Source organism: Paenibacillus sp. W4I10 (assembly GCF_030816325.1).
GTDB classification, from domain to species: domain Bacteria; phylum Bacillota; class Bacilli; order Paenibacillales; family Paenibacillaceae; genus Paenibacillus; species Paenibacillus amylolyticus_B.
This window is the reverse complement of record NZ_JAUSXX010000001.1, coordinates 5,478,790-5,536,460: the sequence shown is the minus strand read 5'-3', so window position 1 is coordinate 5,536,460 and position 57,671 is coordinate 5,478,790. Positions and strand designations below refer to the sequence as shown.

Genomic DNA, 57,671 nt, shown 5'->3' with positions numbered 1-57,671 from the left:
TCTAATATGGCTTTTGGATCGAGATTAATCTCCAGATCGGAAGTCACTACTTCTCCTGCACCATCCAAGAGCATGATCGAGTCCTGCGAACCATCTGCCCCATTCGAATCATTGAGTTGAAAAAAACTGCGTTGCATCCGTACCACCACATAACCTCCATGTTCGAAAGAATGATCCAGCAGGTTAATCCGCCGGATAGCCAGGAGCACACCCGGATCTTCAGGGTCAGCGCCTGCCCATACCAGTCTGCCTTTTCCTTCATCCGCCAGGTTGATCCAGTTGCGCTCCACTCTGAGATCGAGGGATCGGTCATCCATCGGAAAGATGCGGTTATAACCCGTGGTGTATATCTCCATACTCTGCGCGCCATTGATGAAAGACTGATAGCTGCCTGCAATCTGCAAGAGAGCTTGGCGCTGATTAAAGGTAGCCGGGTTGCCTTGCTTCTCATCGCTAAGCAGACGCTGCACGTATGAATCATCCGCCACCTGGGCGGTCAGCGAATTCACTTGTGCAATGAGTGCATCCAATCTGCCACTGGCCTGGACGGCAGTTTGATGAATATGTTTCTCTGCATTGCTTTTCAGCAAAGCAGCTACCCGGTCATAAGCCGATATGCCTGCAAGCAGCAGAACAACAAGCATCACCATAACAAAACCAATGAAGATCTGATTCCGAAGTGAGTTAAAATGTCCTTTTTTCCCGTGCAACTTCCCCATTCTCCTCTCTTTTTGGCATATAAAAGAACCCACCACTTTACGCCCGTGCTCTTGAAGACTGGGTACAAACGATGCCGGATTTATCTACGTATTCAGTTTTCATCGTTAAAGCGCTTGCAGAATTGAACCTTAATCTTCTTATCACTATCTTTGTTTATTGATTAAACTAACGACTAAAAAATAGCATAGTTTTACAGGTTAATCAATCCTTCTGACAGTTCCCACACGTCAAATGACAAGGATCGAAAAAAAGAGAGGGGACTCTTACAGTCCACCTCTCTTTGTTCATATCCCTTCACACATATTCTTTTCTTTGGTACATCATAAGTTATTTCACAGATCCTTGTGTAACCCCGTTGATGATCCACTTCTGCGCAAACAGGTAGATGATAATCATCGGCAGCAACGCGAGCAAGTAGGATGCAAACGCAAGGTTAAACTCGGTATTAAACTGCCCTTGGAATACATACTGTACCAGCGGCAGCGTGTACTGTCCCGGATCACTGATAATAATGAGTGGCAGCAAGAAGTCGTTGTACGTGGACAGACAAGTCAGAATACCAACCGTGGCACTGATTGGCGCCATGAGCGGGAAAATGATTTTCCAGAATGTGCCCCAGGTTGTTGCCCCATCCACAAACGCCGCTTCCTCAAGCGCTACCGGGATGGACCGGATGTATCCAACGTACACAAATACGTTAAATGCCAGGCCATATACCGTGTGCAGCAGGATCAGACCTACCAGATTTGTCATTTCCAGCGATGCGGTCAGCTTAACAATTGGCAGCATGATGATCGGGAACGGAATGAACATCGCGCTGACGAAGTAATAATACAGCCCTTTGAAAAACTTGCGTTTCTCCATATTCCGTGCAATGGCATAGGCCACCATCGAGTTACTGAGCAACGTCAAAAGCACGGTTGATGCGGTAACGATTGCGCTGTTACGGAACGATTGGAAGAAGTTTGTCATGTCGATGGCCCTCGCGAAATTCTCCCAGTGAAGTGTGGCCGGAATGGCAAAGACCGATTGGGCCATCTGTTCCGGATTTTTCAAAGCAATCGTAACGGTCATATACAGTGGGAACAGGATAAACAGGGTACCCAGCACAACGAGCAGCATAACGGGCCAATTGATTCGTGTACGGCTTCTCATTACAGATCCATCTCCCTTCTTTGCAGGAACCGGATTTGCAGAATTGAAATCACCGCAATAACGATGAAGTAAATAACCGAGTTCGCAGATTGATATGCATATTCGCCGCCTTCAAATCCGCCGGTGTAGATCAGATGAGAGATGGACTGCGTCGCCCGTCCGGGACCACCATTGGTCAAGGCTACGATTTGGTCAAAGACCATAAGTGAGTTTTTCATCGCCAGCACCATATTAATGGTGAAGAACGGGGCAATAAGCGGGAAAGTAATGCTCCAGAATTCACGCCATTTGCCTGCGCCGTCGAGGTTGGATGCCTCGTATAGTGTCGTTGGTATCGTTTGCAGACCAGCCAAATACAGAATCGTATTCAGGGCCACCGATTGCCATACTGCAACAATGACGATACCGATCCAAGCCAGACTCTCGCTGCCGAGTATGTTCGTGGATAGCGCGTTGATACCCAGATTTTGTCCCCAGATCGGGAATACGTTGGAGAACAGGTAGTTAAATATGTAACCTACGATCAGTACACTCAGAATATTGGGCAGGAAGTAGATGCCGCGGAAAAAGTTACGGAACTTGATCTTGGCATTCAGCCCGAGTGCAATGAGCAGGCTCAGAATATTGGTCAGGATCGTCACAACGATCGCAAATTTGAACGTAAACCAGTAGGCGTTACCTACATTGTCATCTTGGAACAGGTTGAAATAGTTTTTAAAACCAACAAAATCATACTCTTTCCCGAATCCGTTGTAATTCGTAAATGAATAATAGATGCCCTGGAGGGCCGGCAGGGTCATAAATACAAAGAACAATACAACCGCCGGAACCGTCATCCAGTAATAAGGTGCGATACGCTTGTTCATACTCCATCCTCCTTCAGACAAGGCTTAACGCCGATTAGCAACCTTGTCCCATTCTTTGTCTAGTGTATCTAGATAGTTGTCGATGTTTTGGTTCTGCAAAAAGGACTGTACGATGGAATTCAGCTGCACCGCAGCCGGAATATAGTGATCGGGAAAGTCAATAACCTTGCCCTGCTCGATATATGGCATCAATTCCTGTACAGCAGGATCATCCTGCTTCACGCCTTCTACCGCAGAGAACAGCGTCTGTTCGTCAATATATCTTCCGATATTTTCAGGCTCTAATAGAAACGCAATAAACGTCTCTGCCTGTTCGCGATTAGGCGTGTCTGCCGCAATGGTAAACAGGGAGTCAATCCCGTTCACCAGCTTGATCTCGCTTGCATCGTTGCCCGTAGGGAATGGGAAGAAACCGATATCGACATTTGGATTCGCTTTGCGAATCTCCGAGATGGCCCAGGTTCCCTGGATGTACATGAAAGCTTCACCATTAGCGAAAGCACGGTTACCGTCCGAATAAGCTTTACCAAAGTTATCGCCGTGACCGTATTTCATGAGTTCCAGTTGCTTCTCAGCTACCTCGCGGTACTTCTCCTTGAACGTCACTTTGTTATCGCGCCGCTCCTGGTAGAAATCAATACCGACCAGATTGGAGGCCAGTGCATTGAAGGGCAGACTCGTCTGCCAGTCATCCTTGTATGTGAAATAAAATGGAATCTCACCTGCATCCTTGATCTTTTGGGCGGTCGCAATGAGTTCATCCCACGTCTTGGGCACGTCCAATCCCATTTCCTTAAACAACGTTTTGTTGTACATGATGCCGTTTGCATTCGTTGCGTAAGGAATACCTGTCACTTCGTCCATGCCTGTGAGATCCTTCAGCATTTGTATGTAGTTCGGATCAATCGTCTTGAGCAGTGAACTGTCTGTCAGATTGGTAAAAATATCACTCTGGGCAAGAATAGAATAGGTGTCGGTTGCACCCATGGCCATAATATCCGGTATATCATTTTTGACGACACGCGTTTTTAAGACCGTCTCCGCATCTGGCGGATTCACCTGGGTCACCTGAATATCGTTATGCTCCGCGTTGAACGTCTTGATCAATTCATCAAAGGTTGTTTTGGCTTCAGGCTTGTTCTGGAAAAATTCAATCTGCACTTTGCCATTTGCACTATCCCCACTGGTACAGGAAGATAGAAGTACAGCCATCATTCCGCATAGCAACATTGTCCCGAGAGCCTTGGTAAGCGTTGTTCTCATGTTGTACCTCCCTCAGCTTTAAAAATTGAACTAATGTGATTTACACGGTGTCACTCCGATTGCAGCACCATCTTCCGATCGTTGTTATCACCAGATTTTTTTGATTCCCTTCCTCAAAGGGAAAATCCGGTGATAAACACGCACGCTTCGCTTCTTCAGATTGGTTCTGCACTCTCCGTGTTCGTGTATATCTTAGTTTCACTTTATATACGTAAAGATTTACCCATTCAGGTGGTGAAATAACCATTTGGTTAATCCTTCCACAAATTCATACTATGAGCGTTGGCTATACAAGCCTTTATTATTCCTAAAACGGTTTCGGTAAAAATGAATCAAGGCATTTCTTCCCACGACCTGAATTGGGCATAAGAAAAGGGACACTGGATGATATCCAATGTCCATTATTTATTAAGCTTATATTCACCCACTATAAAGCTTTTATCCGTGTGTCACGAACGCTCAACTTTTGGCAAGGCATTGCGTAAACGCTTGGCTCGATAACTCTGATATGCACGAATCAACATGCCGATGATGATCATGACCACACCGATATTAATTGCGACATCAGCGAGATTCAAAATCCCGCGTCCTGACGGAAATACGAGGAAATCCGTTACCCGGGCATAGATAAATCGATCGATCGCATTTCCTAAAGCCCCACCGACCATAAAACCCGCGCCAGCTTGCATCCAGAAACCGCGAATCTCACCTTTACTCCGGTAATACAACATACCCGCTATGAACAGAACAGCAATCACACCGAACAGACGCGCATTTCCCTGAAACATGCTGCCCGCCATTCCACTGTTCTCATAATGCTGTAACTGCATGCCTGAGTTACCCAGTCTCATGACGTCGCCAACTTCCATATACATCCTCACTGCAATCTTGGTTCCCTGGTCCACCAAAGTCACCAGCAGTGCTACAAAATAAAACAGCATCGTGCTTCTCCTCCTGTCTACTTAGCGATAACTTATTTTAACTTTAAGAGTTTTGAGTATATTAGGTTCCTTTCACTTTAACACAGCCGATGTACGGTCTCCAAATGAGCCGTCTTCAACCACGCAAATAACGTCCACTAACATCGATCAGACTGCATCCAGAAGGGACTACACCAATCTATGTCGAATGTAGACATCAATCATATATGTAAAGGAGCTGCCTGTAATTTGAACCTGATCATGACAGAGAAATTAAAGGAAATGCAACAGGAAGAAAAGGACTTGGTATTTGGCACATTTGATTCTGAAACGGCTCTTAACCTTGGTCTGCATCTGGTCGAAGAAGGGAAGCGTCGTTCCCAAGCCGTGACCATCGACATAACCCTGAAGGGACATCGTCTCTTTTTGCATGCTATGGAAGGCACTCATCCCGACAACGAGGACTGGATTCGACGCAAAAACAACGTGGTGAATCATTTCTCCTCCAGCTCTTGGCATACAGCTCTGCGGTTGAGAAGCGAAAATCAGACACTTGAGCAAGACTTCAATCTGACTTCATCGGACTATGTCCTGGCTGGTGGCGCTTTCCCGCTGATTCTGAAAAATGAGGGACAAGTCGGCACCATTACGGTATCGGGTTTGCCTGATGAGGAAGACCATGATCTGGTCACGACTGGCATCCGTTCGTTTTTGTTGCAGCAAGTTTAGATTAGATTAAAATGGGCATAAAAAAATCCGTACCTGGGATAGGCACGGATTTTCTTCTTTCTCCTGCAGTTTAATTACTGCGTTTATTGGATCGCTGAGAGAACGTCCAGAAGCATAGATTTGAATTTCGGCCGATCAATGGCTTCACATACACGTACATTCGGCTCTTTGCCAAAACGCCCGTTGATATCAACCACACTGTATCCGCGTGTCAATTCTCCTGCCGCTTCTACATCCACATAATATTGACCCGACTTGGTCATGATGGATTCATCCGCGGCTACAGCCATCAGCAACGTATCGGGATGAGTGGTGCCATTGAGTTTATGTACCGACTTGTTGAACTGCATAACCACTTTGTTAATGGCTGTAAAGAAATCTGCACCTGATGTACCGAGAGCTGCAATCTCTGCATGATCGTCATCATCCATCACTGAATATTGCGTGCACATCTCCCAGCCAACCATCGTGATCGGAATGCCTGCATGCAGTACAATTTTCGCTGCTTCCGGGTCCACGTAGAAGTTATACTCCGCCGCCGGTGTGATATTGCCCAGTGCATTATTGGTTCCGCCCATGATGTACAGGTGAGCAATCTCCGGAATAATCGTTGGGTCTTTCTGGATCGCCATCGCAATATTGGTCAGCGGGGCAATCGCCAGAAGTTCAATTTCACCCGGATGTGCATGCACCTTCTCAATGATAAAATCAACCGCATGCCCGCTCTCGGGACGCTGATCCGCCTTCGGGAAATGCGCGCCGCCCATGCCATCATCGCCATGCACGTCTTCCACTGTACGGTGCTGAGCTTTACCGTAGGCCATTAACGGACGCTCGCATCCTTTATACACAGGCACCTTGCCGCCATGTCCAGCAACCTGTACCGTGTACAGGGCATTTTCAACCTCTTGGTCGAATTGTACGTTACCGCCCGTAATCGTGATGCCTTCCACCTGAAAGTGATGCAATGCCGTCAGGATCGCAATCGTATCGTCTCCTGCTGTATCTGTATCGATGATGACTCTTCTCATGATGCCGCGCTCCTTCTTCCGTTTAATAGTAAACTCTATAAAACACTATGTCTTATTTTACATTAAAAACGTACCAATGACGATGGAAACGCCGATGATAATCGAACGCAGCAGTTGTGCTACCGCCATATTTCCTCGTGCGATTTCATCACACACTCGCATTTTCGGAATCAGGAAATCAAATATAATATAGACCAGGCACAGCACAATAATTCCAAACGCCGACCACAGCAGCATATCCAACCACGAATGCGTTGAGAAAGATACCATCCCCACAATAATACACAGTCCCAGCAATTTGCTACCCATATACATGCCCGCTGCCTCGTTACCTTTGGCGATTTCCTCACTATCGTTATACCGGGTCAATTTGCTAAAAGCAAAATATCCACATACCAATACCACCAGCAAAATGCCTACACCCACCGCCACATTCACGAGGTTTAGTCCCAAGTTCTCCATTCCTTCTCCTCCTCATCATTCATCCGTTCACGAACCGTAGCCGCGCAATAATAGGCCATATCTCCAGTTACTTTCTCCCCAACCCGTGGCAGCACTCCAGCCAAACGCCCACCGATAACAAACACCCCTGTAAGCAGATAACCGCTGTACGCTCCATTTTCCGTCTCAATCACGACCTGTTCCATCGGAACCAGCTGCTGATAGATTTTGGGTTGGTTTTCGTAATAAGCTGTAATTTCCTCTTCATCCTCTTTGGCTTGGTCTTTCACCTTCAGGGTTGAATCGTGAGCCGACTCTTCCTCCTGAACTGCACTTCCATCCAGCAAAAGAGTTCCTCTGCCTTCGCGCCCCCAATAGCTCTTGGCTACATATGGCGTGGCGTTCAGCTCGAAGGGTTCAGCCGAAAAATAAGTTGGCAGCAGATATCGGGAAATCACGTCCATCTCTGCTCCATCAAAGAGGGTAAACCCGCAATATTCCGGGGTTTGCTCGTTCCGCTCGTAGAGCGACCAGATTGCCGCCATGAAGCCTTTGCTCTGCATCAGTACATGTTGAACGGGATTCATCAGGCCCAGCCGTCCTTCCCGTACAAGTTCAAGTAACGCAGCGCCAATGTCCACGCCTGTCGTCTCATCCCGATCATCGATCAGATACTCCAGTGGATAAAGGCGATACAGCAAGTTAATCTCCCGCCCCCTATGGTAAAGCGCCTCTCCCGGAACAATCTCCAGTTCATCAAGTGGAGCATAGAAAACTTCGTATCCCGCTTCCTGACAACGTCTCATCAGGTATTCCGTATTTGTTCGATCTTCGACATGTTCACCAAAAGAAGTGAACGTCACCGGACCCTGCAATCCTTGCTCTGCATAGAATTCCAGCCACATCTTGAAACACGCCTGAATACGTGCATCCATCTCGGCAGATGGTGCAGTCAACGCGGCAGGCTCAGCAAGACCGACCAGGATATTTTCCAATGCAGCAGCCTCCGGTATGCCCGTTGGAGTGTCCGTATTATTTTCAATACACTTGGGCCCAGCTTCTCCAATAATCCAGTCCTGACGGGTAATGCCTCCAGTCACCATCTCCATACGTGCCGCCGGGATAAGCCCCGGATGGATACCTAACTGATGCTCCAAAAATGAATCCGGCATATATTGCTGGATAAATCGCATCACTTTACAGTAAATGCCGTCTACCGCCTCGGCTGCGGTACGCAGCTCTTGTACCTCCGAGGGAGAATAGACCGTCAATGCAGGCACGCAATATTGCTTCCCGTACATTCGATGGTATGGAATCTGTTGTTCCGTTTCACCCTGAAATACCTCTTCGTGACTAAACGGCAGTTGAACCACTTGCCTCATCCGGTTATCCTCCCGAACTGCGGAAGAAGCTACCGAAGCCGCTTGATTTGGACTTGGATTTGCTATAGGAGCTGTTACTGTCCTTGTTGCTTCGATACGACGACCCACCGTAGTAATAGTGTCCACTGCTGGAATCATATTCACATCCGGTATCATACTCCGGGTCACATTCATCATTGTTGCTGCCACAACCGGATAACACGGCAGGAACCGCCAGCATCAGGGAGAAAGCAACCAGCTTTGCTTTTGATCCGGGTTTCGATGCTTGCCCCCGCTCTTGCTCACTCATTACAAATCCACCTCTTTCATATAAAACAACACTTTCTTGCGATCCGCATCCAGCACGGAATACAGGAACTCATACGTCTTGCCACCGTGAACCATGTAATGGTCCAGCAGTTGCTCGGCAAGCTCCATCGTATAGGTGGATAACGCTGTGAGCTCCAACTCCTGAAACGAACTTCCATTCCACAGCATATACTCTGCGCTGTACATGGAAGACATTTTGCACATCGACAGCGCAGCATCCGCAATAGCTGCACCGTACTCATCCGGCATCTGTTGCTCATACGCCGTTACATATACTGCATGTTCCCGCCCATCCTGGCATTCATTGGACAGATGCGCCCAGAGTTTGTTTTTTACCAAGGTAGCATCCACCAGTTTGCGCATGAACAGTTCATCTCGTGTGACTGAAGCCTGTTCCAGCACCCCCGTCTCCGCCTGTCGATCATCCGACCAACTCCGATACGTCAATGAATAATAGATACCGATAACCTCCCTTTTTGCGAGCTCTTAGGTGAGCCGTTTCAATTCATACAAACGTATTTAACGCATGTGGAGGTAAAAAGTTCCACTAGTGAATCAATTTCACAATACCTTTAGCTGCTTCAATCAAGTTGACGATGCTACATTCGTGCTTTAACGCTCTCTTGGCTAACACAAAACGTATGGTATTTAACCCCGGTCAAAAAGGCCGGAAATGATTCTCCGACCTCGCTTGTTCCATCTTATGCTCATGCCATTCTGACTTATAACTCAGCCCACTGCGCCAATATATCATTATATTCAGCGGACAATTGCTCCCGGTCATTCCAGATTTGTTCCAGTTCAAGCGGATTGTTCTGCACCGTTTCCAACTGTTGATCCAGCACCTGAATCTCTGCCTCAAGACGAGCCAACGTCTGTTCCAGCTTCTCTGCAGACTGTTTGTTACCATTGCCACTTCTATGTTTCGATGCTGCTGCCGAAGGAGTCAACGCCTTACCTGATTGAGTAGAAGCTTCATGATCTCGACTTCCATCGGTAGCCGCAACAGTGGAACCGTTCAATGTCGAGGTTGCTTCTGGTTTCTTCCCTGATCTGGCAGTCCCGCCGGGAGCGGACGTTAAACCTGACTTCATCTCTGACTTGGCATTCCCACGAGAGGAAACTCCCACTCCTGAATTAGCCTGAATTGTCGACGCCATACGAGCTTGCAAATCAACCTTCTTCTCACGATAAGCCTCATAGTCTCCCAGATAAGCGGTCATCTGACCGTCCTCCAGTTCCCAGACACGGGAAGCGAGGCGATTGACGAAGTACCGATCATGTGAGATGGCAAGTACGGTACCTTCAAAATCAACCAGCGACTCTTCCAGCGCTTCTCTCGATGCGATATCCAGATGGTTGGTTGGCTCATCGAGCAGCAGTACATTGGGTTTACGTTGCACCAGAAGAGCTAGCCGCAGACGCGTCCATTCCCCACCAGATAATTGCCCGACAGAGCGGAATACATCCGCTCCATAGAACAGGTATCGAGCCAGTATTCCGCGAGCTTCTCCCTCTTCCACGCCTGCTTCCAGACGGAAGTATTCAAGTACGTTCAACTTCGGATTCGTAGGTTCCTCCTGTTGAGCCAGATACCCTACATCCACGCGTGCCCCCCACTCCAGCCTGCCCGCATTGGGCTGCTCGTCACCAAGCAACAGCTTGAACAGGGTTGTCTTGCCGGAGCCATTGCGTCCAATGAGTGCAATTTTATCTCCATATTCCAGCAGACCCGAGATTCCTCGCAGGATTTCACGCTCACCATAGCTCTTCTCGACCTGTTCCAATACCGCTACCCGCTTACCCGTTCGATCCGTAGGACGCACATCGAATTCGGCATTGCGGCGCTCCAGTACAGGACGCTTCACCTGTTCCATCCGCTCCAGCGCCTTGCGCATGGAAGCGGCCCGCCGGAAGAACTTTTCATTGCCGCCCACACGACCCCATTCCTCCAGTTGGCGGATCGTTTCTTTCATTTTTTTGATAACCTTCTGCTGCTCCTTGAACTCCTCGAATTGCTGCAACAGCCGTTGTTCTTTCACTTTCATATATTCCGTATAACCGCCAGCAGACGTTTCCGCTTCTCCATCCTCCAGCTCCAGTGTTCGATTCACGACCCGATCCAAAAAATAGCGATCATGCGAGATCAGGACAATGGTGCCGGGATATTCTCGTAAAAATCCTTCCAGCCACTCGACCCGCTCCAGATCAAGATGGTTTGTCGGCTCATCCAGCAATAACAGATCGGGTTTTACGATTAGCTGTGAAGCCAGCACCACCCGAGTCTGCTCCCCACCGGACAGGGAACCAAAGCGCCAACCATAATGCTCCTTCGCGATATCCAAACCGTCCGCCACCTGATCGATCCGGGCATCCATTTCGTATCCACCCTCACGCTCGAACTGGTCTTGCAGTGCCGCGTAGCGTTTCAGCAGGCGCTCCAATTGATTAGGGTCTGCTGCACATGCTGGATCGGACATCTGCTGCTCCATTTCCTTCATTTGCGTGCGACATATCATAAGCTCCTTGAATCCAAGACTCAATACATCCAGTATGGTATGTTCATCCAATCCTTCTGGAACCTGAGCCACATATCCCATTCGTGTATCTTTCTTGATCATCAATTGCCCTTCATCCGGCTTGTTCAGTCTTGCCATCAGGCGCATAAGTGTGGTCTTGCCGCTTCCGTTACGGCCGATCAGGGCGACCTTGTCGCCTTCCATGATTTCAAACGTAATGCCGTCCAGCACCAGATGTGCTCCGTGGTATTGAGTCAGTTGTTGCGCGCTAATCATCATCATAATAAGGTTCCTCCTATGGTATGGAAGATCCTGACCGCAACACAAAAAGAGCCGCAGGAGGTTAGCTCCGCGGCCCTTCAGAATTCAAGCAATATCGCTTATCGTCCGAATGAGGTCAAGGCAGGCATCTTCTCGCAAATGTTAACTTCCGTATATTCAAAATTGGACAGACTTCTCCCGTTGGTCAGAAAAGTATGAACAATGCCAGCCATAGCAATCGGCAGCTGGCTAATACGGTTGTTAAGCATCTCGTGATTCACCTGTCTTCACCTCCCTTGTCATAATTAATGTCAATATATCACAGACGAATGCATTCCTGCAACCATCCCATCACCTGATTCAATCTTACAGTACAGAGGTTTCATTCTTCCGCTTAATTCCTGCCCCGTCGCCGAAGCACCACATCCCTGATCACCACCGTAATGAGTGTTAACATTCCCGCGGTACCCAGCGATACGCCAAGCAGGGCATATCCGATGCCGTTCCACCCGCCCATATCGATGCTGATCATGATTACGACGGCACCGCCCAGCAAGACCACACATGGCAATATATATTGAATCCACGTCATTCGGCGTCCTTGCAACCGGTAGATAAGCCATTCAATCAGCAGCTGCACCGCCCACATTCCCAATGTCCACAAGATCAGTACTTCCATAAGGTTCCCCTCCTGTTGCTGGATGGATTAAGCCCTTTGTTACAGACCTTACGTTACTTCAACCAATCTGAGAAAAAGTGCCGGTACCCTTCTTTCATCTTCGTGCGCGAAAAAGCACCAAAAGCATACTCCCGATTGTCTTCCGACACACTGCGCGGCGCTGCCGCAGCCATGTTCACCAGTTCAAACCAGTTATCCTCGTTACCTGCAAAGGCATGCGTGGATCGAATGTGACCGTAGCAAGCGTGCTCCGGCTTCACAACCATTTTGCCCATCGCCATCGCTTCCGTCAGCGGCATCGCAAACGTATCAAAGGCTGAACAGTTCCAATACACCTTGGCAGAATTCATCAACGTAAATATCTCATCCTGCGTGAGCGCGAACTTCAGCTTCACGTTGGCAGGAATGTCGTACTTCTTCATGGTTTCCTTATAGCGAACACCGCCAAACACCATATATACTTCCTTGTCCGGGTTCTGCCGAGCATATTCCAGCACCAGATCCGGTCGACGATTCGCTTCATCCCTACCAATCCAGAGCACCCGATTATGCACGACCTGGCTCGGGTCATAGTGCCGGTTCGCCAGCTCTTCGCTAAAACCAATCGGGATGACGTTCACGTCATGTACGCCGAAATTGCGGCCCAGTTCTGTTTTCAAAAACTCCGTCTGTACAATCGCTTTATCCACCATCGTATAAAATGGCTTCATCATCTCATATCCCGTCAGCGCGGGATCAGGAAAACTGTGCGGAAACAATACACTCTTCGGTAAGAACATCTTCAAAAACGTAAACCCGGATACGGTGTAGATGACATGCTCTATATTTTGGCTATGAATCTGGTCCAGCACGATATCGTAGTTCACCAGGTCACCTTTCTCATGCTCATACCCCGGCAACCAGTCGTATCCGCTGACATGACGCTCCGGCGAAATGAACACGATATCCACGCCCAGCTCCAGACCAATCTGCTTCAGCCGATCCGCAAATACGCGTGGCCCCTGAGCTTCCGTGAATTGAATTTTACGCATAACAAGTCCGACTTTACGCAAGCTTCTCACCCCTCATTTCTATTCCTCACCCATGTGCTTCATGCACTGTTCCAGCGTTGCTGCCGTCTCGTGCCACTGGCTTCGCAGCTGCTCCTTCGGCCAAACACATTCCTCACTCCTCAGATCACCGTCAATCAAACGCAGCATCCAGAGTGAGAATACAATAGCATAGGCGTTGTACCATGCTGCCAAAGAATCCCGTTCAATCTGCACGCCCAGGCTCTCTAGTTTGTCCAAATAAATGTCTATGACCCGCTCTCGCAAAGCAGGCGTAACTGTTCTGGGAAACAGCGGATGCGAGAGATCTACCAGATGGTACATGTCCCACAGCGGCGTATTCAGATGGGCATGCTCCCAGTCCAAGACGACCAGCCTACCGTCAACTTCCGCCAGATTCCCGGGATGCAGATCTCCGTGACACAGAACGGTAGGGAGTTCTTCCTCTGCTGTGAGAATCAATGTGGCAATCTTGTCCCAATCCGTTGAAGACAACCGCATATCCAGCGTAGACAACAGGTCATCGGTAGATTGTCTGTGCATCTGCAACTCATCCAATATGGTGCGAATAGACGGTTTCTGGCCCATACGGGGCAGCTCGTTCCACTCCGTAACAGGCAACGCATGCCACATTGCCATATGCACCGCTGTGTTCAGCATTGTCACTTCTTGCGAATCATGCACCAGTTGCCCCAGATCCTCATAGATCATCCAGCTCTCTGCCGGTGAAGTGGTAGGGTCCGACGTTGCAACAAGCTGCGGATAAATTGGGGGGAGACCAGACATCACACGCTCGTACATCCATCGTTCTCGTCCGTGCTGTGCGGGATTCGTCAGCGGTTTAAAAATATAACTTTTACCGGTAGGAACAGTGAATCGCTCCACATATCGTCCGTTCATTCCTTTATACAACTGTTCGCGGCTTGTTATATAGTGATCATTCAGCCTTCCTTCAGGTGTCACCCAGCTATATGCATCCATCTCATCTTTCACGCAATCCACCATCCGTTTCGTTCTTCCTGCTGCTCCGATGTTGATTTCTATTCATCATACGTTGCCTCTCTCAAGCCTGCAAGCTTTGTTCGTAAGCGCTTATTCATTGTCTCCATTTAGAGTTTCAAAATTGCTTGTTGCATTTTAGTTAGTAATCACTTACTATACGATTATGAAGAACAAACCTCATGTGGATAGTAAAAAGAAAGATATTTTACAAGCGGCGATGCGCTTGTTCGCAACCAAAGGCGTTGACGGCATATCCGTCAAAGAGATCGGTGACGCCGCCGGAGTAACCGATGCGGCGATCTACAAACATTTTAAAAACAAAGATGCCGTTGCCCTGGAAGCCTTCACCCAATACTGCGCGGACTATACTTCACTGATTGACGGGTATGTTCGCCAGGAAGGTCCCGTATTGGAGCGCTTCAAGCAACTGATTACCGAGGTTCTTCACCTGCACGATGAAGATCCCTACGGACTGCTGCTGATCTCACAGAATCATGAAATATTCATTGAAGCCGGCAGCAGTGAGGACTACCGTCAGCCATTGGATGCGTTAATGGATCTGATCGATCAGGGAATGATGCGGGGCGAACTGCCTCCGCAGGATTCACGGCTTACAGCCGTTCTGATTATCGGTGCGATTACACGTATGGCGGTCTCCAGTATGCAAGGTGAGCTACCGGAGCTGTTGGTACCTTATACGGGCGAGACTGTTCATCGTCTAGCATCAATGTTGGGACAGGTACCCCAAGAGTAGCGAGGGAGAGTGGTAGCCATTCTGACCTCGCAGAACACCAAGTAAGGTTTGGGGCTACACGTTATAAAAAGAGAATCGTCAACATAATACAGATGTATTACCGGGTCATACGTGACCTTTTCTTTTTGCACATGAGGTTAGTGTTCATTAACTAAAATAGTCAGGACGTGTCATCTTCTATGAAGAAAATATTAATCATTCAAGGCAATCCCGTCTCACCCAGTTACAACGGCGCAATCGCCGAGGCGTACCGCAAAGGTGCGGTGCAGGCTGGTGCCGACGTCCGCATGATCACCCTGAACGAGTTGGCATTTAATATGAATCTGCAGGGAGGATATCGTAATAAACTTCCACTTGAACCAGATTTGCTGGAGGCCCAAGAAGCAATCAAATGGGCAGAGCATCTCGTATGGGTATTCCCGATTTGGTGGGGAGGACCGCCTGCCCTGCTGAAAGGTTTCGTTGACCGAATCTTCATGCCAGGTTACGCCTTCAAGTATCAGAAAGGAAAACCTTTCCCGGATCAACTACTCAAAGGCCGCACCGCCCGCATGATCACTACGATGGATGGTCCTAGCTGGTACTTCAAATGGTTCCAAGGTGAGCCCGCACACAAAATGATGAAAATATCCACCTTTGCACTCACTGGCATCAAACCTGTGCGGATAACAACTGTAGATCAAGTTGGGAAGAAGTCAGATGAGCAGAGAAAGATTTGGTTGGATAAGATCGAACAGCTTGGGCGGAAGATGGGGTAAGACAGAAAATTGCCTAATCCTAAACAAAACAAAAAAGGGATGTCCCTACGTCATATTCAAGACGGGACACCCCTTTTTTTGCGTTCGTTATAGTCTACGAACCTTGCACACGTTATTTACCCAAACAAAATACGACCTGACGGATGCTCAGGCAAAATAGCTGTAACCAGCTGCTGCACAGCCGGATGATCCGACTGCATTACCGATTCCCCGGCATCACCGCTATAAACCAGCTTTCCTTGATCCATTACGGCAATGCGGTCACAGATCGTCATGGCGGCCCGAATGTCATGTGTGATAAAGAGGTAGGACAACCCATAAGATGCTCTGAGCTCCGCTAATAAGGATAGGATTTGCGTCTGGTGCACCATATCCAGGCTGCTAATCGATTCGTCCAGTACGATTAACTTCGGCTTGAGCGCGATAGCTCGTGCGATGTTAATTCGCTGTAGTTGCCCACCGCTGAACTGGTGCGGAAGCTTGTTTGCATCCTCTGGTGTAAGTCCGACCTGCTCAAGCAGTTGTCCAACCACACGAAGTTGTTCTTTTGCCGACAAACGCTCGTAATTATCCAGCGGCTCACCGATGATCTGCGCGGCAGTCATAAGCGGATTCACAGCCGAATAACAGTCCTGGAACACGACTTGCAGATCACGTCGTAATCCCTTAAGCACGGGTTTGCTGGATCGGTAGATATCCTGTCCTTGAAATAAAACCTGACCCTGGCTGGGCTTCTCCAGACCAAGAATGATTTTGCCCAAGGTACTTTTACCTGCCCCGCTCGTACCCAACAGTCCCAGACAAACACCCTTTTCAATCGTAAGTGAAATGTCTGCCAGCACAGGAGGACGAGCTCCCGAACGATCCAGCCAATTACGTTTGCTATAGCTATGGCTTACTTCACGTACCTGAAGCATCAGGTCATCCTCCTCTCTTGTACTTGGCAGAAGCAATCTCCGAAGGACACGAAATTACACATCATCACCATGTCCACTCCTACGTTATCCACTCAAAATACAGTTCATACCCGCTCGCTCCACAAATACACTTACTGAACGATTCATCACACATGTCATTGGCTATCGTCTCAAAGACATACTGGGCCTGGCATTTAACAACATCCGGGTATACTCATGCTGCGGGTGATCGAACAGTTGGTACACTTCTGCCTGCTCCACAATCCGTCCCTTCTGCATAACCGCCACTTCATCTGCCATTTGCGAGATCACACCCAAATCGTGGGAGATGAGTAAGATGGATGTGCCGTATTCCGTACGTAGCCGATCCAATTCCTGAAGCACCTTGAACTGATTCACGACATCCAGTGCCGTCGTTGGTTCATCAGCAATAACCAAAGCCGGTCGCAGGCACATCGATATGGCGATCATCACCCGCTGCAACATACCGCCACTCAGTTGAAAGGGATATCGCTTCATCAGTTTGGCCGGCTCGGGCAGGTTCATGTCTGCCAAGGCTGCAATCGCCCGCTCTCGGGCTGCTGCTTTCGACATTCCCGTATGCGTACGCAAAGTTTCAATGAATTGAGATCCAATCGTATATACGGGTGTAAAAGCATTCATCGGATTCTGCATAACAAATCCGATGTCCTTGCCTCGGATGCTCCGCATCTCCTCACCTGACAACGAACCAAGCTCCCGTCCATTCAGGCGGATGCTGCCCGATACCTCCATCCTGCGCGGATCAAGCAGGTGGAGCAGCGCGTTACACGTAACGGTCTTGCCGCTGCCACTCTCGCCGACCAGACCGAAGACACGACCTTTTTTTAATTCAAAATCAATGGGCGCAAGTAACGGGACGGAACCCTCCGCTGTTCTAAAATTCACTTGCAGACCTCGAACTTCGAGTACTTTCGCTGCATCATCCATCGTTACGTTCACCTCCATATGCCTTTGGTTCCGAACCACTACCTTTTTGCAATGCCATAACGCTCAGATAATGCTTCACCCAAAATGTTGAACGTAATGACTACCAGTAGAATCAATGCCCCTGGGTAGATCATTAACTCCGGATGACTGCGAATATAACCTGTTCCTTCATGAATCATGGCGCCCCATTCTGCATTCGGTGGTTGAATACCGAGTCCGAGGAAGGACAATGCAGATATATCCATAATCGCCCAGCCCATCTCCAGCGTGCCCATCACAACAATGGGACGCTGCACGTTAGGAATGATATGTTTGCGAATAATCGTCCACGAAGAAGAGCCGCTAATCCGCGCCGCCGCGATAAAATTCCGTTCCTTCAGACTTACGACCATGTTCCGACAGATGCGTGCATAATACACCCACTGTACCATCATGAGCGCTAGAAGAACCTGCATCAGACCTGGACCAAAAATCCCCACAATACCGAGCACCAGAACCAGATTCGGAAACGCCATAATGCCTTCACACAAGCGCATCAGCAGACTGTCCACCCAGCCACCAAGATAACCGGAGATTGAACCTACAATGACACCTATGAGCAAAGAAGACAGAAAGATCAAAGTAGCAAATCCAAGCGACACCCGCGCGCCATACATCAGCCTGGTGAGATTGTCGCGTCCCAGATGATCCGTTCCCAGCCAATGCTCAAGCGATGGACTCGCCAGCTTCTGCAACAGATTCACCTTCACCGGGTCATGAGGAGCAATCCACGGAGCCAGTATCGCAATCACGAAGAAGAGCAATATGATCACCGAGCAGATCTGGATGGCTCTCTGTCCTTTAAATACCGAACGCCATTTGTTTATCAATGTTCTGCCCGTCCTTTCGCTGAAATCCGTGGGTCCATAACGAGCTGCACCAGATCAACGAGCAGATTGCATACGATGAACAGGCATGCCGCCAGGAAGACATAACATTGAATCACGGGAATATCCCGGTTAAATATCGCATCTACAAAGTATCGTCCGAACCCAGGCCAGGAAAACACTTGCTCCACAATAATGGTACCTGTGAGCAGCTTGCCCATACTCATCCCCATCCCCGTAATGAGGGGCGATATGGCGATTTTCAGGACATGTTTCAGCATAATCACTCTTTCGCGAATTCCGCGTGTTCTTGCATACTGTACATATGTCTCCTGCAATTGCTCCAGTACACTGGAACGCAACAATCGGGTGTAGATCGCAATAAGAATCAAGGAGAGTGTAATCGTAGGCAGAACCAGATTCTCCCACGATCCACGCCCCTCCACAGGGAGCCAGTCCAGCTTCACCGAGAAAAAGAAGATCAGCAGGTAACCGAGCCAGAATTGCGGAATAGATGCTCCAAAATAGGAAATCGCACGGCTGACCATGTCAATCCAGCTATTCTTATACACCGCAGCCAGTATTCCCAAAGGAATACTCACCAAAGCCGATAACAATATACTCCAGAAGGCTAGTTCAGCCGTAGCCGGGAGCCTTAATTTCACTTCATCCCATACCGGTTTATTCGTGAGATATGAGGTGCCGAAGTCGAGCTTGGCAATCTTCTGAATCGTATGCACATATTGGGTTAACATAGGCTGATCCAGACCGAACTCATGCCGCTTTTGCGCAAGCAGCTCCGGTGTTGGATAGATATGAGCGGCTGTCAGATAAGCCTCGGCCGGATCAACCGGCGATATATGAATAAGCGCAAAGGTCACAAGTGTAGCGATAAAAACGATAGGAATGATCGCGATCATTCGCTTACCAATATAACCGATCACCAAACGTTCCTCCCTTTTATCAAGCTACATGACCTTAACACTCTCAAAGTCACTACTTATTAATTGCCTAATTCAATGCCCACAAACGGATTTTCATCACGGTTCGCCGGGAAAATAAAGTTGGAGATTTTCTTCTGATATACAGCCGTTTTCTTAATATAAGAGATCGGTACGATCGCCGATTGCTCCTGAAGTGTCTTCAAGATGGAGCCATATAGCTCTTGGCGTTTCATCTCGTCTGTGGATGAAAGGGCTGCATGCACCTGATCGTCCAGTTCCTTTTTCATCGGCAACGCACTCAGGGTCTCGGAAATCCCAAATCCAGGGCTCGCTACAACGTTAATGAAGGAATGTGGATCATATGGCGCACCATAGTTGTACCAGAAATACAGGTCGAAATCATTGGCTTTCAAACGCTTGATCTGAACCGTAAGTTCCAGCCCAGTGAGATTTACTTTAACCCCAAGCTCGCTCCATTCCGCCTGAATGGTCTCAGCCATCGCTTTCTGAATCGGGTCTGTCTTGTCAAAAATCATCTCGAAATCAAGCTGCTGACCGTCTTTCTCACGAACCGTACCACCTGCTGGCAGCTTCCAGCCTGCTTCATCCAGTAAAGCTTTGGATTTTTCCACGTCATACGTGATCGGTTCCAAGTCTACATTGGTGTACGGATAGTTTTTGGACAATACGGTATCGGCTGGTTCTTCCAAACCGGAAGTGACACCTTCCACCATCGCCTGTTTGTTAAACCCTTGCTGGAGCGCCATCCGTACTCTGACATCGGACAGCTTTGGATTGGAAGAGTTCAGCAGCAAGCTACGAGTGCCTACCGGATCAGACAATTGGGTCACATATTCATCATTGTCACGCAGCTGTTGGAACGCATCCAGACTGATCACACCTTCACCGTAGATCAGATCGAGATCACCTTTTTCAAAAGCAAGTACACGGGTTTCACCGTCAGGAATGATTTTAACCGTAATCTGATCTACCTTCGGTGCTGTTCCCCAATAATTCGGGTTGCGTTTGAAAACAGCATATTCGTCCTGCTTGTAATCAGCCAGCATCCACGGGCCCGTTCCAACCGGCTCTTTGATGCCTTGGGATGTATCTCCGTCATCCGGGAATCCAGCTTCACCCAGGAAGCGGAAAGGACGAACCACCGACAAATCCTGAAGAACAGGATAATACGGCTCTGTGAGTGTCAGTCGGAAAGTCTGGTCGTCCACAACCTCCGTCTTGTCGAGCACGCCTACAATGCCCAGCCAGCTATGTGTGTCTTTATTTTTCATTACAGCATCAAAATTCTTTTTCACAATCTCAGCATTAAATGGCGTACCATCCGAGAATTTCACACCTTGGCGAAGCTTGAATGTATATACTTTGCCGTCATCGGAGATAGTCCATGATTCTGCCAGCGCAGGTTCCAGTTTTCCGTCCTTCTGGTAACTGATCAGTGGCTCATAGAGCATGGATTGGGCAAATAATTGCGAAGGATTGTACGTATGCGGATTCATTGTACCGATATCACGTGGCCATGACATCGTAATCGACTTCGTAGATGTTTGATCCGAAGCAGCAGATGAGGATTTATCTGCACTTCCTGTATTGCTGCAGCCCACGATAACCAATAGCAACAAGAGCATAGTTGCCAGTGTGAGCGCCGAAGATTTGCGATGTTGTACAGACATGGATGTTGAACCCCTTTTCTCTATTTCATGATAATGATTCTCATATTCATCCATTAAGAATAGGCAGGAGTCCTCCTTTTGTCAATAAAATTCGACATGGTATGTGTTGTTACTAATATAGCCAAAGAACCTTTCCTGTGGGAGGAAAGGCTTCTTGATCTGAATGTAAATTACAACTGGAAAAATGAGCTCCACCATAATCTGCTATTCCTTGCTCACAGCATGGAAATCACGAAAGTACATATAGAGATATATCACTAAGATTCATCTCACATACACCTTCTTGTTTCTCGTTTAAACTTCTACAGCGATGCCTTCATAGAACCGACGAATAACCTTCTCCGCAGGCTTGCCGTAAACTCCATATCCGTCATCGGTCAGTGCATCCTTCTCCGCGTGTAGATGTGCACTCCAATCCCACAGACCGAATCCGCGTACCCAGTCACGCTGACTAACATGTCGGAACATGGCCTCATAGAAACGCTCCTGTTCTTCCGCGCTGACTTCGCCTTCCAGCCCCCAATCGTTCGGTACCTGGGCTGATCCATTGCGGCTGGGACAGCCTGCTTCCGCAAAGAAAAAGGGTTTGCCATAAGGAGCAATCGCCTGCTCGATTCGATCCAGCTGTGTCTCCCAGTCTCCGATAGGGTAATACCCACTGGAAGAGATCACGTCCACTGCATCCCACCATTTCACATGACCTTCCTGATATTTGTCCGTGTTGTATGACACCAGTCCCGTGTACACATCACGCACACCGGCGATCACCTCTCGCCACTCTTGATCCCGACGCTCGGATTGCACCATCTCACAGCCTACAATGAACATCTCACACTTTTCCTGCTCTGCAATCGCTGCATAATGCTTCTGAAATGCCGTGTAGCTGCGGAACCAATCCTTCCACTTCGGCTCACAAGGCACATCGATATCAAAAAAGTTAATATGAGCACGCCATGTGCCATCGGTGCAGTTGACGGTTGGTTTCAGAATGACACGCAGCCCGAGTGTACGGGCATAACGAATCATGTCGACCAGTTCATCATCCTCGACCAGATGTTCACCCCGATACTTGACCTCTACCGCCTGCGGATGATCCTGATGTGCCGCCAGTGCAAAAATAACATGTGAACTGCCTGTACGTTCAGCCATCAGGCGCAAGGATTCTTTGGCCTCCGGCTTGCGGAAGTCTCCCTTGCCACTCATCCAGCCAAATGTAAATCCTTTGATATAATCCATATGCATTGCTCCCCAATGTTTCTGTTCACTTAATGTAAAAAGAATGACCGAATGTGTACACTTTCACTACGATTGCAGTACCATTTTCCGATCGCCGTTATCCCCAGATTTCTGTCAATCCCTTTTATACAAGGGAGAAATCCGGGGATAAATGCGACCACTTCGCTTCTTCAGATTGGTTCCGCACTCTCCGTTATTGTGTAAATTTCAGATTTTAAAAAATTTGTTTCACTTCGATTACAGCTTGCCTTCCTCGTGATCCCCGGCGATGACTTCGTCCGTCTCGATCACATAGTTCACGATCTCTTCGATGGTGGTGTAAGCCACGCCCACATACGTATCGGCAGCGCCGTAATAGATGGCGATACGTCCGGTCTCTGCATCATGCAGCGTTGCACACGGGAAGATGACGTTATCAACGAATCCTTGTTCTTCGTACCATTTTTCAGGTGTCAGTACGAAGTTAGAAGAACGATATTTTACTTTGGATGGCTCATCCAGATCCAAAATGACCGCACCCATGCTATAGACGAATCCGTTGCAGGTTCCAGTTACGCCATGGTAGAACATCAGCCAGCCTTCGGACGTTTCGATTGGAGCAGGACCGCCGCCAATTTTGACCGATTGCCACCAGCCCTGACCGCCTTTGCTCATCACATGACGGTGCTTGCCCCAGTACACGAGATCCGGGCTTTCGCTCAGAAAAATATCCCCGAATGGCGTATGTCCGCTGTCGCTTGGTCTGGACAACATGACATAGTTATCGTTAATTTTGCGCGGGAACAACACGCCATTCCGGTTAAACGGCAGCATTGGATTTTCGAGGCGGACAAATGTTTTGAAGTCATCTGTTTTGGCCAGGCCCAGTGCTGCACCGTAGAAGTCTGTACACCAGATGATGTAATACGTGTCTTCGACTTTGACCAAACGTGGATCGTACGCATAGTTCGGCATAAACGGATCGCCATTTTCATCTACAAATGCAATGCGCTCTTCTTCAATCGTCCACTCCAAACCGTCCTCACTCGCCCCCATGTGAAGATGCGGACGGCCATTAACGGTTTCAGCACGGAATACCCCGATGAATTTCCCTTCATATGGAACAACGGCGCTGTTGAAAATGCGGGCAACACCCTTCACCGGGTTACGCGGCACGACTGGATTCGCCGAATGTCTCCATACCGGGCCTTCGGTTCCCTCCGGTTTGGCCTCCCACGGCATATTCGGCAAAGCATCCCCAACAATGTGTACGTTTTTCGTTTCAGCAACTGACATTTTCATTTCTCCCTTCGGTTAGGCTTTATGAAATGAATACTAAAATTACACTAGACCACTTCGATGACAGAACAACCTTCCGATCGCCGTTATCCCCAGATTTTTTTGATTCCTTATAAAAGGGGGAAATCCGGGGATAAATGCGACCACTCCGTTTCTCCAGCTTTTTTCTGTCCTCTTCGTTCCTGTGCATTCTCTTATGCATTTCATATAGCCTCTCGTTTTTTATTTAACTGAGCCTTGCGCGAAGCCATTGTAGATGTACTTCTGTAACAACAGGAAGATGATCATGGTTGGTATAATGGCGATCATGATGCCGGCGCTGATGACTTCCCACTGCGATCCGAAAGGTCCCTTGAATTTGAACAAGGCAGTGGATATGACCTGTAGATCGGTCTTGGGCATGTACAGAAACGGTGTGTAGAAATCGTTATAGATGTTCACACCCTTCACGATAATGACTGTTACAATGGCCGGTTTCAGCAGTGGCAGAATGATTTTCCAGTAGATCGTGAAGTACGAAGCGCCGTCCAGCATGGCGGATTCATCCAGTGCACTTGAGATGGAGCCAAGGAATTGCAGGAAAATATAAACCGCGATGATATCTGTACCCAGGTACATGACGATGGCGGCCCAGCGTGTGTTGAACAGGTCGAGCGCGTTGATGATCTGGAATGTGGCGACCTGTGTTGTAACACTTGGAATCAGGGTAGCGAGCAGGAATGCCGCGACCATGATCTTCTTGCCTTTGAATTTGAACCGATCCAGCACATACGCGATCATGGAGCCCGTTAAGGTCGCTCCTATAATAGAGATGACCAGGATAATAATTGTATTTTTGAAACCAACCAGCATATTGCCATCCACAAAAGCCTTTGTATAGTTCGCAAAGTTCAGCCAGTTGGCTGGCGGGGCAAGCGGGCTGCTGGTCGCGTATTCCGCATTCGTTTTGAGAGATGCAAACAGGATAACCACGATGGGTAACAGTGCGATAAACGCCGCAAGCACCAGGGAAGCATATTTAACCACGCTCGCAAGGGTGTATTTGAGTTGTGTCACGTTTATTCCTCCCCTTTCATGGTGACGCGCTGCACGAGCGTAACAAGAATAACGATCAAGAGCAGCACCACAGCCATGGCGGATGCCAGTCCCAGCTTGCCATATTTAAACGCCAAATGAACCGTCTGGATTACAAATGTCATACTGCCGTTGGAACCATCGGTCATGATATATGGAATATCGAACGCACTAATTGCGCCGCTAATCGCCAAGATCAGGTTGAGCTGCAGGATGCGTGTAATGCTTGGCAGGATGATGTGGCGGAATTGCTGCCAGCGATTGGCGCCATCAATATCGGATGCTTCATACACATCCTTCGGAATGGAGGAGATTGCACCCAGGAAAATGATAAAGTTGAAGCCCATGTATCTCCATACTGATGCACCTGCGAGTGACACGTTAATAATATTCGGATTACCGAGCCAGAGCTGCGTATATTGTCCCAGCCCTACAGCATGCATGAGCATATCGAGTGTACCGTCCGGTTTGAAGAAAAAGAGGAAGATAAAACCGATGGCTACCCCATTCAGCAAATAAGGGAAAAACAGTATGCCTTTGAAAAAGTTTTTGCCTCGGACTTTGAAACTCAGAATCGTGGCAAAGTAAAGCGCCAAGCCCATCTGTAAGAACGTAGCCACGAAGTAGTACAAGCTCACAATAAATACTTTGAAGTATTCGGGATCACTGAATATGCGCGTATAGTTCTCAAACCCAACATAATCAAACCTTTTGCTGTATCCATTCCAATCGGTGAAACTGTATTTGAACATGTTGATGACCGGTAAGTATGCAAACGTGAACAGCAACGCCAGCGGAATAATTGAGAAGGCACAGATGATAAATATGCGTTGCGCTGAGTAACCCCAATTCGAAAGTTTTAAGTACTTCATGCTCTCCACACCTCCAAGCGGTTCTCCCGCCTATATATCGAAAGACTCCCGTCCAATGGAATCCTGGTGGAACACTGCCGGGGGAAGAGCATGGGTATCATGCTTTCAGACACCACATACTCCATGCTCCATTCATATATGGATTCCTATATCCCCGCAGTCCATTCATCACCTGATCCACTTACGTTAATCCCATTATTTCGTGAGTTCTGCTCTTGCTTTTACCCACTTGTCGTTCAGATCTTTCATGATGTCGTCATACGATTCTTTGCGGTTCCCAATACCTGCTTCGATAATGCGTTTCTTGAAGTCAGGCTGCCAGAGACCGATTTCGCCTTCGTTATCAATCTTGTCGACCAGACCTTCCTGACCTTCTTTGGCAGGCGTGAGTGTGGAGAATTGAACGTCTTTATATTGATCCAAAATCGGTGGTAATTCAGCATTCTTGTCCGCATCCATACCGCCACCCTGTTCAACTGCGTAGTTCGATTTCGTCAGGAACCAGTCAATCCAGGCTTTGGCAGCAGGTTTGTTCTCACTATTCACGTTCATGCCGATGTTATAGTCGGCGGAGAGCGGAACCACAACCTCACTTGCATTGGTTGGGAAAGGTAAGAAACCAATGTCGTCCGGGGTATCCGTCATGCCTTGGATCTGTGTGATCGCCCAAGAGCCCAGTGCCATCGTAGCAATTTTGCCTTTGGCGAGATCCGCTTTGGAGCTTTCCCAGTCGGTTGTCGTTGGATCTTTCTCGATTAAACCGTTCTTGGCTGCATCATAGAGCACTTTATATAGTTCATAGTGCGGCTGACCAGGCACAAAGTTTTCATCTGTGTTCGGTTGGTCCACGTTAACGTAATCCACACTGCCTGCAACGGTTGGCAGATCCGATTCCCATTGGGTGAGAGCCCAGCCGGATGCATAGTTGGTGTAAAGCGGAACCGCATCTGTATTGTCTTTGACCAGTTGAAGCGCAGCCTGGAATTGCTCCGGTGTTTTGGGAACTTCCATAATACCTGCGTCTTTAAACACCTGTTTGTTATAAATGATTCCAGAGAACGTAATTACGGTAGGGATACCGTAGACCTGACCATCCACCATGCGTTCTTCAATGGCGGTGTATTTGTCTTTCAACTCATCGTACGTGCCGAGCGGCTCGAAAAAGTCCGGGATATCTGCGATCGGAACACTGGTCGGGATCATCAGTACGTCACCATAATCCTTGGTGCTCATACGGATCTTCACTTGTCCTTCGTAGTCGGCCAGAGCCTGAAAGTTCACTTTAACATCCGGGTATTCCTTATTGAACTCAGCAGCGTAGTCTTTGAATACCGTATCCACAATATCTGTACGTTGTGTAAGGACAGTAATCTCACCCTTGATATCTGCCGGATCTGTACTGATCTCCTCCCCTGCCTGCGAAGATCCACCTCCGGATGAACATGCAGCAAGTAGCGAAGTGATGAGCAGCATCGTCAGCAACATCATCCAACCTTTGTTTTTTCTCAATTGTTTCGACCCCTCTCTTAATTTAATTAAGTTATCGTTAAGGTTACAAAATGAATTCTATTATGGTAACGCTTACCTGTCAATTCATTTATTTATAACTTAACAAGAAAAATTGCGATGCATTTCGTTGACATCTGTTTTTCAGAGCACTAATATGGACTAATAAAGTTACCGATAACTTAATTATATGAATTGATTAAACATTTACATGAAACGTAGAGGACAGAAAGAACCTGAAGAAGTGGAGCGTTCGCCTTTATCCCCGGATTTTCTCCTTATAACGAGGAATCAAAAAAAATCTGGGGATAACAGCGATCGGAAGGTTATTCTGTCATCGGAGTGGCCATTGTAAATATTCTTTAGTTCAATTTATATATTAAGATTTATGTAACACGTTGAAGGAGCGCTCACTTATGAATACAAAAACAACCGAACTTCAATCTGAGATTAAGGCGCATTGGGAAAAGCAGATTTTACCCTTCTGGTCCAACCTTAAAGATACAACCCACGGTGGGTTCTACGGCTGGGTTGACAATGATCTTCAGGTTAATCAACAGGCACCCAAAGGCGGGATCGCCACGGCACGGCAACTCTGGTCTTTTGCAGCAGCCTATCGGGTTACCGGAAACGAAAGATGGCGCGATCACGCGGAGCACGCCTATCGTTTTCTCGCTGACCATGTGATGGATACCGAATATGGCGGTATGTACTGGATGGTAGATTACACAGGGGAAGCACTTGATACGAGCAAACATGTGTATACGCAATCATTCGGCGTGTATTCACTCAGTGAGTACTATCGTGCTACCGGGGATGCTTCTGCATTGGAACTTGCGAAAACGCTTTTTGCACTAATCGAGGACAAAGGTTTGGATGCCGAACTACCTGCGTACAAGGAACAATTTGATCGCACATGGAAGGAACAGCCTAATGAAATGCTGAGCGAAAATGGGGTGATTGCGGATTACACAATGAATACGCATATCCATGTGCTGGAGGCCTACACCACGCTCTATCGCGTGTGGCCGGATCAACAAGTGAAGGCGGCGCTGGAACGCCTGCTCGGAATTTTGTATGAACGTGTGTATGACCAAGACACCAAGTTTCTCGGGGTATTTTTCAACAAACAGTGGGAGTCCATCATTGACCTGCGCTCGTTCGGACATGACATTGAAGCCAGCTGGCTGATTGACGAAGCACTGAAAGTTCTGGGGATGAAGCAACATCCGAAGTATGCGGCGATGGTTACAGATATCGCCTATAACATCTCCAAAGTAGCCGTGAATGCGGATGGTTCCCTGCTCAATGAACAAGAAGGTGAACATATCGATGAGAAGCGAATCTGGTGGGTTCAGGCAGAGGCCATGGTCGGTTTCTATAACGCGTATCAGCGTACAGGTGATCCACTGTTTCTGGAGAGAGTGGAACGCTTGTGGACCTATACAAAAGGAAACATCATTGATCAGCGTGCCGGCGGGGAATGGTACTGGTCGGTGGACGGAAACGGCACACCGGATCAGAGCGAAATCGCAGGACCCTGGAAATGCCCGTATCACAATAGCAGATTCTGTATTGAACTAATTGAGAGGATGGGATCAGAATGATACACCCAAAATACAAGGAGTTACTGGAGAAACAGGAACAGCTACTTAGTCGCCCCAATGAGATCAATTCTTCCTTCTACAACGGCATATATGATCGGTACCAATATCCGGTTATCACTCGCCATCATGTACCGCTGCATTGGAGATTCGATCTGGATGAGACGACGAACCCGCATTTCATGGAACGCCTGGGCATTAATGCGACGTTGAATCCGGGAGCCATCTATTTCAATGGCAAATACGTCATGGTTATTCGTACGGAAGGATTGGATCGCAAATCAATCTTTGCGCTCGCCGAAAGTGGCAATGGAATTGACGGATTCCGTTTCACGGGTAAACCATTGGTCTGGGATGATATCGATGCGGATGAAACCAATCAGTATGATATGCGCCTTGTTCAACATGAAGATGGCTGGATCTATGGCATCTATTGCTCGGAGCGCAAAGACCCAGAGGCTCCTGCTTTTGATACATCCAGCGCAGTTGCACAGGCAGGACTGGTTCGTACACGGGATCTTACAAGCTGGGAACGGTTGCCCAACATCACAACGAATTCCCCTCAACAGCGTAATGTTGTATTGCACCCGGAATTCGTGGATGGAAAGTATGCCTTCTACACCCGTCCACAGGACGGATTCATCTCGACAGGCAGCGGCGGCGGAATCGCCTTTGGTCTGTGTGAGGACATCTTGAACCCTGTCATTCATGAAGAGGCGATTATCGACGAACGGCAATATCATACGGTATATGAGGTCAAAAACGGTCAGGGCCCTGCTCCGCTTAAGACGGATCGTGGCTGGATTCACATTGCTCACGGGGTTCGGAACACCGCAGCAGGCCTGCGCTATGTGTTATACACTTTCGCAACGGATCTGAATGATCCGGCGCGTATTATTGCCAAGCCGGGCGGCCACTTCATTGCTCCTTATGACGATGAGCGGGTAGGCGATGTGTCCAATGTTATTTTCTGCAACGGTGCTGTGGTCAATGAGAAGGAAGAAGTCTTTATCTATTACGCTTCAAGTGATACCCGCTGTCATGTAGCAACAACGACGCTGGAGAAACTCGTTGATTATACGTTTAATACACCGGCTGATCCTTATCGTTCCCTGGATTGCGCCAGCCAGCGGGGTCAGCTGATAGAACAAAATGAGAAGCTTTTAGAGAAACAATTGACATAACATCGCTATAACAACCTTTCAAGCAAGCCCAAAATATGCTGAAAATAGCGGAACAACAGCCAGAATGGCTTTATTCCAAGTGGGTAACGATGTATACTGATATGGATTGTTATTATGTGCGGAGAAAACACTCATCATAATGACAGCACATTGTGCCTATACCGGCTTGAAGGAGGCGACCATACTGAAGAACAATATCACCATGCGGGATATCGCCGACAGGCTCGGGGTCAGCAGTGTGACCGTCTCGAAAGCATTGAATGATAAAGATGGCGTGAGTGGCGAATTAAAGGAAAAAATTAAAGTGCTTGCTGCCCAAATGGGCTATCGGTATAATGCCGCTGCCCGTTCGATGAAGGAAGGCTTAACCCATAATATTGGCGTAATTATCCCGGAGCGTTTTACCGGGCCGACGCAGTCGTTCTATGTACGCGTGTTCCAGCGCATCACCAAACATCTGGAGGAACAGGGCTACTACGGCATTCTGCACATTCTGAATGTGGAGGATGAGGAAGAATTAACGCTACCCAAGCTATACAGCGATAACAAGGTCGATGGTTTCATCGTGCTTGGACAGATCAGCAAAGAGTATATTGAACTGGTGCGATCGATGGAAGTTCCCAAAATGTTTCTCGACTTCTACGATGAACATTCCGATATCGATTCCGTCGTTACCGATAACTTCTACGCTGCCTATGAGCTGACGAACTATTTGGTTCAGCAGGGCCATCGTAACATTGCTTATGTGGGAAACCTGTATTCCACAAGTAGCATCCAGGATCGATTCCTCGGATATTACAAATCCTTGCTGGAACATCGGTTGCTCATGAATCCGGATCTGGTTCTGAATGATCGGGATGAACGGGGTACGTTTATTGAGATTGATCTGCCGGAGCAACTGCCAACGGCCTTTGTATGCAACTGTGATCAGGTCGCTCATCTGCTTGTTCAGAAACTGACTTCCATGGATATTCAGGTACCTGGCCAATGCTCGGTTGTTGGTTTTGATAATGATATCTATGCCACGCTCTCCGATCCCAAGCTGACAACCGTCGAAGTGGATGTGGAACAGATGGCGCGCACGGCAGTTCAGTCCATGCTCAAAAAGGTCGACAACCCAAACCGCAGTTTCGGCCGTGTACACGTGAAAGGCAACATCATCTATCGTGACTCGGTGAGTGCTGTGTCTGCCTCATCAGATACTATGGATATTTGAATTAAAAAATGAAATAAACGAACACAGATGACTGGCCTGTATCTTACTGGCCAGTCTTTTCTGATGCATGGGGGCTTAAGGACGGCGACGATCTGTTGAACCCCTCAAAAATGTAGTCGTTCTCCAAATCGAGAGGATGAGGATCAGCTCATACACATTGGTTAAAGTTCCACTTTCCACTGGCAGGGAGATTAACTGCCCTGCAAACAACAATGCAGTTCCAACAAACAGCCAAACCCATTTATGTTTGAAAAGAACGATCAGGCTAACCAATAAGAGTACAAGCCCCACGATGATCACCATCATTGGCGGACCTCCATGACCTTCTGCCATATATCTCAGTACTCCATACTCTTCTATAACCTTGAGATTTTTAACCTCGGATAAAGTAAAGCCTACAATCTGGTAGATAACCAGACCTAAAGTTATCAGCCATGCCACCACACTCGTTATACTTCTATTTGCAAACTTGGCACCTGAGCTGCGCAAGATATGGTAGCCAACAAGAATAAGGGTAGGGGTAGCAAAGGCATGCAGCCAAAATCGAAGGCTACTGAGAACCATTAACACTTCCCCTTCCCCTATCAAATTACCTACAGCAATAATTCCATTATCATATGCCAAGCTGAACGCTACAAATAGCTGAAAACTGAAATAATCGAGCCATTGCTTCCGCTGGGTTAAATAGACGGCCATCCGAACAACAAGTATCAAATAAACAAGAGTAAGTGCGGAGTATATCCATACATCCAAGCTGCTTCACCATCCTTTCGACAATCTTCAAGAGCTGGATCGGTTCTCCGAATTCAACTCCCCCCTTCTATGAGCCATTGCACAAGTGTTATATTTTTCAACTCATATTCACTTGCTCGTTTTTGTATATTGGTAAATAAGTGGTCAATTCTAATAAATTATATTTACCGGTAAGTAAAATTACAAGGTGAATTTGTAAAAATGGATAATTTGTCATAAATTACTCACTGGGGTAATGAAGATAAATATCAATTTACAACGTTTACCCAGGAGACCAACACATGCTGTAGCTGGAGATGATCCACCCTAACAAGGAGTCACTTTTCAAGTCGGCCCGCGAAACTGTTTATGGAGCTGATTCATATAAAAAGAGCACTCCCGGCTATCGTAGCTGCAGGAGCACTCTTTTCCTTATTTGAAGAACGTAAAAGCAACAGGTTACTCTGGTATCAATAACTTGTCTTCAACCAATTATCCTTGGACCAGGTCAGTTTACCTGAACCCGCCCCATTGGAAGCAATGAGACGTGCATTCAACGTAGATGGATCATCTGTGGTATAGCTGTAAGGAAGTGTCGAGAAACCGTTCCAGGAGAACGATTTCACCACGGCCGGGATTGGCGCCAGTGGACTACCAGACGTATCACTGCTGCCACGGAATGAGCTTCCATCCAAAGAATACATGGTATCGATCACTCTGATTTTGCCGGTATAGGTTGGGTCTGCCGGATCGGTCTGATTGTTGCGAACAGGATAAAGAACGTCCTTGATGACTGATTTCTCAACCAATACGGCTCCGCTCTCTGTGGAGATTGCCCCATTGCCAATGATATCGAACTTATAACCTTTGGACGCAATCGCTGTTGCCATCGCCGTTGTAATTTTGGCTTTAGCGGCACGTGCCCCTGTCGAATCCATCACGATGTTGTAAGCATGTGCGTTGCCTCCACGCAGGCGTGGCATCCGGTCCTGAATATCTTTGTACAGATTATGGTGAAGCGTCATGGACAGGTTCGCGTTAGCTGATTCCAGGCTGGTCGAACCGACCAGATGTCCTTTCTTTTGTGGTCCCGAGATAGCGATAATATCGGCTTTGCTGAGACCTACAGCACTGCTGCGCAGGTAGTTGTACATGGGGTAGGAAGCCTTATTCGCTTCCAATTCGTTAATCTGCTGGGTAACCCAGCTGTTCGAGCTGCCGTCATCCCCTTTGAAGAGGGACCAGGAGATGGTCACGCCGCTGGTTCCTTTTTTCGAATCCACGAGTCCGTCATAGGCCTTATTAAATGTGCAGTGATCAATCCATACGTTGCTGTTCTCCTCCAGGGTGATGTAATCCCAGTCATTCTTGTCGTAATCACCTTTGGTGGATTCATCCCATTCCCATAACTCATCGAACTCCAGATTACGGATGATGACATTCGAGCTTCGTTTCACGCTGATCGCAGCGTGTTTGATTTTGGAACCATTGGCGGAGAAAATCGTGAGTCCATTGAAACCGTCAATCGTGAGCTTGCTGACACCGGTCTGTTTTAATACGGGATGCGTCAGCGCATCATTATGCTTGGCAAAAGGAGAAGTCTGCGCTGCACTCGGAATTTCATTCCATCCCAGATTCAGATCGTTCATGATCTCAACAACTTTGACGCCGGAGTTCTTTTTCAGAGCCAGTGCCAGATCGGTCGCATTATACACTTTCTTATACGTGGCTGTGTTTGATTCGCTAATGATGCCGCCGCCCGCGTTCCCTTGGGAGAAGCCTGTAAGATTGTAATCTGCGTTACCCGCTGCCTGCACACTTGCCGGTCCGGACAATAAAGTTAACCCCAACGTTAGAGCCAGGGCTGTGCTGCATAAACTTCGAAATTTGATTTTCATCGATTCCATTCCTCCCAATATATGATGATGACATTCGTCCATCGCTGCCATGCCAAGTTACGAAGGACATGTTCTCAATGTAAGCGTTGAAAGCGATTACAACAATAATCCCTATCTCACATGTGGTTAGGAAAGGCTGGTATGGTAAGGGTTTGTACTGTAAGCAACCTTGAATCGTACAGAGTTAACTTGGGAAGTGAGGTTTCAGGGATATATCGTGGTAACAAGAACATTCCAGATGGGATGAAATTAAAAAAGCAGGACTGCATCTGCCGCAGACCTGCTCGATTTTACTTTTTGATGGAACGTGTCCAGAAGCCGCCATGGAACTGTTTGGGCTCCACAGTGATGACAAATGCTTTGGGGTCCAGACTGAGAATCGTCTGATAGAGCAGTTTCTGGTTTTTTCGTTTCGCCAGAATCTCCATCACAAGCCGATCTCCGTCACGTCCACTACCCACCCACGCAGTAACACCGTATCCTTTGTCCCGCAGGGCATTCGCAACGTTGCTTCCCATCTGGTTACAGATTACTTTAACGGTAACGTAACCGAGGGCAATCTTCTCTTCGATCCAGGCCCCTAGTAATACACCGAGTCCATAACCTACCGCGTAGACGATCAGGGCAGATGGTTGGGTTAAATACTTGAGTACCAGATTCAGACCGAGCACATAGATCACAATCTCACCCATGCTGATCAGTGCGGCGATATATTTCTGGCCTTTGAGTGTCAGAATCATCCGTAATGTATAAGCCGATACATATACAATCTGGATCAAAAAGATAAATACCAATATTTTAAACAATCACAATCCCTCTTTCCTGGCCTTCACAACGGAATTGGCCCTTTGCTGCATATCCTCGACGATTTCGTATCATCTATGCTTCCTGTATGTTCGCTCTATCTCCATCATTGGACGTTATACCCTCATTCTAAACGGGTGGATGTAAATCCGTAGGCATTTTCTGCTCTCTGGCATGCCGGAACTGCCATTATAGAACCGTTTGTACCGATTATCAACCCGGCGGAGGTCCCAGGGTCGAAAACGGGGGTCTTTGAATATGCTGTATCATCATAAAGCCAAGCACGCTGGCACAGGATATCAGGTCAGAACCAGGATGGATGGGTCAAAACAAAAAGGGGGTACCGTCATGCAGCTATGGCAGGAGATGGAGCGGGAAGGCATGGAGGAACTCATTTTTTGCCATGATGCAGATAGTGGATTGAGGGCGGTCATTGCCATTCATAACACGGTCCTTGGACCTGCGCTCGGCGGATGCCGCTACTGGTCGTATGCGTCCGAGGAAGAAGCTGTTCGGGATGCTGTGAAGCTTGCCAAAGGCATGACATACAAAAATGCAATCTCCGGACTGCCGTATGGTGGCGGGAAAGTGGTCATGTGGGATGTGCCTATTGCGAAGAATGCAAAACCGGATGAGGATGGTTGCGGATCTCAAAGTGGTGAGCAGGTCGCTGGAGATCTAGGGGTAGAGCAGCATAAGGGCGCTGCCGCTGAACAGAAAGTCGTCACCGATCAGGTTGCTGATCGTATAGATAAAAGCCTGGGTACGGACGTATCCAAGCGGGCGCAGCGCTTTCGCGCACTGGGTCGTTGTCTGGAGCGGCTGAACGGACGGTACGTGACCGGTCTTGATCTGGGTACCACGGCGACAGACATGGACCAGATCCGACTGGAGACCGCACATGTGACGGACACCACGGGTTCGCTTGGGGCGCAGGATGACTTCACTGCCGAGATGACCGCCTACGGCGTACACATCGGCATTGTGGCCTCGCTGCGCCAGCAAGGCATTGCATCTTTGCAGGGCATTCCCGTTGCCGTCCAGGGACTGGGCAAGGTCGGGTATGCCCTGTGCCGTTACCTGCATGCAGCCGGGGCACGGCTCATTGTGGCAGACGTTGTACCGGAGCGTGTACAACGTGCCCTTGTGCAGTTCAGCGGCGCCATCTCGGCCGATCCGGCCCATATCCACGCCGCTGACTGCAAGGTCTTCGCCCCCTGTGCCCTAGGGGGCGTACTGACCCCGGCAACGGTAGAGGAGCTCCGCTGCTCCATCGTTGCCGGGGCGGCCAACAACCAGCTGAGTGAACGACAGCTGGTTGCAGGCCGCATGCAGGCGCGCGGGATCCTGTACGCGCCTGATTATGTGCTCAATGCAGGCGGAATCATCTCAACCGCCTACGAGCTGGAAGGCGCCGGGCCTGACCTGATCCGCCAAAAGGTGGCGGGGATTGCAGGCACGCTGAGCAAGGTATACGCAGAAGCTACGCAATCTGCGATCTCCACAGCCGATGCAGCCGATCGGCTGGCGGAATCCATCCTCCGAGCAGGCCATACAAGATAATGCGCCCCCTCCTGGGGAACCTCCACTGCTTTACTTCATTCTAAAGAACCTGATACACGCTATTTGGTCCTTTTAGCATGGATCTAAAATCTAACGAATCTCAGACACGTTATTGTGCCAAGTTTGGTCCTTTTTCAAGCTAAATAGCTACTTTTCCGAAGGATAGCGTTCCTGAGGTTCGTTAGAATTTATATTTCATGTTTTTTCCCCGAATAGGTTGTCTCAGGTTCGTTAGCGCTGCGGCCGAAGATTTCTTTGGGGTAGTATCTATAGGGTAGTATCACCTATTAAAAGAGCTAACCCCGACATCCGTGTCCAGGTTAGCTCTTTTACCCTCTCTTATTGTTTAGCCCTCTTACTCTCTTTCTCTACTACTCTATTCTCAAACTGCAACCGACCTCTTCTCCGATGTCTTCTTCTCCCCATACAACTGCGTCCACAGTAACATATTCGCCACGATCAGTAGCGCACCATAGATCCATACGCCCCCCGATATCGAACGGAAGAAGACATGGACTCCCCATAACATGGCGAGTACAGGGAGGGCGGCGAATACATACCAACCATCACTTTGCTGTGCCATACTGAAAGATTGGGAGAACGGCGGCTTACGCAGCAACAATTTGCCTGCCAGTGGCACAAGCGCCGTAGCTGTCAGCATAATTATCGCAATATCCGGCAGTATCCGTAATCCAAATGTCCAGGTGAACAAAATAGCATTTGCTAAGAATATAGGCAGGAACATGTTGCACAGGAACGCCTTCAGAGCACCTTTATATAACGCGCTATCATCCGCCATCGGTGCAGCGCGAAAGGTCCAGAACGCCTTGTATTGTCCCGAAAATTTCAGCATGACTACCACCGTTACAACCAGAATCAGCACGATGTAAAAGGTGTATACGAACGAACTTTGCCTAAACTCCGCCCAGGTGGAGGATTGCAATTGGGTATACCAAAATATATAAGGCAAAACAAAGGATAAACCAAGCGATGGATACACCTTCAGCTTGAATTCCCGTTCGTTACGCATCATGCTGGCTGACAGACGGAAGCAAGCCTGCTCCTCTCTCGAACGACTGACCACCTTGGAGATCAAACGATCCCATGTTCCGCGTCTGCGTCCAGATGACTGACCCGAGTGTGCCATTTTCTCCAGATACATTTCAAAGGAAGGCATCAGCTTCACATATACGATCATACTCACCACCGGAACCAAGACTGCAAGTGCTGTGAACGTATAGATCCACACATTCCCGCCCCCTGCAAATAACCATTCATATGCGGCCGCATACCATAACGGAGGCAACAGCAGCTGCCACCATGCCGGGGTAAATACCATACCAAAGTCAATAATGCTGAACGAACGGATGACCAGCTGATAACCGATTGCAATCCCCACGGAAAGCAGAATCTGTACCATATTGATCATATCCTTCAGCTTCTCACCATCCAGAAACTTCATCATGAACAGATAGATCAGAGACGTTGTCACCAGAATCAGCATATTGATCAGAATCAGTTCTACAAGGAAGATCAGAAAGAATCCGATCCCATGCGTCACCAACGCGGCAATTAGCGGTATACCGGTTAATGAACCCGTCAGCAATAGCAGATATACGCCCGCATGGATGGCTCGCGCCATACCCACCGTTCGTCCATTAACGGGTTTGGTCATAATGATATTGCGATCCCGGATGTCCAGCAGCACGGAGGAAAAATCCGAGATCATGGACGTCATGATCATAAACATTAAGATTCCAAACACAAGTCCCATCTGAAGCATGAAATGCCCCGTATCCCAGACGATGAAGGGAACCATCATCAGTCCCATTAATCCATACAACCACAGGGAACGAAGAAACTGATTACCTTCCTTGCGCTCCTTTTTCCCTGAATTGTTGGATAAAATGGTAGGTACTCTACGTTGATCCATCTGGAACTTCACTCGCAAAATCAGGCGCAGCACATCATAATCCGCCCCTGTTCTGGCGATGAGCGGACGAAAGCAATCCAGAATCTTGAGTGTGCGGAAGTCGGAGGATTCCTCCATATCAGTACACCTCCTGCACAATCGATACAAAACGCTCAGCAATGGCTATGTGCTCATTGAAACCCGTCAATTGATTGAATACTTCCTCCAATGTCAATGTACCCTCCATGGACTGCTGTTGGAGCTGCTTGAACGTTCCGTCTGCCACGACGCGTCCTTCAGCGATCAGTACAATTCGACTGCTGATCTTCTCCACCACATCCATGATGTGTGACGAATAGAAGATCGTTGTGCCTTTGGCTGACAATTGTGACAAAATCTCTTTGACCACCATCACACTATTGGCATCCAATCCGCTGAGCGGTTCATCCAGGAACAACAGATCCGGGTCATGCAGCAGCGCAGAGATCAACAGCACTTTCTGACGCATACCTTTGGAAAAGGATGCAATGCGGGAATGATATGATTTTTCCAGTCCAAAACAATCCATCAATAGCTTGGCTTTGTAATCCGCATCTTCATAGGACATACCGTATAACTCTCCCGTAAAAGTCAGATACTCCGCAGGCGTTAATTGTTCGTACAATTCCGCCACTTCCGGAACATAGCCGATTCTGCGTTTATACTCCACATCGCCATCCGCAATATCTTTACCAAAGATTCGCACCGTGCCTACATACCCTTCAACCAGCCCGAGTAAAATCTTAACCGTCGTACTTTTGCCAGCCCCGTTTGGACCAATATATCCAATCATCTCACCGCGCTTCACTTCCAGATCGATGCCGTTCAGCACATAACGTCCGTTGTATCTCATACGCAAGCTTTCAATTGATAGCACTTGTTGTTCACTCACTTCGTTATCCAGCTCCTGTCTCTATCTTTTTCTACAATTCTACTAGTTTACCACAGATTGGGATGGTAATGATCGGAAATAGGTCACAATATGAGCCATCAGCTGGATATCCCTTTCGAGTAAAAGCATCACGTAACATGCGTGAATACATCACAAAGCCCCTGTCCCACCTTATGGTAAGAGACAAGGGCTTCCACCTTATTTTGAACCTTATTTTATAATATCTAAAAAGTCTTACTGCACCTTAACAATCTGAAAATGCTGATTCGTACCGCCATTATCCGTCCACTGGATGGCCGCAGCCCCATCTGCCAAGGATTGACTAGAGATATCCAAGACCTTGCCTGTACTGCGGTTCCTCAGTTTATAATAACCACCACCTACATGGACGAGCTGCCATTGCTGGCTGTCCCAGCCACCATCATTCCACTGTTCAATGACAGCCCCATCGGTCGTGGCACCATTCTCCACACCAATTAGCTTGCCACTGGAACGGTTGATGATTTTGAAATAGCTGCCACCCGCATCGGTAATCTGCCACTGTTGACTTGTCGTCCCCCCATCTGCTCGCTGCTCCAGATCCGCACCGTTGGCGGAAGAACCCCCGATGACATTCAGTAATTTATTGCTTTTACGGCTAATCAGCTGATATGAAGCATTCGGGTCCCACACATCCGGTGTACTCACTCCTGTCACGGTCCCTGTTGCTGTATCAATTGTAATACTGCTGGCCCAGTTCATCGCCAGACTGGTTGCACTCGGGAATGAAAGTGGCAGCCAGACATACTTGGAATCCTGCACAGGTCCGCTCCATGCACCAGCCCAGCGATCACCCATGTAGAGATAGGATGTGGTCTGTGAACCTTCTACTGGAACGACATAGGTAGATTGGGAACCATACGTTGTGCCGTCTCCAAAATTGCTAAGACCGCTCCATGTGCCTGTAATGCTGGAGGCTGTCGCATATTTGGCCTGATTTGGATTCCAGCCTGTCGCACCCGAGGTGATCAGGAAGTAGACACCGTCTTTTTTGAATAGGGCAGGTGCTTCACGATATTGTCCGGGCCACAGCGTTGTGACAAGGGATTCCACACCCAGGAAATCCGGGGTCAGCTTATATATATTCAGATCTGCATTCACTCGGGTCGCGGAGATCAGATAAGCCGTTCCGTTATCGTTGTACACCGTCATATCTCTGGAATCATACCCAAGAGGACGATAACTGCCCACATACGTGTACTTGCCATCAACCGTATTGGAAGTAGCTACGGCCACTCGGGCCTCGCCATAATCCAGACCATTCTCTTTATGCATCCACAGCACATATTTGCCAGTCGAACTGTTATAAATGACTTTTGGGCGTTCAATGTTGGAGATATTTAACTCGGCTGCCGAGCTGCTGGTGAGCACATCATTGCGGTACTCCCAGTTCTTCAGATCCGATGAACGATACACGGACACGGCCTTGAACGTTCCATTCGGATTGCGGTTCTCCCCAAACCAGTAATAATACCCATTTGCCTTGATCATCCCGCCTCCATGGGCATGAACGACATTGCCATTGGTATCCTTGAACTGTATCCCGTTCGTTACACTAAGCGGAGCAGCTGAAGCATCCGGTCCGGGTGCAAGCAGCATACCTATTGATTGCAGCGCCAAAACCAAAGCAAGCAGATAGCTCAAGCGGCGGGTAAAGCGACGTGAATGTGTATTCTTTTTCAACCATCCATCGTTCATAGCCATATCGTAATGCACCTCCATGTATTTTATGAAGCGCTTACATAAAATTAAAATCGATATGTCTCATCTGCCTCCGATCAATGATGCATTTCAGCATTAGAATTCCTGGCAATACTGGCTGGGCGTTCACCTCCTTGATTCCGATTGTATCCGCCACGTTCCTGCTCGAATAGTGAACAATCCGGCGGAAGATGTACAATTATATACTCCGCTCTCTCCATCAACAGCAAAAAGACGCTTCCCCCGAAGCGTCCTCTGCTATACCTGCCCTGCCCCTCCATGATGTAACGATCTCTAGCTGTGTGGCTGTTCATAGGCAGGTTTTTATATGATGTTTTTATCGGCGTATACTCGCCCTTATTGCTTAATCTTGGTCGTCAAAATCCTGGTCGAACGATAACACTTTACCTGTGTTGGCATCGATATCTACATCTGCTTCACCTTGAGCAGTTCTCAGTTCGATCTCATACACATAGCGACCATCATCATGATCCAGCTCGACTTTGGTTACTTTACCACCCGTAACTTGTTTCAACGCAATGTTTGAAGCTTGGGATGCTGTCAATTTGACCTGCTTGGAAGCAGAGTTATTAGACGTGTTGCCTGTTGCAGTACCTTTATAATCGTCGTCGTCATCGTAGTCTTCATCATTCACGACCGCAAGGATTTTGCCTGTATAAGCATCCAGACGAACGACAACATCATGGGTTCCTTTTCTGTCAATCTCAACTTCATAGAACGTTTGGCCGTTTCTCCGCTCCAGATCCACGTCATCCACTTTACCATCGGCCGCTTTTAACGCCAACGCTTTCGCTTGTGATGCATTTAGCATTTTACCTGTGCTGTTCTGATTCTGTGTTGCAGATTGTGTTGTTGACGTTGGTGTAGTTTGCACCGATTGTCCGTTCACATTCCCGCTAGCCGCTACGGCCGATCCACCAAGTAATACTGCTGCTGACAAGCTGCCAATCCAAAGTTTATGTTTGTTCATCATCATCATTCATCTCCTCGTTATTGTTGTTTTCGTTCTCGTCTACATTTATAGAATAACCTGCAGGAATGAGAGATCAGCGAGAGTTAGATTAGAATTTGATGAGAAAATGAAGAGAGTGCTCATTTAACAGGTATTTGTTGTCCATTTATGAAAAAAGATGATCCCCTAGAATGAAGGAATCATCTCTTTGAAGCGATTTAACCCTGTATTCAAAGGGTTTTCTTCTGAACTTTAACTTTTAATCCTCGTCCTCATCCCAAGTCACCGAACGAATCGCTCCCGAGATGGCATTCACCTGCACAATAGCCTCCCGGCCATCCGCCAGATCAATTTCAACCAGATAATACGGATTCCCGCTATTGGTTCCACGCAGTTCAATGTCGTCCACTTCCCCCGGAACCTCCGCAAGTGCCTTCTGCTTGGCTTGTTTTTCGCTCAGAAACTGTGGTTTGGGATCATCCTTGGTTGGTTCAGTTGTCGGGGCTGTTATTGTTTTGGAAGATATCGTCTCTCCCGTGTACGGATCAATCGTGAGTTCTTCACGGCTGTTATCTTTAGCCTTCATTACCGCGGTGTATACCGGACTGCCTTGCTGCTCCACAAGTTCAAGCGAGACCAATTGGTTCTCTGTTTGTTGTTTTAACAACGCCGTCTTGATCTGCTCGCGGCTCCATAACGTCTTCTCTTCCGCTTGCGGGTTCGACTCCAGCCGTTTAATGGAATTCACAGCAGCTGTAACGGCATCCACTTGCACATCATATAGGCCGGTCTCCGAACGGAGCTGCATGATATACGTCCCGTCCTTCAACGTGGAATTCACAATCTCCCCTGGATATTGATCCAGTACGGATTGAGCTGCCGCATCTGCCGTAAGTACCGCACCCGTCGATTGCCACGGCTTCCACCACACCACAGCTGCCACAATCAGCACAACGAGAAGCCCCGCACCCCACCAGAGTGACCTTCGCGATTTCGCCCATCCGCTATTCCCCTGTTCATGCCGTTTCATCTCCGGTGGTCGCTGCTCATGCTCTGTCATCACGTTTCCCCCTTATAGCTCTCTTATCTTCCCCAGTTGATCTTATGCTTATCAGTATATAAGAGAAGAATGAGAATTTCATGAGAGCGGCCCGTTCTGAACGGATATTGGCAAAATAATTGATGCCTCGGTGCCCTCACCCTCGGTGCTAGTCAGTTCGATCCGTGCTCCAACTGCTCCTGCAAGCTCTTTGGCAAGTGACAATCCCAGACCCGAACCACTTGCGCCCAAGCTGCGTGTTCTGGCCGGATCAACCCGGTAGAATCGGTCAAATACCTTCTCCAGCTCGTCCTCCCGTATCCCAATCCCGGTATCCACAATCCGAATTCGGCACTCTTGTCCCTTGGCTTCCAGCCTGACTTCAATTGCATCTTCACTATACTTCCGGGCATTATCCAGCAAAATAAACAACAGTTGCTTCAGCTTGCTCTCATCGCTGATCGCCCAGATTGGACCTCGATCTTCACACCGGACTTCGCGGTGATAGGCTTCGCGAAACGCACGTGTGGAGTCTGTTGCAACTCTCGTGATATCCACACGCTCCAACTGTACATTCCATTGCTCTGGCTGCTTCGCAAGCAGTAAAAGTTGCTCGGTCATCTCCCGCATGCGAACCGATTCGGACAGGATCGCTTCTACAGCTTCATCGAACACTTCAGGTCGCTCTTTTCCTCGCCGCTGAAGCAGACTCGCATAGCTCTCAATAATGGTCAGCGGCGTTTTGAGTTCATGAGATGCATCCGATACGAATCGTTCCTGTCGTTCAAAGTTGGATTCGAGCAAATCCATCATCCGGTTGAACGTCTGTCCCATCGTTTTCAGTTCATCCTTCGATCCTTCCTCCAGAGGAAGACGCTTGAAGTGTCCGCTGGACTGAATGTCACTCATCGTACGGGTCATCTGCTGAATCGGTTTGGTCATCCGGTTCGCGAGAATTCGGCTGGAGATAATGGCCGGAATCAGGGCAATAATCGTGACTGCCACAAGCACGGTACGCAGTACAGACAGACGATTCTCCGTCTCTGCTATGCTCTCGGTGACCTGTACATTCACCACCTCACCATCAGGCCAGATGACCGGGACAGAAACCCACACATAGCCAATCTGTTCCACTTGGGTATACTCCGATTTCTTCTCACTTTCGTACTTATAGGGCAGCTTGCTCAGCTGCTCGGAGGCTGATGTTGTTGTCACCGGGGAACTGGTGCCGTCTTCATTAACAATCCGAAGCATGCCGTTCACAGGCGCGTAGGCCCGCAGCAAGTCATCCGGCGGAATGGAGCCGGCAGACTGACGTACTCCTTTGACAATAGACTCCGCTTCCGCTTCCACCCGATTAACCTCGTTATCAATCGACATTCGTTCAAACACGATATAGACGGACAGGTTCACCGCGATTAACAGCACAGCAAATAATACAGACGAATATCCGTAGATTTTACTGCGCAGGCTCATAACTGTTCCTTCAGGACGTAACCTACGCCCCGTACGGTATGTATTAAGGGCGGTGTGAATCCGTTATCCACCTTTTTGCGCACATAACGGATGTACACATCCACCACATTGGTATCTCCATAATAATCGTATCCCCACACGGCCTGCACAATCTGGTCACGACTGAGCACCTGACGTTGATTCTGAAGCAGATACACGAGCAAGTCGAACTCACGTGGAGTAAGCTCAATGGCCACACCATCTCGGTATACCTCTCGCGTTCCTTCATTTAGTTTCAACCCGGCAGCCGTCAACCAGCCTGCCTCAGCTTCATCCTGATGCCCAGAAGAGTCATTCCCCGTATCAGCAGGTGTAGACGAAGAAGCAGAAGAAACAACAGACGCCACTGCACTAAGCCGTAAAGCCGCCCGAACTCGGGCAAGCAGCTCTTCAATCTGGAACGGCTTGGTGATGTAGTCATTGGCTCCGAGATCCAGACCGGATACTTTGTCTTCCACGGAATCTTTGGCGGTGAGCATAATGATCGGAACCGTAGCATCTTTGGCCCGCACTCGCCGCAACACTTCAATTCCACTCAGACCAGGTAACATCACATCAAGCAAAATAAGATCCCACTGTCCTTCTGCATACTTTTCCAGTCCTTCTGTTCCACTACCCGCCTTGCCTACCTGATATCCCTCATACTGTAGTTCCAGTTCCAGCAGACGTGCTATTTTGGGCTCATCCTCTATGACCAGCACGGCTTCGTTCATGCAGCGCTCCCCCTCATCCCCATCATTTCATTCTCCCGTTATCTTACAATAACATCTACAATTTGCCCAAGGCATCTTCAACTGGATGCTCCCCGGCAATCAGATCAAAGGCCATTCGGTACGTCTTCTCTTCCTGCAAAGAAGCCACAATTACACGGGCCACATCTTCACGCGGGATACTTCCCGGCTCCAGATCGGTTCCTACTGCAATCTTGCCCGTACCCGGTTCATTCTTCAGACCACCTGGGCGAATAATCGTGTAATTGAGATCACTTGCAAACAATGCACGATCCGCGTAATGCTTAGCCACGTAATATGGCTTGATGGACTCTGACCATTTCTCCCGTTGATCTGCGCCATACGCACTGACCAGAATATATCTGGAGATTCCTTGCTGCTCTGCGGCTTCCATCGTTTTCACCGCACCGTCGAGATCAATCAGCAGTGTTTTGTCCTGACCGGTAGATCCGCCAGAACCTGCAGTAAACACAATCGCATTATGATCCTTCATTGCTTCAGCCAAGTCCTCCACACTACCCTCCAGGTCACCGATTATCACATCTGCACCGAGTTCCTTCAGTGCATCCGCCTGCTCCGGTTTGCGGATCATGGCCGTTACTTTATGTTTGCCTTCCTGTGCCAGCTGCTCCACCACCAACTTGCCGATTTGTCCATTTGCTCCTATAACTAAAACGTTCATACGTCATTTCTCCTCTCAGTTGAACGGATGGCTTGATGCGGCTCCCCCGTTCCTTTTATTTAAAGATGCTCATCCTATAATTTAAACGAAAGCCGGCGCTTCTAAGCGCCGGCTTCCAGGTTCATGTCCGTTCAGTACATCTATGAAATGTGAAGTCTTCCGTTGTCCCATTAATATGCCATATCCCCTAGGTACTTTATACGCGACCTCACATCGACCACTTCAGCCGCACCTTTTTCCCATCTGAATATCTGTTATTCTTTGTAATCGTGACAACCAAAAAGGACGCCCAAAAGGGCGCCCTTGAATGGCATTAAGATTAGTAAGCCAGTGCGAACAAACCGTGAATATGAGCCAGGTAACGGATGTTACTTGCTTCTTTCATCATGGTTGCAGGCAGACCTTTCAGACGAGTCTGGTTGCCACCGATCATGCCGACAGCATCTTTACGACCCAGACTTCCCAGCGTACCGGAGAATACTGGTGTGAAGGATTCCATTGCGCCACCTTTGAACATAACGCCCAAGTTGTGACCAATAGTCTCACCCATTTGCCAAGCCAATTGTGCTGTTGGAGGGTAAGGGCGAGCGCCTTCGCTAGGGAAGACCACTGCGCTGTCACCAGCAACAAACACGTCTTTGTGAGAAGTAGATTGCAGAACTTCCGTAACTTTCGCACGGCCACGATCCACTTCAATTCCGCTGTTTGCAACAACAGCGTTGCCTTGTACGCCACCTGTCCATACAAGTGTGTTCGTAGGGATGGAGCTGCCGTCTTTCAGCAGAACTTCATTTTCTTTCATCTCGGTAATCGCTACGCCAACGATGAAGTTAACGCCACGTTTCTCAAGACTTGATTTAGCACGCTCAACCAGCTCTGGCGGGAATCCTGCCAGGATGGAAGGACCTGCTTCAACTGTGTACAGGGATACTTCTTTGAAGTCGATGCCTTTTTCTTGACATACTGCAGGAAGCAGGTCAGCGAATTCGCCAACAAGCTCAATACCTGTCAAGCCGCCGCCACCAATAACAAACGTAGCGTCTGCTTTGTTGCCGGACTGTTTGTAAGCATCAAGACGTGCTTCAACGTGTGCACGAATACGGTTTGCATCGCTAACCGATTTGAGCGTGAAGCTGTACTCTTGCAAGCCCGGAATTCCGAAGAATGCCGTTTCGCTGCCCAAGGCAACGACAAGTGCATCGTAAGAGTATGTGGAGCCGCTGGTCATCAGAACTTTTTTCTCGTCCGGCTTGATTGTATCCACCGTATCGATTTTCAAGTTCACGTTTTTGCCACGCAGCAATTTTTCAAGTGGAAGAGCAACTGCTTGTTCAGCAATGCTTCCCGCTGCAAGACGGTGCAGTTCCGTGATAATTTGGTGTGTAGGGTAACGGTTCACGACAGTAATTGTCGCTTCTTCCGGAGACAAGTATTGACGTGCAGTCAATGCAGTCAACAGACCGCCGTATCCTCCACCCAAGATCAAAATTTGCTTCGACATATCCATCCTCCGTTCTTCTAAGTCTTAACGTTTCTGTTGTTGACGCTCGTTCAGAATGCTCAGGAAAGATTGAGCAAAACGAAGCGATTGTTGTACGTTTGGATCTTTAAGCATTTTCAGCATAGCGAACAAGCCAACTGAAGTTTGCTCTGTTTGCGCACGGTCATTGGCTTCGATGGCAGCAGAAGCTACCCCTTTAGCTTTGTCTACAACAGGCTTAGCGAACTCGCCCATTGCGCTCATTGTGTCGCTGATCAGAACTTTGTCTGTTGCTACACTTTGTGCAAAGTCATAAGCTTTTGTCATAGCAGTAACCATTTCAGCCAATTTAGGCAGGTTCTCCACCAGAACGGTTAAAGACTCCTGTACCTCAGGCTTCATCAGTTGATCCAGAACGTCCAAGGACTGGCGCTCGGAAACGTTGGCACCTTCTGTAACTGGCACCTCTTGTTGAGTAGGCGATTGTGACATAAGAGAAAGTCCTCCTTTACTTTGGGATAGAAGTCCGCGACTTTCATGATGCCTGTCAAGCAGAGCCGAACCACAAAATACATCGAATACATTTAAATGTACCAAATTTCACACAATAGGATGAGCGTAGCTCACGGCTACTTCCACATCATGCATTGTATCTTGGATCTATTGCGGACAACATGTGTTGACGCACAAAACGACAAGCAGGCCGAAACCGAACTCTATACCCTTATATTACACCTCTTACACATGAACATGAAAAAGAAATTTTTTACACTTGTGAAGATATTGTGAACATTGTAACAAAATCGATCTTTTTGTCAACCCATGAAGGCAGACTAAATCCGCCGATCCTCCTGTCCAAGATCCGTATTCCTACCACATGTGGTATTAAGACAAGATCACATATGACCAGATGTGCGATATGTACACAAGGAAGGATTCGTTTATCCAAAATTTCAGGAATTGTTTTCCAATATCTCGATAATCATGCAACGAAATTGGTCACTGTCGTTATTATGCAGCGTTGGGCTCGGCCTTATTCCATCATTGAGACACTTTTCTCTTTCAAGTATGAACCTCTTGCGTCACGAATGCAAAAAAGACAGAACGAAGGCCTGACGGATCGCCCTGCCTCCTGATATTTGTTTCCGCTGTTTGCCCAATCTGATCGTTACAATTAGGTCACACCATAACTATTTCTGGGGAATGCTGATCCATTCCTTCAAGCAACGCTTTTATTACAACGACGGCGGCTCGCTCCAATTCCTCTACTTCCAGAAGTATCGAGATAGCCTGATCAGCATGAAGCTTCTCATTAGGCAGTCCTCCATCTGGAAAAGGAAATAATTCCACGAGTGTATTTAACTTTTGGGACATGTTTCGATATAACCCTTCTGCCTGAAGACAGAATGGAATCAAGCTGGAATAGCAGGCAGTCGAAGCCCACTTTAGAGAAAGTTCTTTGAAAAACTCACTTGCATAACGTCTTGCATCCCACAAAACCGCAATGTTATAGGCGTGACCGTTTGGTTCTACCCGTCTGTATTCTAGGGCTTCTCTCCAGACTGCATAGGCAGTCACACCACTGACTGTGTTCGGCAAGGTATACGGGTCCTCTCCACGATAATGAGCCAACACAGCTGTCAGTGCCGCGTGCAAGTTCATTTCTCGTATCATGCCATCCGATTCCGCTGCCAGTACAAATACTTCCTGATTCACACCCCGGCCTACATGATCATAGGGAATTGTTCCCGATTTAATGAAATCGGTACCGTATAGGGTCCGGACTGCATCATCATAACCATATATCAACCCGAATTCGGGAATATTCAGGTCCCACACGACGGCCGGAATTCCCCGATGAATGGAGTAACGTATCAGGGAGAGGGCCTGAACAAGTCTTGGATTAAGCAACCTTTTCCCCTTCGCTTTCTCCTCTAGCATCGAAGGATCGACCAGATTGGCATTGAGACCGGCTTCGCTCGCCAAAGCCTCAACCGCATGGGAACGATAACCCATATGTTGCAATCCTCTGGTAAGCACCTCTTTGAAGTTATAGGCGGTGGGTCCAGCGATATGTATGTCCTGAGGCAGGATGGTCAGACGAAAAGAAAGTCCACTCATCCCCATAACCATGGGGAGAGATGGAGATGGACCGATATAACCTAACATCTCGTGAATGGATGCTGCTGCCGAGTTCCAGGTTTGAGGAGACCGCAACGAAAGAGGTTCCTCCAGAGTCAATCGATTTTGCCCGAGTGAATTCCACTCTGCCAGCATTTCTTCTACAGATAAATGAATATGAAGCTGAGCCACTTTTTTACGTGAACGAGATAGAACTTGATACACATTGGCACTTGTCAGATTGAATTTGCAGGCCATTTCTTGCGGTGACAGCTGCTCCATCCAATATGATGTGAAGACCTGTTGTTCTCTTTCATTCAGACAACCCAACAGCCTGTGGAGATTGTTCCTCATTTCCTGCTGAGCAACAGCTTGATACGGATCATAGCCTGTCTCCTGCGATCTCCGATTTGAATCATTCAAAAGATGATTCAGCGTTATGTCGAGCGAGTCTTGATCGCTCCATGAGGCATCATCGGCTCCAAATCCAAATGCAAAGAACGAAGAAAAATGTTCTTCCCGCTGCTGCTTTTGGCGCTGCATATGTGTGTATGCCTGATTACGCACAATGCGCTGCATCCAGGCCATAAAACGCTCAGCATTCTGAAGCTGTCCCATATGAATGAACGCACGAATAAGCCCATCTTGTAAAATGTCTTCTGCGAGATAAGAATCATACGTAAGTGCTCGAACATAACGAAACAATTGCCCACGGTAACGGTAAATCAACTCTCCAAAGGCCTCTGTATCCCCAGTTTGGGCTCGTTGGATAAGCGCGATATCCGGCTCCTTTTGCCGATCCTCTAATATCTCATCTTCCCCTGGCCTGATATGGCGATTGTTAGTTAATCCATCCATTTATATCTCCCTTTCTTATAGCGCCGCTTCACTTTCATTACTCCATCTTCAAAATAGAAGCTTCGATCATGGCTTCCGTCTCCGCGAGTGCCACCATGATTGTCGCAGCAGCCTCCCAGTTCCGAGAGACAAGACGGGATTGGCATTCCCCGAATTGGCGGGATTGTGCGTATTTCAAAGCAGAAAGGTCAGGATGGATTGTTTTAAAAAACAAACCATAATCATGGGCACGACGCGCGCCTACTGGCAGAGCAAAATACACATAATGAGCCCACTCATTACCATCGATTGCTCCAGTACGAACCTGTTCCGCCTTATGCAGAATGGCTGAAGCTCCGGTTCGTCCTTCCTGTGCAGCAATATCATGGGTCTGTTCTGTAAGGGTTGATTTGAACCAAGTAAAAGCCCGGCGGTTAATCTCCTCCAGATCAGGATGTTCAATGCGTTCAGGACTCCACCATCGTCGATACACACCACTACTCCATGGGAATTCAGACTTCCATGCTTCCTCAAGTTTATCCAGTGTCAGGAGTACATTCGGAAATCCAGCCGGGTCATGCAGGCATACTTCATCGCCCCTCATATTGAGCGCAACTACATAATGATCGCTACCACCCAGGTTGGGAGAGTTGGGATTGTAGACGAGTTGGCCCATATCCAGCGGCCCCATCATTACAGGGCCCTGCTTCAAAGCCTCTCTTAGCTCGTCTACAGGCATCTCTGTACCCCGTATTTGCACACTTTCGCGCACACTAAATCCCAGAATGCTCATCGCCTTGCTGATCGCCAGATCAGGACTGGAGGTACAGTTATCAAAAAAAAGGAGATTTTCCTGCGTTCGAAAGGCCCCTAGTGAAAAGCCACCGATGGTTTCAAGCAGACCGGGATCTATCTTTTCTCCAATGGACGACAGCAGCATTGAAGCTGAATTGGCGTAGCAATACGCACCATTTCCAATATAATTGCTCATATCATAACATCCTCTCATTCCTTTAATGAAGCATGCGATTAAGCAGTGCCTATAGTTATACTGACTCTTCGTACAGATCATTTCTGACAGAATATCCAGAAGTAATTTCTGACCGCCATGAAATAGTGAACGTTTAGAATCCGGACATCCCGGTTAATAAGGACTACACCAGACAACGAAGGAGATGTTCGATATGAGTAATTCAACTGGCGATAAAATCAAAGCAGGCGTAAACAAGGCCAAAGGCGAAGTGAAGGATCAGATCGGTAATGCAACCAATAACAGATCCCTTCAGGCTGAGGGTAAAAAAGACAAAGCCAAAGGTGCTGTACAGGATAAAATTGCCGACGTTAAAAGAGATCACTAGATCCTTTTGATGTAAAACTCAGAAAGCACGAAGAATTCGTGCAATAGATCGTTTTAAAATAGCTTAACCGTCCGTGTTCGGAAGCTATCCGAAAATGAGACGGAGGCGCAAAAAAGCCAAGGAAGGTGTTACTCAATACACCCTTCCCTGGCTTTTTTTGTGCATTTTATACTGCTGGAACTGCGTATCTTGCCATATCGATAATGAAACTGCGCGTTTCCCTTGTTGTATGATATTCACGGCTGAACTGCCTTACCCATTCGGGATGTTCCTGGTACCAGCGGAAGGTTCTTTCCAATCCCTTTTCCAACGTGGTTTGCGGTAACCATCCCAATTCCGCTCGTAATCTGCCTGAGTGCACGACCAGACTGGATCCTCTGGATTGGGTAGGTTCCTGCTCCCGAATCTCTACAGCAGCTACGGATCGATCCATTGGTTTCAATATCTCCCCGATCTCCTGCATGGTTGTTCCAAGCCCTGTCGATATGTTGTAGACCTGTCCGTCTTTGCCTTTCAGCATAATCTGTTCAATGGCCCGGAGGGCATCATCTACATACAAGAAATCACGCACTGCCGATCCCTGAATATCCAGAGTCAGTCCATCCAACATCCGACCAAAATTTCGGGGAATAATACGGTCTGGTAATTGCCATGGTCCATAGAGGTTGGTCAAACGAAAGAGTTTGACTGGAAGCTGGTAACATTGAGCATAGGAGTGAGCCAGCATTTCACAGGCAACTTTGGATGCAGAATAAGGAGAGACGGGCGCATACGGATCTGATTCATGATAGACTCTGCCCCAATCGCCGCCATATACTTCAACGGATGAAGCCAGCATGACTGGAATGTGATGTTCCGTAGCATATTGCAGGATAGCCTGTGTGCTAAGTGTATTATTGCGGAAAACTTCCCCTGGCTGATGATACGAATAATCCACGTGTGGCATGGCCGCCAGATGAATTATGTAATCTGTTCCTGGAGGTAGATGAATCCGGTCCGATGCAAGGTTACAACAGATGAACGGCATCTCATGCAGAGGAGAGATATGAACCAGCCTCTGACAATAATCATCCCGATCCAGAAGGGTAATTCGATGCCCTTTTTGCGCCAAATACTGTGAAAGATTAAATCCCACAAATCCAGAAGCCCCTGTAATAACAATGTTCACACACGATTCCCCCTTGCGATTTATACAACGAGTGCATTGAAGAGAGTTTATGTACTGAGTATAACCTTAAAATGATACATTTTGTATCATTTTACAATTGTTTTTTGTTCGTCCTTGAGGTTATCGGGTAATTTATTATGAGGTGATATGAGATGAGTAAATGGAAAAAGAATATAGAGACGTTATTTCTTCAGGATGACGGTGTAATTCCCAATCATCCGACCCTGCCTGTGCTTTTGTATAAAAACGTATGGGCTGAAGAGGTTCTTCATGCAGAATCGTTGCTGAACCGTAATGGATGGGGAAATAGCTGGTTGAATGGTGTGTTCAATTATCATCATTATCATAGTAATGCTCATGAAGCTCTTGCTGTGGTGAGTGGATTCGTGAAACTGATTTTAGGCGGAGAACATGGTCAGAAAGTTTACCTTCAAACAGGCGACGTTGTCGTTCTTCCTGCTGGAACAGGGCATAAACGTCTGGAGTCCAGCACTGATTTTCGTATTGCCGGTGCTTATCCGGGCGGCATGAGTTACAACACACGCACAGGTGAGGAAAACGACCGTGCCAAGGCTCTTCAGGAAATCCGAGAGGTTCCTGTCCCCGATACCGATCCTGTCTATGGTCAGGATGGGCCACTAATCGAAATTTGGAGTGGGAAGAATTCATAACCGATATGAAGAAAATGAAGCAAAGAATACTATTGGACAATGCACAGTTGAAGTTGATTCAGTTTTTAACGAGTAAAAATAGACTGTTCCCCGGACATGTAGGAGTTATCCACCGGTGGAACAGTCTATTTAAGTGGGAATTCTGAACATCTCGTATCGGAGACACTTCGTGATAACCTTCCTGATTGCGGAAGGAAATGCTCAGATCTTCCGTCTTATTTCAAACTTTTCGATCACGTATCTTGATTTCTATCCGTACGTTTCAGCCTTAGGCCCTTTCAGCGTTCGGCAAGCCGAACACTGTAATACCTCATTACAAGTGGCTTTCCATCCATCTCAAGTCGGCCTTGCAGCACCAGTTGTCGTAGACGGTACTCCACGAACGCATCACCTATATGCTGGCTGCTCGTCCCAATCACTTCGCCCACAATACGAGCTGCTCGGATATACTTGCCTGGCTCCCAGTTCGGTGTCAGTTCCCTTACCTTCTGCATAATGTACTCGTCCAACGCATCTTCAGGTAGACTTCGAATCTCACCATTTTCCATCATACGCAATAGTCCGGGCTGTACCGAAAGTTCCAGCCAATCCTGTTCCAGTTGGAGGCGTTCTTGCTTGGACAGCGGCTCTTGCTCAGAGCAGACTTGCCACATCGCCAGAAGCTTTTCCGGAAGAATCTCACCTGTGTGGAGCACATCATATTGAACATCAGGTCTATTGAATAATTGCTGATATAAGCCGCTCGTTTCGATCAGATATATAGGACTTTTACTGCTGCGCAATAGATGCATCGCATAGAGCAGTCCCGTCTTCTCACGTGCATTATCCGAATACCAGATGATGATTGACGTCTTGGAATCAATAGACTGCATTGTGGAGCTAAGCTCAAATATTGATTCAAGCTCATGCATGGCATAAGCCTCGCGGTCACTGAGACACATTCGTTCGGTCAGCCAAAGATGCCTGCGCTGCAAATCTGCACGATGGGCCAGATCACCTAACGGACCCACAGCATAATCATCATCCATAGAGAAGAAGCTCCGCTTTTTCTGATTAGGTAATGTACTCATTCCCATTTTCAGACTACTCAGAGGTGATTCTCCAAACGTAATATGAATTTCATTTGGCTTGTCGGTCTCAGCCAGGGCTTGTTGTTCCAGCAATTCCAGATCAAAAGGGGGTTCCATATCCCGAAACAGTGACTGTACCGCGTCCGCAAAATCCAACTTTTCGCCTTGCTCCTCCTGCCGCTTGACCACCTGTGCCGATTTCATATAAAGCACACGCAGTACTGAACGAAGTTCATTCTCATTCATGCGATTCAACAATCGACTGAAAGCAAAGATATCATCAATCATGCTGATCCTCCTTCAAGCTAACGTCAATATTGACAGAAACTATATCTGAACACTGATATTCCTTTGTTTATGAGGAGATTGATTTTCCAGATGGTTGATTCAGATCATTCAACTCTTCACCATCTGACGATGACCGGGTAAAATGTCGCTCCAGTTTGCGGCTCGCCCACAGGGATACTGCAATAAAAAGCAATACGCCTACCCAGCGTACAGGGTGCTCCAGAAATTGTTCCACATTGGAACCGATATACGTCACAGAGAAAATCATAATCGCTTTACCACAACCCACCGCAAGCAGGAAAGATAACAACCGCATTCGCGCGATTCCTGCCGCCACATTAATAATGACGAACGGACCCACCGGGAAGATACTGAGCAGAAAGACATACCCGAACGCGTTCCTCCGAATCCATACCATGCTGCGTTGCACACGAGGTTTGCGTGCCCATCGTTCCACAAAAGCAGATTTCCCAATCTCCCTTACGATCAGAAATGTCACGGTACAACCGAGAATCATGCCAATCCATGAATATAAGAACCCTGCCCACAGACCGTATACCGCACCGTTCACGCCCACAATCAACAGCGTTGGAAGTGGCGGCACAAATGATTTCATAAACGTAAGCAATATTCCCGGTAACGGGCCGAAAGAGCGAAACTTCTCCAGCCAGAAACGAATATTTTCTTCCGTAATATATGACATAATATCCAATGCTGCCGGGGTCATTTGCATCCATCCAATCTATACAATCTAAATTCTTAGGTTTGATGTCCACATTTCATCATTCAACTGAATGATTAAGCTTCTTACGCAACTCCCTCCCAGTATAACGTACATCTTCGATGAACACCGTTGTCAATTTGAAGAAATTATTGCAGAGTGAACTGACTTCCCACCAAAATCTAAATGAAATCCAAAAAGCACACCCCGACCCTCTTGTGGTCTTGGTGTGCTTTTCATATTAAAACCCGATTTCATCTTCGGGAGTATATCATCCTTATTCCAGCTGCGCTTCCTGCATGGCGAGTTCAATCAATTCTGCCTGATGGGCAGCATTCCATTCGGGAATCCCGGAACGCATGAACTCTTCAGCATCCATTGCCGCTTTGGACTGGTTGCAGAGATTGCAGGCGCAGACACAGTTAAGCGGGGTGGTATGTCCACCTTTGGCACGCGGCAGCAGATGGTCGATTGTGTCACCATACGATCCACAGAAGTAACAGGTGTAGTGATCCCGGGTCAGAATATACCGCTTGAAATCCTTGTTGCTGAACAATCGGCGAATCGTGTACCGATTCACCACCACAGCAGCTTTTTCCTTCACCAGTGTGACCGCGAGTTCCATGTCCACTTCCTGATGCCAGCGACGTCCCTTGTCCGTTTTGCCGCGCATCCGTACCATGCCTTGTCGGTTGGTCCGGAGCGAAGCCGGATCTTCAGGATCGATGGCTACCGGGGCCGACGGGGTCTGGCGGCGGGGACGGCCATCCGTGCCAGCCCCGTGGCTGCGGCTGGCATGCGCGGGTCGCAGCCCTGATGCACCGCGGGCAGCGTCTTCGCCGTTCGCCTTGAGCGCACGCTCCTTGCGCGCCTGGCGCGGCTTGGACCCTTGCGAGCCAGGCTGGCGCAAGGGCGCAGGAGGCCCTGCCTCCGCAGCAGCCCCCGGCGCTTGCCCGGGCTCGCGCCCGGTGGCGGCTGGCTGTGCCTCCGCCGCCGTAGGTGCAGCGACCGTGGTGGCATCGCCACGGTCGCTCAAGGCCGGCGCATGGGCCTCAGCAGCTACGCTGCGGGCCTGCCCTGCGCCGGGCGCGAGCGCGGCAGCACGCTTGCGGCGCCGCTTGCGCTTGCGTTTGGCTGCGGTCGGTTGATCCGCAGCCATCGGCTCTGCTGCCGGGCCTTGCGGCTCAGCCAGCAGCAGAGCCTGGTAGGCCGCCGCATTCTGCTCGGCGGCCTGCACTGCAGCGGCTGTTCGCGCGCCAGCCCGCTGTGCAATGCCCTTTGCATTCGCAGCAGCATGCCCCTGCGAATGCCCTTCTTCCCCACGCCAGTGCTCACCTGGCTGTGGATCAACCAAGACCTCACCTGCCGAAACATCCTGCTCCAGACTCGTCTCTCTGAGCTCATTGCCCGTTATGCTCTCCGATCGCTTGCCCTTCCTCCGTCTTCTCCTCTTTTTCCGTATACCCGAAGAAGAGGGGGGGGAAGTCACCAACTCAGCGCGTTCATCGTCATTCGAAGATGACGAGTCTACTGACGATTGAGACACCAGACTTCTGTCAGACTCAGCCAACGTAGCAGCTCCCTGCTCCATACCGTGGGAGGTACGACCTGCCTCATTTTTCGCAGATGCAGAGGGTCTGGCAGTAACAGCACGTGTCTCCAAGCCATCCCGTTGACGCTCCATCCGTTCATTCGTTCGTCCGACGCTTGAACCTGACTCGTGGTCAGCCTGTCCACCGAGCTGGCGACAGCTGCGGCAGGCTCCCCGCCTGGCTCCGGGACCTGCCCGCTTTCCGGTTCTGCGCCGGAATTCGGACATAGGCCGCTGTTGTCCGCAATACATACACGTTTTGCTCAGTCGCGCTTCTTGTTCCGTCTTTCCTTGCCGGAAAGGGGCTGGACCCGTCTCCATGTTGTCACCTCGGTTCCGTATGAATCCGGTTTCTTTCTATTGTATCACATCTGCTCGCGAACACCCTCATGGCCAAAGGCCTGATAATCTTTCGAATTGTACTCCTGAGTCTGTTCACTGCATTCGTGGAGAATGTGTTCCACATATTCCAATATATCTTGCATCGGTCTCCCGCATTTTTCGCATGTTGTCATTATATTCACCTTAATCCTGTTATCCATAATGTATTATCGTTCCGCCTTATGATTACCCCTCAACCATGAAAAAGAAACACTCGTTCCCCACATCCCGCATATCTGTATAGACGAAAAAACCGCTCCCTGCTCTCCC

Annotated in this window: 54 protein-coding genes (1 of these 54 running past the window's edge); 9 read left to right on the top strand and 45 right to left on the bottom strand. The window is 48.3% G+C overall.

Annotated features, from left to right (window positions below; all coding sequences use genetic code 11):
• The 5 genes from QF049_RS24940 to lspA all read right to left on the bottom strand — a co-directional run.
• Positions 1–719 carry the 5' portion of a cache domain-containing sensor histidine kinase gene (locus QF049_RS24940; protein ID WP_307541407.1) on the bottom strand. It extends 1,054 nt beyond the left edge of the window, so only the first 719 of its 1,773 coding nucleotides appear in the window; its start codon is at positions 717–719; its stop codon lies off the left edge, out of view.
• Between the two features lie 328 nt (positions 720–1,047).
• Positions 1,048–1,875, bottom strand: a complete 828-nt coding sequence (locus tag QF049_RS24935; RefSeq protein ID WP_307541405.1) for a carbohydrate ABC transporter permease — start codon at positions 1,873–1,875, stop codon at positions 1,048–1,050.
• A complete protein-coding gene (locus tag QF049_RS24930; protein ID WP_036606633.1) occupies positions 1,875–2,741 on the bottom strand; it encodes a carbohydrate ABC transporter permease in 867 nt (288 codons plus the stop codon). Before QF049_RS24930 ends, QF049_RS24935 begins: the two co-directional genes overlap by 1 nt.
• Before the next feature lie 24 nt (positions 2,742–2,765).
• A complete protein-coding gene (locus QF049_RS24925) occupies positions 2,766–3,956 on the bottom strand; it encodes an ABC transporter substrate-binding protein (protein ID WP_373428367.1) in 1,191 nt (396 codons plus the stop codon).
• A 497-nt stretch (positions 3,957–4,453) separates the two neighbouring features.
• The gene (lspA, locus tag QF049_RS24920) at positions 4,454–4,945 is read right to left on the bottom strand and encodes a signal peptidase II (RefSeq protein ID WP_307541401.1); all 492 of its coding nucleotides are present in this window, start codon (positions 4,943–4,945) and stop codon (positions 4,454–4,456) included.
• Between the two features lie 240 nt (positions 4,946–5,185).
• Here lspA and QF049_RS24915 point away from each other — a divergent pair, with 240 nt between their 5' ends.
• Complete coding sequence (locus QF049_RS24915; protein WP_307541399.1) at positions 5,186–5,653, top strand: heme-degrading domain-containing protein; 468 nt, start codon at positions 5,186–5,188, stop codon at positions 5,651–5,653.
• Between the two features lie 83 nt (positions 5,654–5,736).
• On the opposite strand, the gene QF049_RS24910 is transcribed toward QF049_RS24915, so the two are convergent.
• The 10 genes from QF049_RS24910 to QF049_RS24865 form a co-directional block, all read right to left on the bottom strand.
• A complete protein-coding gene (locus QF049_RS24910; protein WP_036671600.1) occupies positions 5,737–6,684 on the bottom strand; it encodes a nucleoside hydrolase in 948 nt (315 codons plus the stop codon).
• A 57-nt stretch (positions 6,685–6,741) separates the two neighbouring features.
• Positions 6,742–7,146: a DUF350 domain-containing protein gene (locus QF049_RS24905; protein WP_017691702.1), complete on the bottom strand. Its 405-nt coding sequence runs from the start codon at positions 7,144–7,146 to the stop codon at positions 6,742–6,744.
• Positions 7,128–8,507, bottom strand: coding sequence for a glutathionylspermidine synthase family protein (locus QF049_RS24900; protein WP_307541396.1), 1,380 nt, complete (start codon positions 8,505–8,507; stop codon positions 7,128–7,130). The genes QF049_RS24905 and QF049_RS24900 overlap by 19 nt, the downstream gene beginning before the upstream one ends.
• Before the next feature lie 4 nt (positions 8,508–8,511).
• Positions 8,512–8,796: a hypothetical protein gene (locus QF049_RS24895; protein WP_192135170.1), complete on the bottom strand. Its 285-nt coding sequence runs from the start codon at positions 8,794–8,796 to the stop codon at positions 8,512–8,514.
• Positions 8,796–9,263 (bottom strand): hypothetical protein, encoded by a 468-nt coding sequence (locus QF049_RS24890; RefSeq protein ID WP_307541393.1) that lies wholly within the window; start codon positions 9,261–9,263, stop codon positions 8,796–8,798. The genes QF049_RS24895 and QF049_RS24890 overlap by 1 nt, the downstream gene beginning before the upstream one ends.
• A 275-nt stretch (positions 9,264–9,538) precedes the next feature.
• The gene (locus QF049_RS24885; protein ID WP_307541391.1) at positions 9,539–11,617 is read right to left on the bottom strand and encodes an ABC-F family ATP-binding cassette domain-containing protein; all 2,079 of its coding nucleotides are present in this window, start codon (positions 11,615–11,617) and stop codon (positions 9,539–9,541) included.
• A gap of 98 nt (positions 11,618–11,715) precedes the next feature.
• Entirely contained in the window at positions 11,716–11,877 is a 162-nt protein-coding gene (locus QF049_RS24880) for a hypothetical protein (protein ID WP_017691697.1), read from the bottom strand.
• 113 nt (positions 11,878–11,990) lie between these two features.
• A complete protein-coding gene (locus tag QF049_RS24875; protein ID WP_307541389.1) occupies positions 11,991–12,275 on the bottom strand; it encodes a hypothetical protein in 285 nt (94 codons plus the stop codon).
• A 53-nt stretch (positions 12,276–12,328) separates the two neighbouring features.
• The gene (locus QF049_RS24870; protein WP_307541387.1) at positions 12,329–13,327 is read right to left on the bottom strand and encodes a glycosyltransferase; all 999 of its coding nucleotides are present in this window, start codon (positions 13,325–13,327) and stop codon (positions 12,329–12,331) included.
• Between the two features lie 18 nt (positions 13,328–13,345).
• Positions 13,346–14,329: a phosphotransferase family protein gene (locus tag QF049_RS24865; protein WP_307541384.1), complete on the bottom strand. Its 984-nt coding sequence runs from the start codon at positions 14,327–14,329 to the stop codon at positions 13,346–13,348.
• Positions 14,330–14,489: 160 nt separating this feature from the next.
• Between QF049_RS24865 and QF049_RS24860 the strand changes: the two genes are divergently transcribed.
• Positions 14,490–15,080, top strand: a complete 591-nt coding sequence (locus QF049_RS24860) for a TetR/AcrR family transcriptional regulator (RefSeq protein ID WP_307541382.1) — start codon at positions 14,490–14,492, stop codon at positions 15,078–15,080.
• A 179-nt stretch (positions 15,081–15,259) separates the two neighbouring features.
• Entirely contained in the window at positions 15,260–15,838 is a 579-nt protein-coding gene (locus QF049_RS24855) for an NAD(P)H-dependent oxidoreductase (protein ID WP_307541380.1), read from the top strand.
• 116 nt (positions 15,839–15,954) lie between these two features.
• Here the strand turns inward: QF049_RS24855 and nikE are convergent, their stop codons facing one another.
• The 10 genes from nikE to QF049_RS24805 form a co-directional block, all read right to left on the bottom strand.
• Complete coding sequence (gene nikE / locus QF049_RS24850) at positions 15,955–16,755, bottom strand: nickel import ATP-binding protein NikE (RefSeq protein WP_307541378.1); 801 nt, start codon at positions 16,753–16,755, stop codon at positions 15,955–15,957.
• A gap of 162 nt (positions 16,756–16,917) precedes the next feature.
• Positions 16,918–17,724 (bottom strand): ABC transporter ATP-binding protein, encoded by an 807-nt coding sequence (locus QF049_RS24845; RefSeq protein ID WP_307543412.1) that lies wholly within the window; start codon positions 17,722–17,724, stop codon positions 16,918–16,920.
• Between the two features lie 38 nt (positions 17,725–17,762).
• Positions 17,763–18,593 (bottom strand): nickel ABC transporter permease subunit NikC, encoded by an 831-nt coding sequence (nikC, locus tag QF049_RS24840; protein ID WP_307541376.1) that lies wholly within the window; start codon positions 18,591–18,593, stop codon positions 17,763–17,765.
• Complete coding sequence (gene nikB / locus QF049_RS24835; RefSeq protein WP_307541374.1) at positions 18,590–19,534, bottom strand: nickel ABC transporter permease subunit NikB; 945 nt, start codon at positions 19,532–19,534, stop codon at positions 18,590–18,592. Before nikB ends, nikC begins: the two co-directional genes overlap by 4 nt.
• Before the next feature lie 59 nt (positions 19,535–19,593).
• Positions 19,594–21,225: a nickel ABC transporter substrate-binding protein gene (gene nikA / locus QF049_RS24830; protein WP_307541373.1), complete on the bottom strand. Its 1,632-nt coding sequence runs from the start codon at positions 21,223–21,225 to the stop codon at positions 19,594–19,596.
• Positions 21,226–21,519: 294 nt separating this feature from the next.
• Positions 21,520–22,461: a glycoside hydrolase family 113 gene (locus tag QF049_RS24825; RefSeq protein ID WP_307541371.1), complete on the bottom strand. Its 942-nt coding sequence runs from the start codon at positions 22,459–22,461 to the stop codon at positions 21,520–21,522.
• A gap of 237 nt (positions 22,462–22,698) precedes the next feature.
• Positions 22,699–23,736: a glycoside hydrolase family 130 protein gene (locus tag QF049_RS24820; RefSeq protein ID WP_017691679.1), complete on the bottom strand. Its 1,038-nt coding sequence runs from the start codon at positions 23,734–23,736 to the stop codon at positions 22,699–22,701.
• Positions 23,737–23,961: 225 nt separating this feature from the next.
• Positions 23,962–24,795 (bottom strand): carbohydrate ABC transporter permease, encoded by an 834-nt coding sequence (locus QF049_RS24815; protein ID WP_124116727.1) that lies wholly within the window; start codon positions 24,793–24,795, stop codon positions 23,962–23,964.
• Positions 24,796–24,797: 2 nt separating this feature from the next.
• The gene (locus QF049_RS24810) at positions 24,798–25,685 is read right to left on the bottom strand and encodes a carbohydrate ABC transporter permease (RefSeq protein ID WP_017691677.1); all 888 of its coding nucleotides are present in this window, start codon (positions 25,683–25,685) and stop codon (positions 24,798–24,800) included.
• 195 nt (positions 25,686–25,880) lie between these two features.
• Entirely contained in the window at positions 25,881–27,194 is a 1,314-nt protein-coding gene (locus tag QF049_RS24805) for an ABC transporter substrate-binding protein (RefSeq protein ID WP_307541367.1), read from the bottom strand.
• 413 nt (positions 27,195–27,607) lie between these two features.
• Here QF049_RS24805 and QF049_RS24800 point away from each other — a divergent pair, with 413 nt between their 5' ends.
• The 3 genes from QF049_RS24800 to QF049_RS24790 all read left to right on the top strand — a co-directional run bounded on the left by QF049_RS24800 (position 27,608) and on the right by QF049_RS24790 (position 31,195).
• A complete protein-coding gene (locus QF049_RS24800; RefSeq protein WP_307541365.1) occupies positions 27,608–28,798 on the top strand; it encodes an AGE family epimerase/isomerase in 1,191 nt (396 codons plus the stop codon).
• Positions 28,795–29,979, top strand: coding sequence for a glycoside hydrolase family 130 protein (locus QF049_RS24795; protein ID WP_307541363.1), 1,185 nt, complete (start codon positions 28,795–28,797; stop codon positions 29,977–29,979). The genes QF049_RS24800 and QF049_RS24795 overlap by 4 nt, the downstream gene beginning before the upstream one ends.
• Positions 29,980–30,118: 139 nt before the next feature.
• Positions 30,119–31,195, top strand: coding sequence for a substrate-binding domain-containing protein (locus QF049_RS24790; protein WP_307541360.1), 1,077 nt, complete (start codon positions 30,119–30,121; stop codon positions 31,193–31,195).
• A gap of 75 nt (positions 31,196–31,270) precedes the next feature.
• Here the strand turns inward: QF049_RS24790 and QF049_RS24785 are convergent, their stop codons facing one another.
• The 3 genes from QF049_RS24785 to QF049_RS24775 all read right to left on the bottom strand — a co-directional run bounded on the left by QF049_RS24785 (position 31,271) and on the right by QF049_RS24775 (position 34,631).
• Complete coding sequence (locus tag QF049_RS24785; RefSeq protein WP_307541358.1) at positions 31,271–31,948, bottom strand: hypothetical protein; 678 nt, start codon at positions 31,946–31,948, stop codon at positions 31,271–31,273.
• Positions 31,949–32,397: 449 nt separating this feature from the next.
• Positions 32,398–33,834: a pectate lyase family protein gene (locus tag QF049_RS24780; protein ID WP_483874752.1), complete on the bottom strand. Its 1,437-nt coding sequence runs from the start codon at positions 33,832–33,834 to the stop codon at positions 32,398–32,400.
• 281 nt (positions 33,835–34,115) lie between these two features.
• Positions 34,116–34,631 (bottom strand): DUF2179 domain-containing protein, encoded by a 516-nt coding sequence (locus QF049_RS24775; protein WP_091012544.1) that lies wholly within the window; start codon positions 34,629–34,631, stop codon positions 34,116–34,118.
• Between the two features lie 346 nt (positions 34,632–34,977).
• On the opposite strand from QF049_RS24775, the gene QF049_RS24770 reads away from it, so the two are divergent.
• Complete coding sequence (locus QF049_RS24770) at positions 34,978–36,192, top strand: Leu/Phe/Val dehydrogenase (RefSeq protein ID WP_307541353.1); 1,215 nt, start codon at positions 34,978–34,980, stop codon at positions 36,190–36,192.
• Positions 36,193–36,574: 382 nt separating this feature from the next.
• On the opposite strand, the gene QF049_RS24765 is transcribed toward QF049_RS24770, so the two are convergent.
• The 12 genes from QF049_RS24765 to QF049_RS24710 form a co-directional block, all read right to left on the bottom strand.
• On the bottom strand, positions 36,575–38,242 hold the full coding sequence (locus tag QF049_RS24765; RefSeq protein ID WP_307541351.1) for a hypothetical protein: 1,668 nt from the start codon (positions 38,240–38,242) through the stop codon (positions 36,575–36,577).
• Position 38,243: 1 nt separating this feature from the next.
• The gene (locus QF049_RS24760) at positions 38,244–39,035 is read right to left on the bottom strand and encodes an ABC transporter ATP-binding protein (protein ID WP_307541349.1); all 792 of its coding nucleotides are present in this window, start codon (positions 39,033–39,035) and stop codon (positions 38,244–38,246) included.
• Positions 39,036–39,269: 234 nt separating this feature from the next.
• Positions 39,270–40,778 (bottom strand): RICIN domain-containing protein, encoded by a 1,509-nt coding sequence (locus QF049_RS24755; RefSeq protein ID WP_307541347.1) that lies wholly within the window; start codon positions 40,776–40,778, stop codon positions 39,270–39,272.
• A 361-nt stretch (positions 40,779–41,139) separates the two neighbouring features.
• On the bottom strand, positions 41,140–41,769 hold the full coding sequence (locus tag QF049_RS24750; protein WP_307541344.1) for a PepSY domain-containing protein: 630 nt from the start codon (positions 41,767–41,769) through the stop codon (positions 41,140–41,142).
• 238 nt (positions 41,770–42,007) lie between these two features.
• Positions 42,008–42,808, bottom strand: coding sequence for a PepSY domain-containing protein (locus QF049_RS24745; RefSeq protein WP_307541342.1), 801 nt, complete (start codon positions 42,806–42,808; stop codon positions 42,008–42,010).
• 78 nt (positions 42,809–42,886) lie between these two features.
• Complete coding sequence (locus QF049_RS24740) at positions 42,887–44,263, bottom strand: sensor histidine kinase (protein ID WP_307541340.1); 1,377 nt, start codon at positions 44,261–44,263, stop codon at positions 42,887–42,889.
• Positions 44,260–45,015: a response regulator transcription factor gene (locus QF049_RS24735; RefSeq protein WP_307541338.1), complete on the bottom strand. Its 756-nt coding sequence runs from the start codon at positions 45,013–45,015 to the stop codon at positions 44,260–44,262. The genes QF049_RS24740 and QF049_RS24735 overlap by 4 nt, the downstream gene beginning before the upstream one ends.
• Before the next feature lie 55 nt (positions 45,016–45,070).
• Positions 45,071–45,715, bottom strand: coding sequence for an SDR family oxidoreductase (locus tag QF049_RS24730; protein ID WP_105600395.1), 645 nt, complete (start codon positions 45,713–45,715; stop codon positions 45,071–45,073).
• Positions 45,716–46,034: 319 nt separating this feature from the next.
• Positions 46,035–47,216: an NAD(P)/FAD-dependent oxidoreductase gene (locus QF049_RS24725; protein WP_036606574.1), complete on the bottom strand. Its 1,182-nt coding sequence runs from the start codon at positions 47,214–47,216 to the stop codon at positions 46,035–46,037.
• A 24-nt stretch (positions 47,217–47,240) separates the two neighbouring features.
• Positions 47,241–47,687, bottom strand: a complete 447-nt coding sequence (locus QF049_RS24720; RefSeq protein ID WP_124116740.1) for a DUF1641 domain-containing protein — start codon at positions 47,685–47,687, stop codon at positions 47,241–47,243.
• 687 nt (positions 47,688–48,374) lie between these two features.
• The gene (locus QF049_RS24715) at positions 48,375–50,174 is read right to left on the bottom strand and encodes an RNA polymerase sigma factor (RefSeq protein ID WP_307541334.1); all 1,800 of its coding nucleotides are present in this window, start codon (positions 50,172–50,174) and stop codon (positions 48,375–48,377) included.
• 37 nt (positions 50,175–50,211) lie between these two features.
• On the bottom strand, positions 50,212–51,144 hold the full coding sequence (locus tag QF049_RS24710; protein ID WP_307541332.1) for a cysteine peptidase family C39 domain-containing protein: 933 nt from the start codon (positions 51,142–51,144) through the stop codon (positions 50,212–50,214).
• A 193-nt stretch (positions 51,145–51,337) separates the two neighbouring features.
• Between QF049_RS24710 and QF049_RS24705 the strand changes: the two genes are divergently transcribed.
• Positions 51,338–51,511 (top strand): CsbD family protein, encoded by a 174-nt coding sequence (locus tag QF049_RS24705; protein WP_307541330.1) that lies wholly within the window; start codon positions 51,338–51,340, stop codon positions 51,509–51,511.
• Between the two features lie 166 nt (positions 51,512–51,677).
• Here QF049_RS24705 and QF049_RS24700 read toward each other — a convergent pair whose 3' ends face one another.
• On the bottom strand, positions 51,678–52,679 hold the full coding sequence (locus tag QF049_RS24700) for an NAD-dependent epimerase/dehydratase family protein (protein WP_307541328.1): 1,002 nt from the start codon (positions 52,677–52,679) through the stop codon (positions 51,678–51,680).
• A gap of 152 nt (positions 52,680–52,831) precedes the next feature.
• Between QF049_RS24700 and QF049_RS24695 the strand changes: the two genes are divergently transcribed.
• Positions 52,832–53,350, top strand: a complete 519-nt coding sequence (locus tag QF049_RS24695) for a cupin domain-containing protein (RefSeq protein WP_307541327.1) — start codon at positions 52,832–52,834, stop codon at positions 53,348–53,350.
• Between the two features lie 278 nt (positions 53,351–53,628).
• Here QF049_RS24695 and QF049_RS24690 read toward each other — a convergent pair whose 3' ends face one another.
• The 4 genes from QF049_RS24690 to QF049_RS24675 form a co-directional block, all read right to left on the bottom strand.
• Positions 53,629–54,708, bottom strand: coding sequence for a DUF1835 domain-containing protein (locus QF049_RS24690; RefSeq protein ID WP_307541326.1), 1,080 nt, complete (start codon positions 54,706–54,708; stop codon positions 53,629–53,631).
• Between the two features lie 67 nt (positions 54,709–54,775).
• Entirely contained in the window at positions 54,776–55,411 is a 636-nt protein-coding gene (locus tag QF049_RS24685) for a TVP38/TMEM64 family protein (RefSeq protein ID WP_223199811.1), read from the bottom strand.
• Between the two features lie 295 nt (positions 55,412–55,706).
• A complete protein-coding gene (locus QF049_RS24680) occupies positions 55,707–56,111 on the bottom strand; it encodes an HNH endonuclease (protein WP_105600676.1) in 405 nt (134 codons plus the stop codon).
• An 845-nt stretch (positions 56,112–56,956) separates the two neighbouring features.
• Positions 56,957–57,166 (bottom strand): hypothetical protein, encoded by a 210-nt coding sequence (locus tag QF049_RS24675; RefSeq protein ID WP_307541320.1) that lies wholly within the window; start codon positions 57,164–57,166, stop codon positions 56,957–56,959.
• Between the last annotated feature and the right edge of the window lie 505 nt (positions 57,167–57,671).

Coding starts and splice junctions, on each gene's coding strand:
- nikA (WP_307541373.1), bottom strand. CDS start 21,225: ATGTCTGTACAACATCGCAAATCTTCGGCGCTCACACTGGCAACTATG.
- QF049_RS24935 (WP_307541405.1), bottom strand. CDS start 1,875: ATGAGAAGCCGTACACGAATCAATTGGCCCGTTATGCTGCTCGTTGTG.
- QF049_RS24685 (WP_223199811.1), bottom strand. CDS start 55,411: ATGTCATATATTACGGAAGAAAATATTCGTTTCTGGCTGGAGAAGTTT.
- QF049_RS24790 (WP_307541360.1), top strand. CDS start 30,119: ATGACAGCACATTGTGCCTATACCGGCTTGAAGGAGGCGACCATACTG.
- QF049_RS24900 (WP_307541396.1), bottom strand. CDS start 8,507: ATGAGGCAAGTGGTTCAACTGCCGTTTAGTCACGAAGAGGTATTTCAG.
- QF049_RS24875 (WP_307541389.1), bottom strand. CDS start 12,275: ATGGAAGTACTGATCTTGTGGACATTGGGAATGTGGGCGGTGCAGCTG.
- QF049_RS24705 (WP_307541330.1), top strand. CDS start 51,338: ATGAGTAATTCAACTGGCGATAAAATCAAAGCAGGCGTAAACAAGGCC.
- QF049_RS24915 (WP_307541399.1), top strand. CDS start 5,186: ATGACAGAGAAATTAAAGGAAATGCAACAGGAAGAAAAGGACTTGGTA.
- QF049_RS24895 (WP_192135170.1), bottom strand. CDS start 8,796: ATGAGTGAGCAAGAGCGGGGGCAAGCATCGAAACCCGGATCAAAAGCA.
- QF049_RS24690 (WP_307541326.1), bottom strand. CDS start 54,708: ATGATTGATGATATCTTTGCTTTCAGTCGATTGTTGAATCGCATGAAT.
- QF049_RS24765 (WP_307541351.1), bottom strand. CDS start 38,242: ATGGAGGAATCCTCCGACTTCCGCACACTCAAGATTCTGGATTGCTTT.
- QF049_RS24810 (WP_017691677.1), bottom strand. CDS start 25,685: ATGAAGTACTTAAAACTTTCGAATTGGGGTTACTCAGCGCAACGCATA.
- QF049_RS24930 (WP_036606633.1), bottom strand. CDS start 2,741: ATGAACAAGCGTATCGCACCTTATTACTGGATGACGGTTCCGGCGGTT.
- QF049_RS24725 (WP_036606574.1), bottom strand. CDS start 47,216: ATGTCGAAGCAAATTTTGATCTTGGGTGGAGGATACGGCGGTCTGTTG.
- QF049_RS24885 (WP_307541391.1), bottom strand. CDS start 11,617: ATGATGATGATTAGCGCGCAACAACTGACTCAATACCACGGAGCACAT.
- QF049_RS24845 (WP_307543412.1), bottom strand. CDS start 17,724: ATGGATGATGCAGCGAAAGTACTCGAAGTTCGAGGTCTGCAAGTGAAT.
- lspA (WP_307541401.1), bottom strand. CDS start 4,945: ATGCTGTTTTATTTTGTAGCACTGCTGGTGACTTTGGTGGACCAGGGA.
- QF049_RS24820 (WP_017691679.1), bottom strand. CDS start 23,736: ATGTCAGTTGCTGAAACGAAAAACGTACACATTGTTGGGGATGCTTTG.
- QF049_RS24720 (WP_124116740.1), bottom strand. CDS start 47,687: ATGTCACAATCGCCTACTCAACAAGAGGTGCCAGTTACAGAAGGTGCC.
- QF049_RS24825 (WP_307541371.1), bottom strand. CDS start 22,461: ATGGATTATATCAAAGGATTTACATTTGGCTGGATGAGTGGCAAGGGA.
- QF049_RS24715 (WP_307541334.1), bottom strand. CDS start 50,174: ATGGATGGATTAACTAACAATCGCCATATCAGGCCAGGGGAAGATGAG.
- QF049_RS24910 (WP_036671600.1), bottom strand. CDS start 6,684: ATGAGAAGAGTCATCATCGATACAGATACAGCAGGAGACGATACGATT.
- QF049_RS24755 (WP_307541347.1), bottom strand. CDS start 40,778: ATGGCTATGAACGATGGATGGTTGAAAAAGAATACACATTCACGTCGC.
- QF049_RS24865 (WP_307541384.1), bottom strand. CDS start 14,329: ATGGTGGATTGCGTGAAAGATGAGATGGATGCATATAGCTGGGTGACA.
- QF049_RS24735 (WP_307541338.1), bottom strand. CDS start 45,015: ATGAACGAAGCCGTGCTGGTCATAGAGGATGAGCCCAAAATAGCACGT.
- QF049_RS24730 (WP_105600395.1), bottom strand. CDS start 45,715: ATGAACGTTTTAGTTATAGGAGCAAATGGACAAATCGGCAAGTTGGTG.
- QF049_RS24680 (WP_105600676.1), bottom strand. CDS start 56,111: ATGGTACGGATGCGCGGCAAAACGGACAAGGGACGTCGCTGGCATCAG.
- QF049_RS24780 (WP_483874752.1), bottom strand. CDS start 33,834: ATGGAATCGATGAAAATCAAATTTCGAAGTTTATGCAGCACAGCCCTG.
- QF049_RS24745 (WP_307541342.1), bottom strand. CDS start 42,808: ATGACAGAGCATGAGCAGCGACCACCGGAGATGAAACGGCATGAACAG.
- nikE (WP_307541378.1), bottom strand. CDS start 16,755: ATGCTTCAGGTACGTGAAGTAAGCCATAGCTATAGCAAACGTAATTGG.
- QF049_RS24695 (WP_307541327.1), top strand. CDS start 52,832: ATGAGTAAATGGAAAAAGAATATAGAGACGTTATTTCTTCAGGATGAC.
- QF049_RS24905 (WP_017691702.1), bottom strand. CDS start 7,146: ATGGAGAACTTGGGACTAAACCTCGTGAATGTGGCGGTGGGTGTAGGC.
- QF049_RS24740 (WP_307541340.1), bottom strand. CDS start 44,263: ATGAGCCTGCGCAGTAAAATCTACGGATATTCGTCTGTATTATTTGCT.
- QF049_RS24795 (WP_307541363.1), top strand. CDS start 28,795: ATGATACACCCAAAATACAAGGAGTTACTGGAGAAACAGGAACAGCTA.
- QF049_RS24855 (WP_307541380.1), top strand. CDS start 15,260: ATGAAGAAAATATTAATCATTCAAGGCAATCCCGTCTCACCCAGTTAC.
- QF049_RS24800 (WP_307541365.1), top strand. CDS start 27,608: ATGAATACAAAAACAACCGAACTTCAATCTGAGATTAAGGCGCATTGG.
- QF049_RS24750 (WP_307541344.1), bottom strand. CDS start 41,769: ATGATGAACAAACATAAACTTTGGATTGGCAGCTTGTCAGCAGCAGTA.
- QF049_RS24860 (WP_307541382.1), top strand. CDS start 14,490: ATGAAGAACAAACCTCATGTGGATAGTAAAAAGAAAGATATTTTACAA.
- QF049_RS24710 (WP_307541332.1), bottom strand. CDS start 51,144: ATGAGCAATTATATTGGAAATGGTGCGTATTGCTACGCCAATTCAGCT.
- QF049_RS24925 (WP_373428367.1), bottom strand. CDS start 3,956: ATGATGGCTGTACTTCTATCTTCCTGTACCAGTGGGGATAGTGCAAAT.
- QF049_RS24770 (WP_307541353.1), top strand. CDS start 34,978: ATGCAGCTATGGCAGGAGATGGAGCGGGAAGGCATGGAGGAACTCATT.